The 57,654-nt window shown below is 73.2% G+C and carries 5 protein-coding genes (1 of these 5 cut by a window edge); all 5 read left to right on the top strand.

The window, feature by feature from the left end:
- On the top strand, positions 1 to 8,243 hold an 8,243-nt coding region (locus ACIQRL_RS31240), incomplete at its 5' end, for a type I polyketide synthase (protein ID WP_401337795.1).
- A gap of 131 nt (positions 8,244 to 8,374) precedes the next feature.
- Complete coding sequence (locus ACIQRL_RS31235) at positions 8,375 to 18,538, top strand: type I polyketide synthase (protein ID WP_401337807.1); 10,164 nt, start codon at positions 8,375 to 8,377, stop codon at positions 18,536 to 18,538.
- Positions 18,539 to 18,562: 24 nt separating this feature from the next.
- On the top strand, positions 18,563 to 38,728 hold the full coding sequence (locus ACIQRL_RS31230; protein ID WP_401337793.1) for a type I polyketide synthase: 20,166 nt from the start codon (positions 18,563 to 18,565) through the stop codon (positions 38,726 to 38,728).
- 218 nt (positions 38,729 to 38,946) lie between these two features.
- Positions 38,947 to 43,833, top strand: a complete 4,887-nt coding sequence (locus tag ACIQRL_RS31225) for a type I polyketide synthase (protein WP_401337791.1) — start codon at positions 38,947 to 38,949, stop codon at positions 43,831 to 43,833.
- Positions 43,834 to 44,188: 355 nt separating this feature from the next.
- Positions 44,189 to 57,654, top strand: the 5' portion of a protein-coding gene (locus ACIQRL_RS31220) for a type I polyketide synthase (protein WP_401337789.1). Its footprint extends 2,050 nt past the window's final position; the window shows 13,466 of its 15,516 coding nt (coding positions 1-13,466); it begins with the start codon at positions 44,189 to 44,191; its stop codon lies beyond the right edge, outside the window.

The following is a 57,654-nucleotide window of genomic DNA, read 5'->3' as shown; positions in this document are numbered from 1 at the left end:
ACACGCAGGCCGCGGCCGGTGTCGCGGGCATCATCAAGATGGTCATGGCGATGCGCCACGGCGTGCTGCCCCAGACACTGCACGTCGACGAGCCGACTCCGCAGGTGGACTGGGAGCCGGGTGCCGTCTCGCTGCTGGCCCAAGAGGTGGCGTGGCCCGAGACGGGTCGCCCGCGCCGCGCGGGTGTGTCGTCGTTCGGTATCAGCGGTACCAACGCCCACACGATCATCGAGCAGGCCCCGGAGCCGGAGGGTTCTCCGATGGCGGAGGTCGGTGTGGTGCCGTGGGCGCTGTCCGGGAAGAGCCCGGAGGCCCTGCGGGACCAAGCGCGAGCACTGCTCGCGTATGCGACGGGTGCTCCGGAAACGGCTGCGAGCGAGATCGGGCGCGCCCTGGCGGTGGGCCGCGTCTCGTTCGAGGAGCGGGCCGCTGTCGTGGCGGGCGACCGCGAGGGCCTGTTGGCCGGGCTGGCAACCCTCGCCGAGGGGCGCACCGTTCCCGGTGTCGTCAGCGGCTCCGCCGTCGGTGGCAGGCTCGCCTTCCTGTTTACGGGGCAGGGGAGTCAGCGGCTGGGTATGGGGCGTGAGTTGTACGCGGCCTACCCGGTGTTCGCGGCGGCGCTGGACGCGGTCGCGAGCCGGATGGGCCTCGAACTCCCGCTGAAGGACGTGCTGTTCGGGGACGATGCGGAGCTGCTGAACCGGACGGAGTTCGCGCAGCCGGCGTTGTTCGCGGTCGAGGTGGCGTTGTTCCGGCTGTTCGAGTCGTGGGGTGTGCGGCCGGACTACGTGTCCGGTCATTCGGTCGGTGAGATCGCGGCCGCGCATGTGGCCGGGGTGTTCTCACTGGAGGACGCCTGCACACTCGTCGCGGCGCGGGGCCGGCTCATGCAGGCGCTGCCGGAGGGTGGCGTGATGATCGCGCTCCAGGCGACGGAGGACGAGGTCACCCCGCTGCTGTCGGAGCGGGTGAGCATCGCGGCGATCAACGGGCCGAAGTCCGTGGTGATCGCGGGTGACGCGGACGAGGCCGAGAGGATCGCCGGTTCGTTCAGCGACCGCAGGTCCAAGCGGCTGAGCGTGAGTCACGCGTTCCACTCGCCGCACATGGACGGCATGCTGGAGGCCTTCCGCGAGGTCGCGGAGAGCATCACGTACGCGACCCCCGGGATAGCACTGATCTCGAATGTGAGCGGTGCTCTCGTTTTGGAGCAGTTGACGCAGCCCGAGTTCTGGGTGCGGCACGTCCGTGAGGCGGTCCGTTTCGCCGACGGCATGCGCGCGCTCGAAGCCGCCGGTGTCACCACGTACCTCGAACTCGGACCCGACGGCGTCCTCTCCGCCATGGGCCAGGACTGCGTCGAGGACGCCGGCGCGGCTGTCTTCGTTCCCGCCCTGCGGGGCGGGCGCGACGAGGCCGAGACCGCCGTCACGGCCATCACCCAGGCCTACGTACGGGGCACCCGGATCGACTGGCGCGCCTTCTTCGCCGGCGCCCACGAAGACACCTCATCGCTTACGGCCGATCTGCCGACGTATGCCTTCCAGCGCAAGCGCTACTGGCTGGACCTGGCGGGTGTCGCACGTGTGGCGGGCGACGGGGCGGACGACGGTTTCTGGGACGCGGTCGAGGAGGCGGACTGGGACTCCCTGACCGCCGAACTGGACGTGGCCGACGACGCCACCGTCAACGAGCTCTTGCCTGCCCTCTCGGCTTGGCGCAAGCGCCGCAAGGCCCAGTCGGAGGTGGATGGTTGGCGTTACCGGGTCAGCTGGCAGCCGTTGGCCGGTATGGCCGGCCGTGGGCTGAGTGGTACGTGGCTGGTGGTGTCGCCAGACCCGGCCGACGCGGCCGATGTCGTGACTGCACTGTCCGGTGCCGGGGCACAGGTACGCACGCTGGCCGTCTCAGCCGGTGCCGATCGCGCGGCGCTGGCCGGACTGTTCGTCGACCCGGCTGACCTCGCGGGTGTCGTCTCGTTGTCGGGTGTGGTGGACACTGCCGTTCTGGTGCAGGCGTTGGGTGATGCCGGTGTCACGGCCCCCCTGTGGGCGGTGACGCGGGGTGCGGTTTCCGTGGGTCGTTCCGACCGTCTTGCCGACCCGGTTGCCGCTGGCGTGTGGGGGCTGGGGCGGGTTGTCGCTCTGGAGGACCCGGACCGTTGGGGCGGTCTGATCGACGTCCCGGTCGAGTTGGACGAGCGGGCGGGTGCGCGGTTCGTCAGTGTGCTGGCCGGTGCGGAGTCGGGTCTTGATGAGGATCAGGTCGCGGTGCGGGAGGCGGGGGTCTTCGGGCGTCGTCTTGTCCGTGCCCCGCGCGGGGAGGGCTCCTGGATCCCGTCCGGGACTGTTCTGATCACCGGTGGTACGGGTGTTCTGGGTGGCAAGGTCGCGCGGAGGTTGGCCGCCGAGGGTGCCGAGCGTCTGGTGCTGACCAGCCGTCGTGGCATGGACGCTCCGGGCGCGGCCGAACTGACGGCCGAGCTGGCCGACTTGGGCGCCGACGTGTCCGTGGTGGCGTGCGACGCCGCCGACCGGGACGCGCTGCGGGAGCTGCTCGCCGCCGAGGCGGAGGGCCTGACGGCTGTGTTCCACACCGCCGGCATCCTCGACGACGGCATGCTCGACACACTCACCCCGGACCGTTTCGCCGCAGTCCTGCGGGCCAAGGCGGAGTCGGCCCGTAACCTGCACGAGCTGACGGGTGAACTCGGTATCGAGCTCGATGCGTTCGTGCTGTTCTCCTCCATGAGCGGCGTGCTCGGTGCGGCGGGTCAGGCCAACTATGCCGCTGCCAATGCCTACTTGGATGCTCTGGCGGAGCAGCGTCGTGCCGACGGTCTGGCCGCGACGTCGCTCGCCTGGGGCCCGTGGGCCGAGGGGGGCATGGCCGCCGACCAGGCGTTGGAGGCCCGTATGCGCCAGGGCGGTGTGCCGCCCATGGCGCCGGAGACGGCGCTGACGGCGATGGTCCACAGCGTCGGTTCGGCCGAGGCCGCGCTGATGATCGTGGACGTGGAGTGGCAGCGCTACGCACCGACCCTCATGGCTGTAAGGCCGTCCGGTCTGCTGGCCGAGCTCCCCGAGGCGCGGGTCACGGAAGCAGCGTCGGCCGGTTCAGCCGAAGGGGCCGCACCGCTCGCGGCGCGTCTGGCCGGCAAGACCCGGGCCGAGCAGGAGAAGGAGCTGCTGGCCCTGGTCCGTACGCAGGTGGCGGCCGTGCTCGGGCACGGCGGATCGGAGTCCGTGGGGGCCGAACGTGCCTTCAAGGAGCTGGGTTTCGACTCGCTCACCGCTGTCGAGCTGCGCAACCGGCTCGGTGCCGCGACCGGCGTGCGGCTTTCCGCGACGCTCGTCTTCGACTATCCGACGGCGGCGGCCTTGGCCCAGCACCTGCGAGACGAACTGCTGGGAAGCCAAACGGTGTTGGCGGCCGCCTCGGCGGTGGCGCCCGCGGTGGACGACGACCCGATCGCGATCGTGGCGATGAGCTGCCGCTTCCCCGGCGGCGTACGGACCCCCGAGGACCTGTGGAAGCTGCTGCTCGAAGGCGGCGACGCCATCGGGGAGTTCCCGGCCGACCGCGGGTGGGACCTCGACAAGCTCTACAGCCCCGACCCCGACAAGCAGGGCACCTTCTACGCCCGTGAAGGCGGATTCCTCTACGAAGCGGCCGAGTTCGACGCGGAGTTCTTCGGGATCTCGCCGCGCGAGGCCCTCGCCATGGATCCGCAGCAGCGGCTGCTGCTGGAGACGTCGTGGGAGGCGTTCGAGCGGGCAGGCATCGACCCGAACTCGCTGCGGGGCAGCCAGGCAGGCGTGTTCGTCGGAACCAACGGCCAGGACTACGGGGCGTCGTTGCGCGCCGTACCGGACGGGATCGAGGGCTACCTCGGCACCGGCAGCGCGGCGAGCGTCGTCTCCGGCCGCCTTTCCTACGCCTTCGGGCTGGAGGGTCCGGCGGTCACCGTCGACACGGCCTGTTCGGCGTCGCTGGTCGCCCTGCACTGGGCCGCTCAGGCGCTGCGCAACGGCGAGTGCGACCTGGCGCTCGCGGGCGGTGCGACCGTGATGTCGTCCCCGGGCGCGTACATCGACTTCAGCCGTCAGCGAGGGCTGGCGGCGGACGGTCGGGTCAAGGCGTTCGCGGCCACGGCCGACGGCACGGGCTGGGGCGAGGGCGTGGGCATGCTCCTGGTGGAGCGGCTCTCCGACGCCCGCAGCAACGGCCACCCGGTGCTGGCGATCGTGCGTGGCTCGGCCATCAACCAGGACGGCGCGTCCAACGGTCTCACCGCGCCCAACGGTCCGTCCCAACAGCGCGTCATACGGTCCGCGTTGGCGCACGCCGGGCTCTCGGCCGGTGAGGTGGACGCGGTGGAGGCGCACGGCACCGGCACCCGACTGGGCGATCCCATCGAGGCGCAGGCCCTGTTGGCGACGTACGGGAAGGACCGTCCGGAGGGGCTGCCGCTGCACCTCGGCTCCATCAAGTCGAACATCGGGCACACCCAGGCCGCGGCCGGTGTCGCGGGCGTGATCAAGATGGTGCTCGCGATGCGGCACGGCGTGCTCCCGCGCACGCTGCACGTGGACGAGCCGACGCCGCACGTCGACTGGGAGGCGGGCGACATCTCGCTGCTCACCGAGCCCGTCGCCTGGCCGGAGACCGGCCGTCCGCGCCGGGCCGGCGTCTCCTCGTTCGGCTTCAGCGGGACGAACGCGCACACCGTCCTGGAGCAGGCCCCCGCCTCCCCGGAAGAGGACCGGCCCGTCCCGACGTCTGCCGACGAAGTCGTGCCGTGGCTCCTGTCGGCCAAGTCCGACGCGGCCCTGCGGGCCCAGGCCCGTGCGCTGCGCACCCGGGTCGCCTCCGACGGCTCGCTGACCCCGACCGACGTCGCCCACACCCTCGCCACCTCCCGGGCCGCCCTGGACCACCGCGCGGTGGTCGTCGGCGCCGACCGGGACACCTTCCTCGCGGCGCTCGACGCGCTGGCGGCGGGCGACCAGGCACCGGGAACGGTTCGCGGCACCGCCACCGACGGCGCACTCGCCTTCTTGTTCACCGGCCAGGGGAGTCAGCGGCTGGGTATGGGGCGTGAGTTGTACGCGGCCTACCCGGTGTTCGCGGCGGCGCTGGACGCGGTGGCGGAGCGGATGGACCTCGAACTCCCCCTGAAGAATGTGCTGTTCGGGGAGGATGCGGAGCTGCTGAACCGGACCTCATACGCGCAGCCGGCGTTGTTCGCGGTCGAGGTGGCGTTGTTCCGGCTGGTGGAGTCGTGGGGCCTCGTGCCGGACTTCGTGTCGGGGCACTCGATCGGTGAGATCGCTGCCGCTCATGTGGCCGCCGTGCTGTCCCTGGATGATGCCTGCAGGCTCGTGTCGGCGCGTGGTCGGCTGATGCAGGCCCTTCCCGAGGGCGGGGTGATGATCGCGCTGGAGGCGACCGAGGCCGAGGTCACGCCGCTCCTGAACGAGCGGGTGAGCATCGCGGCCGTCAACGGGCCCCGGTCCGTGGTGATCGCGGGTGACGTGGACGAGGCGGAGAGGATCGCCGGTTCGTTCACGGACCGCAAGTCCAAGCGCCTGACGGTCAGTCATGCGTTCCATTCGCCGCACATGGACGGGATGCTCGCCGACTTCCGCAAGGTGGCAGAGGGGCTGACCTACGACAGTCCGCGGATCGCGGTCGTGTCGAACCTGACCGGCGCGGTGGTCACCGACGACATGGCCGACCCCGACTTCTGGGTCCGCCATGTCCGTGAGGCGGTCCGCTTCGCCGACGGCATCCGCACCCTGGAGGCCCAGGGCGTCACCACCTACCTGGAGTTGGGCCCCGACGGGATCCTCTCCGCCATGGCCCAGGAGGGCATCGAGAACGAGAACGCCGCCTTCGCCCCCGCACTCCGAGGCGGCCGTGACGAGATCCGGACCGCTCTGGCGGCCCTCGCCGCGGCGCACACCCACGGCGCGCGCGTCGACTGGGGGACGTTCTTCGCCGGCACGGGCGCCGGGCGAGTGGACCTGCCCACGTACGCCTTCCAGCGCAAGCGCTACTGGCTTGAGGAGGCGGTGGTCACCGGTGCGACGGCCGGTGGGACGGACGCCGGTGGCACGGTGGACGCCGAGTTCTGGGCGGCCGTGGACACGGCGGACCCGGCCGCGCTCTCCGACGCGCTGGGCGTGGACGCGGACCAGCCGCTCAGCGCCCTGCTGCCCGCGTTGTCCGCATGGCGGCGCAAGCACGCCGAGCGATCCGTCGCGGACGGGTGGCGGTACGCCGTCACCTGGCGGCCGGTGGGTCTGCCGGCCGGAGCCCGGCCCACCGGAACCTGGCTGCTGGTGACGCCCGAGGTCGGGCACCCGGTGGTCGACGCGGTGCGGACGGCCCTGGCCGGGGCCGGTGTGGACGTACGCGAGGTGACCCCCGCTGCGGCCGCCGCCGACCGCGCGGGACTGGCCGTCGGGCTGCGCGCGGCGCTCGCGGGCGACGCGGCCAACGGTGTGCTGTCCCTGCTGGCGCTCGCCGAGGACCCGCATCCCGCCCACCCGGCCGTACCGACCGGGCTGATCCAGACGGGCGTTCTCGTCCAGGCCCTCGGTGACGCCGGGATCGACGCACCGCTGTGGTGCGCGACCGCCGGCGCCGTGGCCGCCACCCCGGCCGCGAAGGTCGAGAGTGTGGCCCAGGCGCAGGTATGGGGCCTGGGCCGGGTCGTAGCGCTGGAGCACCCGGAGCGCTGGGGCGGGCTCGTGGACCTGCCGGTCGTGCGGGACGAGCGGACCGGCGACCTGCTGCTCGCCGCGCTCGCCGATGCGGGCGACGAGGACCAGCTCGCGGTCCGCGCCTCCGGGCTGCTGGCCCGTCGCATGGGTCACGCCGCGACCGGCGGCGAACTCCCCGAGGGGCGCACCGCGTGGATCCCGCGCGGCACGGTCCTCGTCACCGGAGGCACCGGGGCGCTCGGCGGGCACGTCGCCCGCTGGCTCGCGGAACGCGGAGCCGAGCACGTGGTGCTGGCCGGCCGACGCGGACCGGACGCACCGGGAGCAACTGAACTGGCTCGGGAAATCGAGAAGTTGGGTGCGCGTGCCACGGTCGTCGCCTGCGACGTGACCGACCGGGACGCGCTGTCCGGGCTACTCGCCGGACTGACCGGCTTGACGACGGTCTTCCACACCGCGGGTGCCGGACAGTTCGCGCCGCTGGACGAGACCACGTCCGGCGAGCTCGCCGAGGTGGTCGACGCCAAGGTCACCGGCGCCACACACCTGGACGAGGTGCTGGGCGACACGGAGTTGGACGCCTTCGTCCTCTTCTCCTCCATCGCCGGCGTCTGGGGCAGCGGCGGCCAGGCCGCTTACGCCGCCGCCAACGCCCACCTGGACGCCCTCGCGCAACGGCGCCGAGCCGACGGCCGCACGGCCACCTCCGTGGCCTGGGGCCCGTGGGACGGCGGCGGTCTGGTCGCCGACGCGGAAGCCGCCGAGCAGCTTCGTCGTCGCGGACTGGCCCCCATGGCACCGGAGTTCGCGATCTCCGCCCTGCAACAGGCGCTGGACACGGACGACACGGCAGTGACGGTCGCGGACGTCGACTGGGCGCGGTTCGTGCCGGCCTTCGTCGCCGCCCGCCCCCGGCCCCTCATCGCCGATCTGCCCGAGGTGCGCAGCGCGCTCGTCGAGGAGCAGCAGGCGGCAGGCGGCACCCAAGTCGCCGACATCGCAGCCTCGTTGCGGGGCAAGTCGGTGGAGGAGGCGGAACGCGCCGCGCTCGACCTGGTCCGTACGCACGTCGCGGCCGTGCTCGGCCACGACGGCGCGGGCGAGATCGCGGCCACGCACGCCTTCAAGGAACTGGGCTTCGACTCGCTGACGGCGGTCGAACTGCGCAACCGCCTCAACTCCGCCACCGGACTGAAGCTTTCGGCCGCGCTGGTCTTCGACCACCCGACCCCGACCGCACTGGCCGCCCACATCAGGGCGGAACTCCTGGGCGAGGACACCTCGGCACCACTGCCCGCCCTCGCCGAGATCGACAAGCTCGAACACCTCCTCTCCTCGGCCCCCGAGGACACCACCGAACGCGCCCGCGTCACCGCACGGCTCGAAACGCTCCTGGCCAACTGGAACAGGGCGGAGCGAGCGGTCATCGGAGAGGACGACGAAGAAGCCCTCGACTCGGTATCCGCCGACGACCTCTTCGACATCATCAACAACGAATTCGGAAAATCCTGACCTGATGACCGATCCGATGGCCGATCCGATGGCTGATCCAAAGACCGATCTGATGATCGAGCCCCTTTCCGCATTCATTTCACAGCTCCCCAGGAGGTGACGTTCCGATGGCCGGCGCGAACGAAGAAAAACTGCTCGAAAACCTGAAGTGGATGACCGCGGAGCTGCGCCGTGCCCGGCGCCGCCTCCAGGAGACCGAGGCGGATGCCCGGGAGCCGATCGCGATCGTGGCGATGAGCTGCCGTTTCCCCGGCGGCGTGCGCTCGCCCGAGGATCTGTGGCAGCTGGTGGCCGAGGGCGGCGACGCCATCTCCGGCTTCCCCGCCGACCGGGGCTGGGACATCGCGTCCCTCGCCGACCCCGACCCGGAAAAGAAGGGCACCTTCTACAACACCGGCGGGGGATTCCTCGACGGCGCCACGGAATTCGACCCAGGATTCTTCGGGATATCCCCGCGCGAAGCCCTCGCCATGGACCCCCAGCAGCGCCTTCTGCTGGAGACCGCCTGGGAGGTGTTCGAACGGGCCGGTATAGACCCCACCGAGGTCCGCGGCAGCCGCACCGGCGTCTACGTCGGCGCGGGAGCCATGGGGTACGGCGCCGACCTCGCCGAGGTCCCGGAAGGGCTGGAGGGCCTGCTGCTCACGGGCGCGGCCACCAGCGTCCTGTCCGGCCGGCTCGCGTACGTCTTCGGACTGGAGGGTCCGGCCGCCACCATCGACACCGCCTGCTCGTCCTCGTTGGTCGCCCTGCACCTGGCCGCCCAGGCACTGCGTCAGCGCGAGTGCTCGCTCGCCCTGGTCGGCGGCGTGTGCGTGATGCCCAACCCGGACGTCTTCGTGGAGTTCAGCCGGCAACGCGGGCTCGCCGCCGACGGGCGCTGCAAGTCCTTCGCCGCGTCCGCGGACGGCACCGGCTGGTCCGAGGGCGTCGGCGTGCTTCTGGTGGAGCGCCTGTCCGACGCCCGCCGCAACGGGCACCAAGTCCTCGCCGTCGTACGCGGCTCCGCTGTCAACCAGGACGGCGCCAGCAACGGCCTCACCGCCCCCAACGGGCCCGCCCAGCAGCGCGTCATCCGACAGGCCCTGGAGAACGCCCAGCTCTCCGCGGCCGAGGTCGACGTGGTCGAGGCGCACGGCACCGGCACCACCCTCGGCGACCCCATCGAGGCCCAGGCCCTGCTCAACACCTACGGCCAGGACCGGCCCGCCGACCGACCACTGCGCCTGGGCTCCCTGAAGTCCAACCTCGGGCACACCCAGGCCGCCGCCGGTGTGGCGGGCATCATCAAGATGGTCATGGCCATGCGCCACGGCGTACTGCCGAAGACCCTGCACGTGGACGAGCCCACTCCGGCCGTGGACTGGTCCGGCGGCGCCGTCACGCTGCTCACCGAGGCCGAGCCCTGGCCCAGCGCCGGCGCGCCCCGCCGCGCGGCCGTCTCGGCCTTCGGCGTCAGCGGCACCAACGCGCACACCGTCCTCGAACAGGCCCCCGATCCTGAGGCCGAGGAGAAGACCGCCACGCCTGAGACCGGGGAGAAGACCGCAGCGCCGGGTGCCGAGGAGGAGACCGCCGCGCCCGTCACCGCTCCCGGTGTGCTGCCCTGGACCCTGTCCGGCCGCAGCGACGCCGGTCTTCGCGCCCAGGCCACCCGGCTGCACACCGCGGTCGGTACCGACCTCGTCGACGCGCGCCCGCTCGACCTCGCCCACTCACTCGCCACCACCCGAGCCGCCCAGGAGCACCGCGCCGTGCTCATCGGCCGCACCGGTGACGATCTGACCCGCACGCTCGCGGCCCTGGCCGAGGGGGTGTCGGCCCCTGGGCTGGTGCGGGGCGCGGCCACCAAGGCCGGTCGTACGGCGTTCCTGTTCACGGGGCAGGGGAGCCAGCGGCTGGGTATGGGGCGTGAGTTGTACGCCGTGTATCCGGTGTTCGCGGCGGCGCTGGACGCGGTCGCGGAGCGGATGGATCTCGAACTCCCGCTGAAGGAGGTGCTGTTCGGCGAGGACGCCGAGCCGTTGCACCGGACGGAGTTCGCGCAGCCGGCGCTGTTCGCGGTCGAGGTCGCCCTCTTCCGGTTGTTCGAGTCGTGGGGTGTGCGGCCGGACTTCGTGTCCGGTCACTCGATCGGTGAGATCGCTGCCGCGCATGTGGCTGGGGTGTTCTCGCTGGAGGACGCCTGCAAGCTGGTGTCCGCGCGGGGTCGGTTGATGCAGGCGCTGCCCGACGGCGGCGTGATGATCGCCCTCCAGGCCACCGAGGACGAGATCACGCCGCTGCTCGGCGAGCGCGTGAGCATCGCCGCGATCAACGGGCCGCGGTCCGTGGTGATCGCGGGTGACGCGGACGAGGCCGAGAGGATCGCCGGTTCGTTCTCCGACCGCAAGTCCAAGCGGCTGAACGTGAGTCACGCGTTCCACTCGCCGCACATGGACGGCATGCTGGACGCCTTCCGCGCCGTGGCCGAGGGCCTGACGTACGAGCGGCCGAAGATATCGGTGATCTCGAATGTGAGCGGTGCTCTCGTTTCGGAGCAGTTGACGCGGCCCGAGTTCTGGGTGCGGCACGTCCGCGAGGCCGTCCGTTTCGCCGATGGCATCCGCGCCCTCGAAGCCGCGGGCGTGACCACGTATCTCGAACTCGGTCCGGACGGCGTCCTCTCGGCCATGGCTCAGGAGTGCATCGAGGGCGACGCCGTCCTCGTACCCGCCCTGCGCGGTGGCCGCGACGAGGCCGAGACCGCCGTCACCACCCTCGCCCTCGCCCATGTCCACGGCACGAGGGTCGACTGGGCCTCGTACTTCGCCGGTTCCGGCGCGCGCCGGGTCGACCTGCCGACGTACGCCTTCCAGCGCGAGCGCTACTGGCTGGAGCCCGGCACCGGCGGCACCGGAGACGTGAGCGGGGCCGGGCTGGACCCCGCCGGGCACCCGCTGCTCGGCGCGGCCGTCGCGCTGGCCGGCACCGACGGCGTACTGCTCACCGGTCGGCTCGCCCCGGGCGCGCGGCCCTGGGCCGGGGCCGAGGGCGTGCTGCCCGGTGCCGCGCTCGTCGAGCTCGCCCTGCACGCGGCCGACCGGGCCGGCTGTGAGTACGTCGAGGAACTGACACCCGGAGCGGCGCTGACGCTGCCCGCCGAGGGTGCCGTACGGCTCCAGGTGTTCGTGGCGGGCGCCGACGAGCGGGGCCGCCGTGCCCTGACCGTCTCCGCGCGCGCCGAGGACGCCCCGGCGGACACACTGTGGACGTGCCACGCACGAGGGGTCGTCGCGCCCACGGCGCCGACCGCGCAGTTCGAGCTCACACAGTGGCCGCCGATGGGCGCCGAACCGGTGCCGGCCGACGCGCTGACCGGGACGGACCTGGTCGAGGCCGCCTGGCGGCGAGACGGGGACCTCTTCGTCGAGGTGCGGCTGCCCGAGGACGACGCCGAGGCGGGCCGGTTCGGCCTTCACCCGGCCCTGCTCGACGCCGTCGCCCAGGCAGCCCGCGCTCTGGACGCCGAGCCGCCCGCCACCGGCCCGGTGGCCGGCGCCTGGACCGGCGTCGCGCTGCACGCCCACGGCGCCGGCGCGCTGCGCGCCCGTATCCGTTCCCTCGGTGACGGCGCCCTGGCGCTCGACCTCGCCGACGACCTCGGCGACCCGGTCGCCACCGTGGCCACGCTCGTATCGAACCCCTACACACAGGTCACCGAGGGCAGGCCGGACGTCGTCCGCGACGCGCTGTTCCAGCTCGACTGGATGCCCGTGAGCCCGGCCGCCGGAGCCTCGGGGGAATGGGCGGTGCTCGGGACCGACGCGTTCGGCCCCGCCACCCCCTACGCGGACCTGGCGGCGCTGGCCGCCGCGATCGACGCCGGGGCACCCGTACCGGCGTGCGTCGTCGCCCCGCTCGTCCCGGCCGGCCCTGAGGCGGAGGGCGACCGGACCGGAGCGCTGCACGCGGCGACGCGGCGCGCGCTCGCGCTCGTCCAGGGGTGGACGGCCGACGAGCGGTTCGCCGACGCGCGCCTGGTCGTGGTGACCCGGGGCGCGGTCGCCGCCCCCGACGAGTCGGTGAGCGGCCTGGCGCACGCCGCCGTGTGGGGTCTGGTGCGCTCCGCCGAGACGGAGAACCCCGGTCGGTTCGTGCTGGCCGACGTGGACGTGTCGGGCGCGGACGTCCCGGCCGGGGTCCTCGCGGGCCTGGCGTGCGGAGAGCCGGAACTCATGCTGCGTGCCGGGCAGTTCACCGCGCCCCGCCTCACCCGCAGCCGCCCCGGCGTCCGTACGGAGGCGTCCGCCCTCGACCCGGACGGCACCGTCCTGATCACCGGCGGCACCGGCACCCTCGCCGGGATCGTCGCCCGTCACTTGGCCGCCGAGCACGGCGTACGGCACCTGCTGCTGCTCAGCCGTCGCGGCGCCGAGGCGCCGGGCGCACCCGAACGGGCCGCCGAACTGGCCCGGTTGGGTGCCCACGTCACCTGGGCCGCCTGCGACGCCGCCGACCGGGACGCACTGTCGGACGTCCTCGCCTCGCTGCCCGCCGAGCATCCGCTGACGGCGGTCGTGCACACCGCCGGTGTCCTCGACGACGGCGTACTGGCCTCCCTCACGCCCGAGCGCCTGGACGCCGTGCTGCGGCCGAAGGCGGACGCCGCGCTCCACCTGCACGAGCTGACCCGGGACCTGCCGCTCGCGGCGTTCGTCCTCTACTCCGCCGTCGCCGGCACCCTCGGCGCGGCGGGCCAGGCCAACTACGCCGCCGCCAACGTCCTGTTGGACGCGCTCGCCCAGCACCGCCGCGCCCAAGGACTGCCCGCCACGTCCCTGGCCTGGGGGATGTGGGCCGACGCGAGCACCATGACCGGCGCACTCGACGCGGTCCAACTGCGCCGCATGGAGCGGCACGGTGTGGGCGGGCTGTCCGCCGCCGACGGCATGGCCCTGTTCGACGCGGCCCTCACCGCCGACCGTGCGCTCCTGGTGCCGGCCCGGCTGAACCTCGCAGCGCTGCGTGCCGCATCCGCGCCGGGCCCGGTCGCCCCGGTGTTCCGGGCACTTCTGGGCGCGGGCGGCCGACGCAGGGCCCATGTGCGCACCGGGGGCGGTACCCCGCTCGCCGAGCGCCTGCGACGGCTGCCCCTCGCCGAACAGGACCGAGCCCTGCTCGACCTGGTCCGCCAGCAGGTCGCCGGGACCCTCGGACACGCTTCGCCCGAACAGGTCGACACGGCAAAGGCGTTCAAGGACCTCGGCTTCGACTCGCTGACCGCCGTAGAGCTGCGCAACCGGATGAACACCGCCACCGGGCTGAAGCTCACCGCCACCCTCGTCTTCGACTACGCCTCGCCCGCCGCCCTCGCCCGCCATCTGCGCGACGAACTCCTCGGCGGAGAAGCGGACTTCGAGACGGAGGGCGGCGCGGGTGTGCCGCAGAGCGCCGCGAGCCTCGCCGACGACCCGATCGCCGTCGTCGGCATGAGCTGCCGTTACCCCGGCGGTGTGCGCACCCCCGAGGACCTGTGGCGGCTCGTCGAGTCCGGCGCCGACGCGATCTCCGGGCTGCCCGTGAACCGGGGCTGGGAGACCGCGGGCCGGCTCACCGGCCAGGACGGCCGTGCCTTCACCGGCGGCTTCCTGCACGACGCCGACACCTTCGACGCCGACTTCTTCGGCATCTCCCCGCGCGAGGCCCTGGCCATGGACCCCCAGCAGCGCCTGCTGCTGGAAACCGCCTGGGAGGCCGTCGAGCGGGCCGGCATCGACCCGACCGCGCTGCGCGGCAGCCGCGCCGGCGTGTTCGTCGGCGCGGGCTACGGCGCCTACGACGCCCACCTGGAGGAGTCCGGAGCGGACGGCGTGAGCGGCCATGTGATGACCGGCAACGCGGGCAGCGTGCTCTCCGGCCGCGTCTCCTACGTCCTCGGACTCGAAGGTCCCGCGGTCACCGTCGACACCGCCTGCTCCTCCTCGCTCGTGGCCCTGCACTGGGCGGTCCAGGCGTTGCGCACCGGCGAATGCGACCTGGCCCTCGCCGGTGGCGTCACCGTCATGTCCACCCCGGGGACCTTCACCGAGTTCAGTGAGCAAGGCGGCCTGTCGCCCGACGGGCGCTGCAAGGCGTTCGCGGCGGCGGCGGACGGCACGGGCTGGGGTGAGGGGGTCGGCATGCTGCTCGTGGAGCGGCTGTCGCGGGCCCGCGCCAAGGGGCACCCGGTCCTCGCGGTGGTCCGTGGCTCGGCCGTGAACCAGGACGGCGCCTCCAACGGTCTGACCGCGCCCAACGGCCCCTCCCAACAGCGGGTCATCCGGGCCGCGTTGGCGAGCGCCGGACTGTCCGCCCATGAGGTCGACGCCGTCGAGGCACATGGCACGGGTACGCGGCTGGGCGACCCGATCGAGGCGCAGGCGCTGCTCGCCACGTACGGCCGGGAGCGCGACGCGAACCGGCCTCTGCTGCTCGGCTCCGTCAAGTCCAACCTCGGGCACACGCAGGCAGCGGCCGGAGTCGCGGGCATCATCAAGATGGTCATGGCGATGCGGCACGGCGTGCTGCCCCGCACCCTGCATGTCGACGAGCCGACGCCGCACGTCGACTGGACGGCCGGGGACATCTCCCTGCTCACCGAAGCGGTCGCCTGGCCCGAGACCGGCCGTCCGCGCCGCGTCGGCATCTCCTCCTTCGGCATCGGCGGCACCAACGCCCACACGATCGTGGAGCAGGCCCCGGAGCCGGTGGCCCCCGCGGTGGGTGAGACCCGGACAGGGCCCGCGCACACGCTGCCGTTCCTGCTCTCGGCCCGTACCGATGACGCCCTTCGCGCCCAGGCCGCCCGCCTGCTCGCATCGGTGGAGGCCACCGAGGGAGCAAGCCCGCTCGCTCTCGCCCACTCGCTGGCGACCGGTCGCGCACACCTCGACCGGCGCGCGGCGATCGTCGCCGGGAGCCGTACGGAGCTCACCGAGGCCCTGGCCCGCCTGACCGCCGGCCAACCGGCGCCCGGCACCGTCATCGGCTCGACCAACGACGGCCGCACCGCGTTCCTGTTCACCGGTCAGGGGAGTCAGCGGCTGGGTATGGGGCGTGAGTTGTACGCGACGTACCCAGTCTTCGCGGAAGCGCTGGACGCGGTGGCGAGCCGGATGGACCTCGAACTCCCGCTGAAGGAGGTGCTGTTCGGCGAGGACGCCGCACTGTTGAACCGGACGGAGTTCGCGCAGCCGGCGTTGTTCGCGGTCGAGGTGGCGCTGTTCCGCCTCGTCGAGTCGTGGGGTGTGAAGCCCGACTTCGTGTCGGGGCACTCGATCGGAGAGATCGCTGCCGCGCATGTGGCCGGCGTGCTGTCCCTGGACGATGCCTGCAGGCTCGTGTCGGCGCGTGGTCGGCTGATGCAGGCCCTGCCGGAGGGCGGGGTGATGATCGCGCTGGAGGCGACCGAGGCCGAGGTCACGCTGCTCCTGAACGAGCGGGTGAGTATCGCGGCCGTCAACGGGCCCCGGTCCGTGGTGATCGCGGGTGACGCGGACGAGGCGGAGAGGATCGCCGGTTCGTTCAAGGGCCGCAAGTCCAAGCGTCTGACGGTCAGTCATGCGTTCCATTCGCCGCACATGGACGGGATGCTCGCCGACTTCCGTAAGGTGGCGGAGGGCCTGACCTACGAGTCCCCGCGGATCGCGGTCGTGTCGAATCTGACCGGCGCGGTGGTCACCGACGACATGGCCGACCCCGACTTCTGGGTCCGCCATGTCCGTGAGGCGGTCCGCTTCGCCGACGGCATCGGCACCCTCGAAGCCGCGGGCGTGACGACGTACGTCGAACTCGGCCCCGACGGGATCCTCTCCGCCATGGCCCAGGACTGCCTCGATCATCCCGACACCCCCGTCCTCACCCCCGCCCTGCGAGCAGGGCGGGAGGAGGCGCACACCCTCACCACCGCCCTCGCCCTGGCCCACGCCCACGGCACCCCCGTCGACTGGACCGCGTACTACGCCGGCACGGGTGCCGGGCGCGTGGACCTGCCGACGTACGCCTTCCAGGGGCGGCGCTTCTGGCCGGAGCCCGTCGGCGCGGGCGCCGCGGCGCCCGGCCGTGGCCTCGCGCAGCCGAACGTGGACGCCCGCTTCTGGGACGCGGTCGAGCGGGCGGACCTCGTCTCGCTCGTCGGCGCGGAACTGGACATGGACCGGCCGCTGACCGACGTACTGCCGGCTCTGTCGGCCTGGCGGCGCGACCAGCGGGAACGGTCGCGGGTCGACGACCTGCTCTACCGGGTCGCCTGGCAGCCGTGGTCCGGCGCGCGGACGGGTACACCCGCGGGCACGTGGCTCGTGGCAGTACCGGCGTCGCACGCCGAGGACGCGTGGGTGCGCGCGCTGACGGACCGGATGGGCGCGGGCGGCGCCCGGGTCGTGCCGCTCGTGCTCGACACCGAGGACACCGAGGACACCGAGGGCGCCGACCCGAGCGTGCTCGGCGGGCGTCTCGCCGCCGTGGACGGGCCGCTCGCCGGTGTGCTCTCCCTGCTGGCGCTGGACGAGCGTCCGCACCCGGACCACCCGGGCGTTCCCGTCGGGCTCGCGCTGACCTCCGCGATCGCCGGCGCGGTCGACAGGCTGGGTGCCCCGCTGTGGTGCGTCACCCGGGAGGCCGTCGCCGCGCTGCCCGACGACACCCTCGCGGGTGCCGTACAGGCGCAGGTCTGGGGCCTGGGCCGGGTCGCCGCCCTGGAGCACCCGGAGAACTGGGGCGGACTCATGGACCTGCCCGCGACCTGCGACGACCGTGTCCTTGCATCCGCGATGGCCGTGCTCGCCGCGGCGGGCGACGAGGACGAGGTGGCGGTCCGCGCCACCGGCACCGTCGTACGGCGTCTGGTACGCGGTGCCGAGTCCGCCGCACCCGACTCGGGCTGGAACCCGCGCGGCACCGTCCTCGTCACGGGCGGCACCGGCGCGCTCGGCCGCCACGTGGCGCGCCGGCTCGCCGAGCGTGGCGCCGAGCACCTCGTACTGGTCAGCCGGCGCGGTGCCGACGCCCCGGGGGCGGCCGACATCGAGGCCGAGCTGACCGCGCTCGGTGCCTCCGTGACCCTCGCGGCCTGCGACGTCGCCGACCGTGAGGCGCTGGCCGCGCTGGTGACCGGGCTCGCCCGGGCCGGTACGCCGGTACGGGCCGTGGTGCACGCGGCGGGTGTCTCACAGCCGCCCGGCACCGCCGAGGACCTGCCCGGTTTCGCCCGGGTGGTGGCCGCCAAGACGGCGGGCGCCGTTCACCTGGACGCGCTGTTCGACACGCCGGACTCACCGGACTCGCTCGACGCGTTCGTGCTCTTCTCGTCGATCGCGGGCGTGTGGGGCAGCGGTGGCCAGGGCGCTTACGCGGCGGCCAACGCCTTCCTCGACGCGCTCGCCGAGCGGCGCGCGGCCCGCGGCCTGGCCGCCACCGCCGTGGCCTGGGGCCCGTGGGCGGAGGGCGGCATGGCCACCGAGGGCGACGCCGAGGAGCAGCTCACCCGACGCGGCCTGCCGCCCGTCGCCCCCGCCACCAACCTGCTCGCCCTGGAGCGGGCCGTGGCAGTCGGGGACGCGACCCTGACCGTCGCCGACGTGGACTGGGCGCTCTTCGCGCCCGTGTTCGCCGCGGCCCGGCCCCGACCGCTCGTCGGCGACCTGCCCGAGGTGCGCGACGCGCTGCGCGGCACGGCCGGCGACGCGCCGGAGTCGGCCGACGCCACGCCCGAGGCGCTGCGCCGACTGGCCGGGCTGACCGGGGACGAGCGAGCCGCCGCGCTGCTGGAACTGGTGCGCGAACACACGGCGACGGCCCTCGGCCACGCCTCCGCCGACGCCATCGCCCCCGAACGGGCCTTCAAGGAGCTCGGGTTCGACTCGCTGACCGCCGTAGAGCTGCGCAACCGGCTCGGCGCCGCGTGCGGACTGCGCCTGCCGTCCAGCCTGGTCTTCGACCATCCCAATCCCCAGGCCCTGACCCGGCATCTGCTGGCGTCCCTGTTCCCCGAGGGCCACGGCACGGCCGCCCCGGTCGTGGACACCGATCCGCGGGACGCCGAACTGCGCCGGACTCTCGCCACCATCCCGCTGGGACGCATCCGCGATGCCGGACTCCTCGACACCCTGCTCCGACTCGCCGGACCCGAAACCCCCAGCCCCCTGGACCCGGCCGACGAGGCCGAGTCCCTCGAATCCATCGACTCGATGGACCTCCAGAGCCTCCTCGACCTGGCGCTCGACGGCGCCGACGGCTCCGGACACGACGACGACAACGACAGCAACCGATTCTGACGCGCCCGAAGTGCGGAGTAAGTGATGACAACCCCCGACGTAAAAGTCGTTGAAGCGCTGCGGGCCTCCCTCAAGGAAACCGAGCGGCTGCGCCGTCGGAACCAGGAGCTGACCGACGCCTCACGCGAACCCATCGCGATCGTCGGCATGAGCTGCCGCTTCCCCGGCGGCGTGCGGTCCCCGGAGGACCTGTGGCACCTCGTCGAGAGCGGCGGCGACGCCATCTCCGGGTTCCCCGACAACCGCGGCTGGGACACCGAGTCCCTCTACGACCCCGACCCGGACCACGAGGGCACCACGTACGCCCGCGAGGGCGGATTCCTCACCGACGCGGCCGACTTCGACCCCGCCTTCTTCGGGATCTCCCCGCGCGAGGCCCTCGCCATGGACCCGCAGCAGCGCCTGCTCCTTGAGACCACCTGGGAGGTCTTCGAGCACGCCGGCATCGACCCGACCACGCTGCGCGGCAGCCGCGCCGGCGTCTTCGTCGGCGCCTCCGCCAACGCGTACGGCGCCGCCACCTCCGAGCTGCCGGACGGCGTCGAAGGCCATCTGCTCACCGGCACCGCCTCCAGCGTGGCCTCCGGCCGGCTCGCGTACGTCTTCGGCCTGGAAGGGCCCGCCGCCACCGTCGACACCGCCTGCTCCTCCTCGTCCGTCGCCCTGCACATGGCCGTCCAGGCGCTGCGCAACGACGAGTGCTCGCTGGCACTCGCCGCCGGCGCCACCGTGCTCGCGGGCCCGGACGTCTTCGTCGAGTTCAGCCGCCAGCGCGGACTGTCGCCCGACGGGCGCTGCAGGTCCTTCGCCGAGTCCGCCGACGGCACCGGCTGGTCCGAGGGCGTCGGTGTGCTTCTGGTGGAGCGTCTTTCCGACGCGCGCCGCAACGGCCACCAGGTCCTCGCGGTCGTGCGCGGCTCGGCCGTGAACCAGGACGGTGCCTCCAACGGGCTGACCGCCCCCAACGGCCCCGCCCAGCAGCGCGTCATCCACCAGGCCCTGGAAAGCGCCCGGCTGACCACCGCCGACGTGGACGCCGTCGAGGCGCACGGTACGGGTACGACGCTCGGCGACCCGATCGAGGCGCAGGCGCTGCTGGCCACGTACGGCCAGGGTCGCGAGGCCGAACGGCCGCTCTGGCTGGGTTCGTTGAAGTCCAACCTCGGCCACACCCAGAACGCCGCCGGTGTCGCGGGCATCATCAAGATGGTCATGGCCATGCGCCACGGGGTGCTGCCCAGGACCCTGCACGTGGACGAACCGACCTCGCACGTGGACTGGTCCGCCGGTGCCGTGCGACTGCTCACCGAGCAGCGCGGCTGGCCCGAGACCGGGCGCCCGCGCCGCTTCGGCGTCTCCGCCTTCGGTGTCAGCGGCACCAATGTCCACACGATCATCGAGCAGGCTCCCGAGGTCGTCGCCGAGCCCCTGTCCGAGAGCGTGCCCGCCGCGGCGGCCGGGCCGTCGGTCGTGCCCTGGCTGCTGTCCGCCAAGGGACAGGACGCGCTGCGCGACCAGGCCCGTCGGCTGCTCGCGCACGTCGAGGCGCACCCCGAGCCGCGCCCGGCCGACGTCGGCGGCTCACTCGCGCTGGGCCGTACCGTCTTCGAACAGCGGGCCGCGGTCGTCGGGGGCGACCGTGAGGGCTTGCTGGCCGGCCTCGCCGCTCTCGCCGAGGGGCGCGCCGTTCCCGGTGTCGTCAGCGGGTCCGCCGTCGGCGGAAAGCTCACCTTCCTGTTCACGGGGCAGGGGAGCCAGCGGCTGGGGATGGGACGGGAGTTGTACGCGGCCTACCCGGTGTTCGCGGCGGCGCTGGACGCGGCCGCGGAGCGGATGGATCTCGAACTCCCGCTGAAGGACGTGCTGTTCGGCGGCGATGCGGAGTTGCTGAATCGTACGGAGTTCGCGCAGCCGGCGTTGTTCGCCGTCGAGGTGGCGTTGTTCCGGCTGTTCGAGTCGTGGGGTGTACGGCCGGACTACGTGTCCGGTCATTCGGTCGGTGAGATCGCGGCCGCGCATGTGGCCGGGGTGTTCTCACTGGAGGACGCCTGCACTCTCGTCGCGGCCCGGGGCCGGCTCATGCAAGCGCTGCCGGAGGGCGGCGTGATGATCGCGCTCCAGGCGACGGAGGCGGAGGTCACCCCGCTGCTGTCGGAGCGGGTGAGCATCGCGGCGATCAACGGGCCGCGGTCCGTGGTGATCGCGGGGGATGCCGACGAGGCGGAGCGGATCGCCGGTTCGTTCAGTGACCGCAGGTCCAAGCGCCTCACCGTGAGTCACGCGTTCCACTCGCCGCACATGGACGGCATGCTGGACGCCTTCCGCGCAGTGGTGGAGACCCTGACATACGAGCTGCCGAAGATATCGGTGATCTCGAATGTGAGCGGTGCTCTCGTTTCGGAGCAGTTGACGCGGCCCGAGTTCTGGGTGCGCCACGTCCGCGAGGCCGTCCGCTTCGCCGACGGTATCCGCGCGCTCGAAGCCGCGGGTGTCACCACGTATCTCGAACTCGGTCCCGACGGCGTCCTGTCCGCCATGGCGCAGGACTGCGTCGAGAGTGAGAACGCCGCCTTCGCCGCCGCCCTGCGCGCCGGCCGCGACGAGGCCGAGACATCCGTCACCGCCCTCGCCCACGCTCACGCCCACGGCGCGAACGTCGACTGGGCCGCGTACTTCGCCGGTTCCGGCGCGCGCCGCGTCGACCTGCCGACGTACGCCTTCCAGCGCCAGACGTACTGGCTGGCGCCGGGCGCGCGGGCCGGAGACGTGCGGGCGGCCGGTCTGGAGACGGTCGGGCACCCCCTGCTCGGCGCCGCCGTGACGCTCGCCGACACCGAGGGGCTGCTGCTCACCGCCCGGCTCGGTCTTGACACCCACCCCTGGCTGGCCGACCACGCGATCATGGACACGGTCCTGCTGCCCGGCACGGCCTTCGTCGAGCTCGCCGTGCACGCCGGTGACCAGGTCGGCTGCGACGTCCTGGAGGAGCTGACGCTGGAGGCACCGCTGGTGCTGCCCGCGCGCGGCGCCGTCCAGATGCAGATCCACCTCGGCGCGCCCGACGCGGACGGCTCCGGGCGCCGTACCTTCTCGCTCTCCTCCCGCCCGCAGGACGCCACCGAGGAGTCGTGGACCCGGCACGCCTCCGGCCTGCTCGGCCAGGGCGCGACGCAGACCGGCGTCGGCCTGACCGAGTGGCCGCCGCCCGGCGCCGAACCACTCGCCGTCGACGGCCTGTACGCGGATCTCGCCGGAGTCGGTATGGGCTACGGCCCCGTGTTCCAGGGCCTGACCGCCGCATGGCGGCACGGCGACGCGGTCTGCGTCGAAGTCGCCCTGCCTCGGGAACACGCCGCTGCCGCAAGGGACTTCGGACTGCACCCCGCTCTGCTGGACGCGGCCCTGCACGCGTTCGGGCTCGGCGTGCTGGGCGGTACCGAGGGCGAGGGCCGACTGCCCTTCGCCTGGACCGGAGTACGTCTGCACGCCGCGGGCGCCGACGCCCTGCGGGTGCGCCTGGCCCCGGCCGGTGCCGACGGCGTGCGCCTGGAGATCGCGGACGCCGCCGGCGCACCGGTCGCCACCGTCGACTCGCTGGTGCTGCGCACCGTCTCCGCCGACCAGATGCGCGTCGCCCGCGCCGCGCACCACGAGTCGGTGTTCCGCACCGAGTGGACCGCGCTGCCCGCCCCCGCCGCACCACCCGAGCGCACCCTGCGCTGGGCGGCGCTCGGCGATCCGGCCGCCCTGCTCACCGGTCACGAGGCCGGAAACGAGACCCCGGCCGAGACCCCGCCCGAGACCGCGTCCGCTGCCCCATCCGATGCCATGTTCGGTGCCACGCCCGGTGCCGCGCCCGATACCGCATTCGAGGCGCTGCGGAGCGCGCTGGGCGGCGAAGGCACCGCATACGCGGACCTGGCCGAGCTGGCGGGGGTCGTCGCGGACGGCACGCCCGTCCCGGACGCCGTGCTCGCCGGCTACGGCCCGTACACCGTCGACGGTACGCCTCAGGTGGACGCCGAGACCGTGCACGACGCCGCGCACCGCGCTCTCGCGCAGGTCCAACAGTGGTGCGGCGACGGGCGGTTCGGCGACGCCCGGCTCGTCGTTGTCACGCGCGGCGCGGTCGGCGACACCGTCACCGACCCCGTCCACGCCGCCGTGTGGGGACTGCTGCGTTCCGCGCAGTCCGAGTACCCCGGCCGGCTGCTGTTGCTCGACACCGACGGTCTCGACTCCTCCGTAAGCGCCCTGCCCGCCGCGCTCGACACGGGCGAACCGCAGCTCGTCCTGCGCGCCGGCATCGCGTACGCCCCCCGCCTGGCCCGGGTGCCGGTGCGTGAGGAGGAGGACGACACCGAACCCGTCGTGACGTACGCCCCCGACGCGACCGTACTCGTGACCGGCGCGGGCGGCATGCTCGGCGGCCTGGTGGCCCGCCGCCTCGTCGCCGAACACGGCGTACGGCACCTGCTGCTGGTCGGCCGACGCGGCGCGGACACGCCCGGCGCCCTCGAACTCTCAGCGGAACTGATCGAGTTGGGTGCGACTGTCACGTGGGCGGCCTGCGACGTGGCCGACCGGGACGCGCTCGCCGCCGTCCTGGCCGCCGTGCCCGCGGACCACCCGCTCGGCGCGGTCGTGCACACCGCCGGTGTCCTCGACGACGGCGTGATCGCCTCCCTCACCCCCGAGCGTCTCTCGGCCGTGCTGCGCCCCAAGGTGGACGCGGCCTGCAACCTGCACCATCTGACCCGGGACCTCGACCTCACCGCCTTCGTTCTCTTCTCCTCCATCGGCGGTGTCTTCGGCGGCCCTGGCCAGGGCAACTACGCCGCCGCCAACGTCTTCCTCGACGCCCTCGCGGAGCACCGTCGGCACCTCGGGCTGCGCGCCACCTCCACCGCCTGGGCGCTGTGGGCCGACACAGACGGCATGGCCGGCACCCTCACCGAGGCCGACGTCAGCCGTATGCGCCGGAACGGCCTGCCGCCCCTGACCACCGCCGAGGGCCTGGAACTGTTCGACCTGGCGCACCGGCTCGACGAGCCCGCCCCGGTCCTCATGCGCATCGACACCGCCGCGCTGCGCAGCCAGGCCCGCGCCGGCACCATGGCGCCGCTGCTGCGCGGCCTGGTACGTGTCCCCGCGCGCCGCACCGTCACCGGCGCGGCCTCCGCGGGCGGAGAGGACGGGCTGCGCCGCCGCCTGGCCGGCCTCCCGGCCGCCGAACAGGACCGGGTCCTGCTCGACCTCGTCCGTACGCAGGTCGCCTCCGCTCTCGGGCACCCCGGCCCCGCCTCCGTCGAACCCGGCCGCTCCTTCAAGGAACTCGGCTTCGACTCGCTGACCGCCGTCGAGCTGCGCAACCTGCTCGGCGAGGCCACCGGGCGCCGACTGCCCGCCACGCTCGTCTTCGACTACCCGACCGCGACCGCGCTCGCCGCGTACCTGCGAGAGGAGATCGTCGGCGACCTGGCCGCCCCGACCGGCACCGCCGCGATCACGCGGACCGCCACCGACGAGTCCGACGACCCCATCGCCATCGTGGCCATGGGCTGCCGCTTCCCCGGCGGCATCACCTCCCCCGAGGACCTGTGGCGCATGCTCGCCGAGGGCCGTGACGGGATCACCGCGTTCCCCGCCGACCGCGGCTGGGACCTCGACACCCTCTACAGCGACGACCCCGACCAGGAGGGCACCTCCTACGTCCGAGAGGGCGGTTTCCTGCACGACGCCGCGCTCTTCGACGCGGGCCTCTTCGGGATCTCGCCGCGCGAAGCCCTGGCGATGGACCCGCAACAGCGGCTGCTGCTGGAGACCACCTGGGAGGTCTTCGAACGGGCCGGCATCGACCCGGCGACCCTGCGCGGCAGCCGCACCGGCGTCTTCGTCGGCTCCAACGCACAGGACTACCTCCAGCTCTGGCTCAACGACTCCGACGGCCTGGAGGGCCACCTCGGCACGGGCAACGCCGCCAGCGTCGTCTCCGGCCGCATCTCCTACACCTTCGGCCTGGAGGGGCCGGCCGTCACCATCGACACGGCCTGCTCCTCGTCCCTGGTCACCCTGCACCTCGCGGCCCAGGCACTGCGGCGCGGCACCTGCACGATGGCACTCGCCGGCGCCGTGACGATCATGTCCACGCCCGGCGCGTTCACCGAGTTCAGCCGACAGCGCGGCCTCGCCGCCGACGGCCGGATCAAGGCATTCGCCGCCTCCGCCGACGGCACCAACTGGTCCGAGGGCGTAGGTCTGTTCCTGGTGGAGCGCCTGTCCGACGCGCGCCGCAACGGCCACCCGGTCCTCGCGGTCATCAAGGGCACCGCCGTCAACCAGGACGGCGCGTCCAACGGTCTGACCGCGCCCAACGGCCCGTCCCAGCAGCGCGTGATCCGCGAGGCCCTCGCCGACGCCGGCCTCTCCGCCACGGACGTGGACGCCGTCGAGGCGCACGGTACGGGTACGACGCTCGGCGACCCGATCGAGGCACAGGCGCTGCTCGCCACGTACGGCCAGGGGCGTTCCGCCGACCGGCCGCTGTGGCTCGGCTCGGTGAAGTCGAACATCGGCCACACCCAGGCCGTCGCCGGTGCCGCCGGCGTCATCAAGATGGTCATGGCGATGCGGCACGGGGTGCTGCCCCAGACGCTCCACGTCGACGAGCCGTCCCCGCACGTCGACTGGTCCGTCGGGGACATCTCCCTGCTCACCGAGGCCGTGTCCTGGCCGGACACCGGCCGTCCCCGCCGCGCGGGCGTCTCCTCCTTCGGCTACAGCGGTACCAACGCCCACACTGTCATCGAGCAGGCTCCCGAGGTCCCGTCGGCTTCGGTGTCCGGGGTATCGCGTGTTCTGCCGGTGCTGCCCTGGCTTGTCTCCGGTCGTTCGGCCGAGGCGTTGCGTGCGCAGGCTGTTCGGTTGCGCGGTTTCGCGGGGGGTTCGGTCGATGCGCTGGATGTCGGTTACTCGCTTGCCACCGGTCGTGCCGCTCTGGAGCATCGTGCGGTTGTGTTCGGGGTTCCGGGGGATGGGCACGCCGGTCTGACCAGCGGGCTCGCGACGCTGGCTGCTGGTGATGCTTCGGCGGCCTTGGTCCGAGGCGTGGTCGACAGTGGCGCGCTCGCCTTCGTGTTCACGGGGCAGGGGAGTCAGCGGCTGGGTATGGGGCGTGAGTTGTACGCGGCCTACCCGGTGTTCGCGGCGGCGCTGGACGCGGTCGCGAGCCGGATGGGCCTCGAACTCCCGCTGAAGGACGTGCTGTTCGGGGACGATGCGGAGCTGCTGAACCGGACGGAGTTCGCGCAGCCGGCGTTGTTCGCGGTCGAGGTGGCGTTGTTCCGGTTGTTCGAGTCGTGGGGTGTGCGGCCGGACTTCGTGTCAGGTCATTCGGTCGGTGAGATCGCGGCCGCGCATGTGGCCGGGGTGTTCTCACTGGAGGACGCGTGCCGGCTGGTGTCGGCCCGCGGTCGTCTGATGCAGGCGCTGCCCGAGGGCGGCGTGATGATCGCCCTCCAGGCCACCGAAGACGAGATCACGCCGCTGCTCGGAGAGCGGGTGAGTATCGCGGCGATCAACGGGCCGCGGTCCGTGGTGATCGCGGGTGACGCGGAGGAGGCCGAGCGGATCGCCGGTTCGTTCTCCGACCGCAAGTCCAGGCGGCTGAGCGTGAGTCACGCGTTCCACTCGCCGCACATGGACGGCATGCTGGACGCGTTCCGTGCCGTGGCGGAGGGGTTGACGTACGAGCTGCCGCGCATACCGGTGATCTCGAATGTGAGCGGTGCTCTCGCTTCGGAGCAGTTGACGCGGCCCGAGTTCTGGGTGCGTCACGTCCGGGAGGCCGTCCGTTTCGCCGATGGTGTCCGCGCGCTCGAAGCCGCCGGTGTCACCACGTATGTCGAGCTGGGTCCGGACGGTGTGCTTTCCGCCATGGGCCAGGAGTGTGTCGAGGACATCGACTCTGCTGTGTTCGTTCCCGCTCTGCGGGGCGGGCGTGACGAGGCCGAGACTGCTGTCGCGGCTCTCGCCCAGGCTTACGTTCGCGGCGCGCCCGTGGACTGGTCCGCCTTCTTCGCCGGTACGGGAGCGGGGAGGGTGGACCTGCCTTCGTACGCCTTCCAGCGCAAGCGCTACTGGCCGGACACCATTCTGCCCACGGGTGCTTCCGTCACCGGCCGGACCGCTCACGTCGTGGACGCCGGTTTCTGGGACGTGGTCGAACAGCAGGATCTGGCCGCGCTGACCGCTGAGCTGGATGTGGCCGACGACGCCACCGTCACGGAGTTGTTGCCGGCCCTGTCGGCTTGGCGCAAGCGCCGCAACGTCGAGTCGGAAGTGGATGGTTGGCGTTACCGGGTCAGCTGGAAGCCGTTGGCCGGTATGGCCTCCGGTGTCGTACTGAGCGGCACGTGGCTGGTGGTGTCGGCCGATCCGACCGGCTCGGCCGATGTGGTGGCGGCGTTGTCGGGTGCGGGTGCGCAGGTTCGTTCGCTCGTCGTCCCGGGGGGATCGGATCGCGCGGCGGTCGCTGCACTGCTCGCAGGGGCAGACGAATTGGCGGGCGTCGTCTCTCTCCTTGGTGTGGTGGACACCGCCGTTCTGGTGCAGGCGTTGGGTGATGCCGGTGTAACGGCTCGGGTGTGGGGGGTGACGCGGGGTGGGGTTTCCGTGGGTCGTTCCGACCGTCTTGACGACCCGGTTGCCGCTGGCGTGTGGGGGCTGGGGCGGGTTGTCGCTCTGGAGGACCCGGACCGTTGGGGCGGTCTGATCGACGTCCCGGTCGAGTTGGACGAGCGGGCGGGTGCGCGGTTCGTCAGTGTGCTGGCCGGTGCGGAGTCGGGTCTTGATGAGGATCAGGTCGCGGTGCGGGAGGCGGGGGTCTTCGGGCGTCGTCTTGTCCGTGCCCCGCGCGGTGAGGGCTCCTGGATCCCGTCCGGGACTGTTCTGATCACCGGTGGTACGGGTGTTCTGGGTGGCAAGGTCGCGCGGAGGTTGGCCGCCGAGGGTGCCGAGCGTCTGGTGCTGACCAGCCGTCGTGGCATGGATGCTCCGGGCGCGGCCGAACTCGCCGTGGAGTTGGCCGATTTGGGTGTGGACGTGTCCGTGGTGGCGTGCGATGCCGCCGACCGGGACGCGCTGCGGGAGCTGTTGGCGGCTGAGGCGGAGGGGCTTACGGCGGTCGTGCATACGGCCGGCGTTCTCGACGACGGGGTGCTGGACTCCCTGACCGCCGAGCGATTCACGTCGGTGCTGCGGGCCAAGGCGGAGTCGGCCCGTAACCTGCACGAGCTGACGGGTGAACTCGGTATCGAGCTCGATGCGTTCGTGCTGTTCTCCTCCATGAGCGGCATGCTTGGTGCGGCGGGGCAGGCCAACTATGCCGCCGCCAACGCCTACTTGGACGCACTCGCCGAGCAGCGCCGTGCCGACGGTCTGGCCGCGACCTCGCTCGCCTGGGGCCCGTGGGCCGAGGGTGGCATGGCCGCCGACCAGGCGTTGGAGGCCCGTATGCGCCAGGGCGGTGTGCCGCCGATGGCGCCGGAGACGGCGCTGACGGCGATGGTCCACAGCGTCGCTTCGGCCGAGGCCGCGCTGATGATCGTGGACGTGGAGTGGCAGCGCTACGCACCGGGTCTCACGGCCGTCCGGGCGAGCAACCTCCTTGCTGAACTGCCCGAGGTCGCGGCCGTCCGTGCCGTCAACGATCAGGCCGTGCGGCCCGGCTCGTCGCTGGCCCGGCGGATCCAGGAGCTGCCCGCGGGCGACCGCGACGCGTTCCTGCTCGACCTGGTGCGCACGCAGGTCGCCGCGGTGCTCGGCCATTCCGGTGCCGACGAGATCGAGGCGGGACGCGCGTTCCGCGAGATCGGCTTCGACTCGTTGACCGCCGTCGAGCTGCGCAACCGCCTCGGCGTCGCCGCCGAGCTGCGCCTCCCGGCCACTCTGGTCTACGACTACCCGACCCCGGCCGCCCTGGCCGCGTACCTGCGTGACGAACTGCTGGGCGCACAAGGTGCTTTGGAGACCGCACGGGCGGTCGTGGCCGTGGACGACGACCCGGTCGCGATCGTGGCGATGAGCTGCCGCTTCCCCGGCGGCGTACGGACCCCCGAGGACCTGTGGACACTGCTCGCGTCCGGCGGCGACGCCATCAGCGACCTACCGCTGGACCGGGGGTGGAACGTGGACGCGCTCTACGACGCCGACCCCGGAGCGCTGGGCACGTCGTACACCCGTGAGGGCGGCTTCCTGTACGACGCGGCCGACTTCGACGCCGAGTTCTTCGGAATCTCGCCGCGCGAGGCGCTCGCGATGGACCCGCAGCAGCGACTGCTGCTGGAGACGTCGTGGGAGGCGTTCGAGCGCGCCGGCATCGACCCGGAGACGCTCCGGGGCAGCCAGGCCGGGGTGTTCGTCGGCACCAACGGCCAGGACTACCTCTCCGTACTGCTGGAGGACCCCGAGGGTCTGGAGGGCCACCTCGGGACCGGTAATGCCGCGAGCGTGGTCTCGGGTCGGCTCTCGTACGTCTTCGGTCTGGAGGGTCCCGCGGTCACGGTCGACACGGCCTGCTCCTCCTCGCTGGTCGCGTTGCACTGGGCGATCCAGGCGCTGCGCAACGGCGAGTGCGACCTGGCTCTGGCGGGCGGCGTCACGGTGATGTCCACGCCGGGCACGTTCATCGAGTTCAGCCGCCAGCGGGGGCTCGCCTCCGACGGTCGCGTGAAGGCCTTCGCGGCGGCTGCCGACGGCACCGGCTGGGGCGAGGGCGCGGGCATGCTGCTCGTCGAGCGCCTCTCCGACGCGCGCCGCAACGGGCATCCCGTCCTGGCCGTGGTCCGTGGCTCCGCCGTCAACCAGGACGGCGCCTCCAACGGCCTGACCGCCCCGAACGGCCCCTCGCAGCAGCGCGTCATCCGCGCCGCTCTGGAGAGTGCGGGACTGACCGCCGCCGAGGTGGACGCGGTGGAGGCGCACGGTACGGGCACCCGGCTGGGTGACCCGATCGAGGCCCAGGCGCTGCTGGCGACGTATGGGCAGGACCGTCCCGAGGGGTTGCCGTTGCACCTGGGCTCCATCAAGTCGAACATCGGGCACACGCAGGCCGCGGCCGGTGTCGCGGGCATCATCAAGATGGTCATGGCGATGCGCCACGGGGTGCTGCCCCAGACGCTGCACGTCGACGAGCCGTCCCCGCAGGTGGACTGGGAAGCGGGTGACATCGCCCTGCTGACGGAGTCGGTCGCGTGGCCCGAGACGGGTCGCCCGCGTCGGGCGGGTGTCTCCTCGTTCGGCTTCAGCGGGACGAACGCGCACACCATTCTGGAGCAGTCCCCGGAATCGGCCGCTCCGGACACCACGGGCGCCGCCTCCGGACAGCAGGTACTCCCGGTGCTCCTGTCGGCGAAGACCGACGCCGCCCTGCGGGACCAGGCGCGAGCACTGCTCACGTATGCGACGGGTGCTCCGGAAATGGCTGCGAGCGAGATCGGGCGCGCCCTGGCGCTGGGGAGGTCCTCGTTCGAGGAGCGGGCCGCCGTGGTGGCGGGAGACCGCGAGGCCCTGCTGGCCGGACTCGCTACCGTCGCCGAGGGCAGCGTGGCCCCCGGTGTCGTCAGCGGGTCCGCCGTCGGTGGAAAGCTCGCCTTCCTGTTTACGGGCCAAGGCAGCCAGCGGCTGGGTATGGGACGTGAGCTGTACGCCGCGTACCCGGCCTTCGCGGAAGCGCTGGACGCGGTGGCGGAATGGCTGGATCTCGAACCCCCGTTGAAGGACGTGCTGTTCGGGGACGACGCGGAGCTGCTGAACCGTACGGAGTTCGCGCAGCCGGCGCTGTTCGCGGTCGAGGTGGCGTTGTTCCGGTTGTTCGAGTCGTGGGGTGTGCGGCCGGACTTCGTGTCCGGTCATTCGGTCGGTGAGATCGCGGCCGCGCACGTGGCGGGGGTGTTCTCGCTGGAGGATGCGTGCCGGCTGGTGTCGGCGCGGGGTCGGTTGATGCAGTCGTTGCCGGAGGGTGGCGTGATGATCGCGCTCCAGGCGACGGAGGCGGAGGTTGCTCCGTTGCTGTCGGAGCGGGTGAGCATCGCGGCGATCAACGGGCCGCGGTCCGTGGTGATCGCGGGTGATGCCGACGAGGCCGAGCGGATCGCCGGTTCGTTCAGTGACCGCAGGTCCAAGCGCCTCACCGTGAGTCACGCGTTCCACTCGCCGCACATGGACGGCATGCTGGAGGCCTTCCGCGAGGTCGCGGAGAGCATCACGTACGCGACCCCCGGGATAGCACTGATCTCGAATGTGAGCGGTGCTCTCGTTTCGGAGCAGTTGACGCAGCCCGAGTTCTGGGTGCGGCACGTCCGTGAGGCGGTCCGTTTCGCCGACGGCATGCGCGCGCTCGAAGCCGCCGGTGTCACCACGTACGTCGAGCTGGGTCCGGACGGGGTCCTCTCCGCCATGGCGCAGCACTGCGTGACCGACGGCAACGCCGGCTTCGTGCCCGCGCTGCGTGGCGGCCGGATGGAGGCCGAGACCGTGGTCACCGCGCTGGCCACTGCCCACGTCCGGGGTGTCCTGGTCGACTGGGCCGCCTTCCACGGGACCGGGAGCGGGACCGGGACCGTGACCCGGTACGCGGACCTGCCCACGTACCCCTTCCAGCACAAGCGCTACTGGCCGGAGACCGTCCTGGCCGGAGCGGTGTCGGGTGACGGCACCACGGACATCGTGGATGCCGTGGACGCCCGGTTCTGGGACGCGGTCGAGCGCGGGGACGGGGAGTCGCTCGCGGAGACGGTCGAATCCGGCGACGGGGAGAGCTGGGCAGGTGTCCTGCCCGCTCTGTCGGCGTGGCGCAAGCGGCGCAAGGCGCAGTCGGCCGTGGACGGTTGGCGCTACCGCGTCACCTGGAAGCCGCTGGCCGACCCCTCCTCCGGTGCCCGGCTGTCGGGCTCGTGGTTGGTGGCGTGGCCGGCCGAGGCCGGGAGCGGGGGCGACGCCGATGTGGTGGCCGCGCTGACAGGCGCGGGCGCCGCGGTGCGTACGCTCGCCGTCCAGGCGGGCTCCGACCGCGCGGCGCTCGCCGCACTGCTCGCGGACTCCGCCGACGTGGCCGGTGTGGTCTCGTTGCTGGGCGTGGTGGAGACCACCGCGCTGGTGCAGGCCCTCGGCGACGCGGCTGTCCCGGTCCCGCTGTGGGCCGTGACCCGTGGCGCGGTCTCCGTCGGCCGCTCCGACCGGCTCGCTGATCCCGTCGCCGCCGAGGTGTGGGGCCTGGGCCGGGTGGCGGCCCTCGAACACCCGGAGCGCTGGGGCGGCCTGGTCGACATCCCCGCCGAGCTGGACGAGCGGGCCGCGGCCCGGTTCACCGGCGTGCTCGCCGGAGCCGGCGCCGCTTCCGGCCTCACTTCCGGCCTCACTTCCGGCCTCGTCTCCGGCGCGGACGAGGACCAGGTCGCCGTGCGCGGCTCGGGCGCCTTCGGGCGCCGTCTGGTCCGCGCCCCGCAGGCCGAAGGCGCGGCAGTTTGGACCCCGTCCGGCACTGTCCTGATCACGGGCGGTACGGGCGCGCTGGGCGGCAAGGTCGCCCGCGAGCTGGCCGCCGAGGGCGCCGAGCGCCTGGTGCTCACCAGCCGTCGGGGTATGGATGCCCCGGGTGCGGCCGAACTGGCGGCCGAGCTGGCCGACTTGGGCGCCGACGTGTCCGTGGTGGCCTGCGACGCCGCCGACCGGGACGCGCTGCGCGAGCTGCTCGCCGCCGAGGCGGAGGGCCTGACGGCTGTGGTCCACACCGCCGGCATCCTGGACGACGGCGTGCTGAACGGTCTCACCCCGGAGCGGATCCGGTCCGTGCTGCGGGCCAAGGCGGTCTCCGCGCGCAACCTGCACGAGTTGACGAACGAACTCGGCATCGAGCTCGATGCGTTCGTGCTGTTCGCCTCCATGAGCGGCACGCTCGGTGCGGCGGGGCAGGCCAACTACGCCGCAGCCAACGCCTACTTGGACGCACTCGCCGAGCAGCGCCGTGCCGACGGTCTGGCCGCGACCTCGCTCGCCTGGGGCCCGTGGGCCGAGGGGGGCATGGCCGCCGACCAGGCGTTGGAGGCCCGTATGCGCCAGGGCGGTGTGCCACCCATGGACGCCGACCTCGCCGTCACGGCCCTGCACCGGGCCGTCGGCGCCGGCGACACCGCAGTCACGGTGGTGGACGTGGACTGGGCGCGTTACGGCCCCGCCTTCACGGCCGCGCGGGCGAGCAACCTGTTCGCCGAGATCGCGGAGGCCCGGGAATCCGGCTCGGGCGCGACCGACGGCGCAGCCTCGGCCTCGGAACGCCAGGGTCTGGCGGGCCGGCTCGCCGAGCTGCCTCCGGGCGAGCGGGAGCGGCTGCTGCTCGATCTGGTCCGCCAAGAGGTGGCCGGCGTCCTCGGCCACGCGGGCGTCGAAGGGGTGGGCGCCAGGCGGGCGTTCAAGGAGCTGGGCTTCGACTCGCTGACGGCGGTCGAGCTGCGCAACCGCCTGAACGCGGCCTCCGGGTTGCGCCTGCCCGCCACGCTCGTCTACGACTACCCGACCTCCGTCGCGCTCGCCGGCCATCTGCGCGCCGAACTCCTCGGCGAACAGGGCGAGTCGGGGGCGGCTCCGACCGTCGCGGCCGCCACGGGCGATCCGATCGCCATCGTCGCGATGAGCTGCCGCTTCCCGGGCGGCGTACGGACGCCCGAGGACTTCTGGCGGCTGCTGGCCACCGGCGGGGACGCCATCGGCGCGTTCCCGACCGACCGGGGCTGGGACACCGAGTCCGTCGTCGGCCCGCGAGCGCGGGACGAGGCGTATACGGAGGAGGGCGGATTCCTCTACGACGTGGCGGAGTTCGACGCCGGTTTCTTCGGGATCTCGCCGCGCGAGGCCCTCGCCATGGACCCGCAGCAGCGGCTGCTGCTGGAGACCTCGTGGGAGGCGTTCGAGCGGGCGGGCATCGACCCGTCGTCGGTGCGTGGCAGTCGTACGGGCGTGTTCGTCGGCACCAACGGTCAGGACTACCTCAACCTGGTCCTCAACTCCGCCGAGGGCGGCGACGGTTTCATGAGCACCGGCAACTCCGCGAGCGTCGTCTCCGGTCGCCTCTCCTATGTCTTCGGTATGGAGGGTCCGGCCGTAACGGTCGACACGGCGTGCTCGTCGTCGCTCGTGGCCCTGCACCTGGCGGTGCAGGCGCTGCGCAACGGCGAGTGCGACATGGCGCTGGCCGGCGGCGTGACGGTGATGTCCACGCCGGGCGCCTTCGAGGAGTTCAGCCGTCAGCGTGGGTTGGCCGAGGACGGCCGTATCAAGGCGTTCGCGGCGGCGGCGGACGGCACGGGCTGGGGTGAGGGGGTCGGCATGCTGCTCGTGGAGCGGCTGTCGCAGGCCCGCGCCGAGGGTCACCCGGTCCTCGCGGTGGTCCGTGGTTCGGCTGTCAACCAGGACGGTGCGTCCAATGGTCTGACCGCGCCCAACGGTCCCTCCCAACAGCGCGTCATCCGCGCCGCGTTGGCAAGCGCGGACCTGTCCGCCGACGAGGTCGACGCGGTCGAGGCGCACGGCACGGGTACCAAACTGGGCGACCCGATCGAGGCCCAGGCCCTGCTGGCCACGTACGGCCGGGACCGGTCCGAGGGCCGGCCGCTCCTTCTGGGTTCGGTGAAGTCCAACATCGGCCACACCCAGGCAGCGGCCGGTGTCGCCGGTCTGATCAAGATGGTGCTGGCGATGGAGCACGGCGTGCTCCCGAAGACGCTGCACGTGGACGAGCCCACCCCCAACGTCGACTGGACCGCGGGCGAGGTCTCCCTGCTGACGGATTCCGTGGCGTGGCCCGAGACGGGCCGTCCGCGGCGCGCCGGCATCTCTTCCTTCGGCGTGAGCGGGACGAACGCCCACACCATCCTGGAGCAGGCCCCGGCCGCGGAGGAGCCCGACGCCGTACGGGCGCAGGGCGTGCCCACCGCGACCGCGTGGGTCCTCTCGGGCCGTGACGCGACGGCCCTGCGCGACCAGGCCGAGCGCCTCCGAGCGCACCTGGCCGCCCACGACGGGCTGCGGCCCGAGGACGTGGCCCACTCGCTGGCCGCCGGCCGCGCGCTGCTCGACCACCGCGCGGTGGTCGTCGGCGCCGACCTCGGTGACTTCCGCGAGGCCCTGGGTGAGCTGGTGGCCGGCCGGACGGACACCCGGGTCGTACGGGGTGTGGTCGGCACCGACCGGCAGACGGCCCTCCTCTTCACCGGTCAGGGGAGCCAGCGGCTGGGTATGGGGCGTGAGTTGTACGCGACGTACCCAGTCTTCGCGGAAGCGCTGGACGCGGTGGCGAGCCGGATGGACCTCGAACTCCCGCTGAAGGACGTGCTGTTCGGCGAGGACGCCGCACTGTTGAACCGGACGGAGTTCGCGCAGCCGGCGTTGTTCGCGGTCGAGGTGGCGCTGTTCCGCCTCGTCGAGTCGTGGGGTGTGAAGCCCGACTTCGTGTCGGGGCACTCGATCGGTGAGATCGCTGCCGCTCATGTGGCCGGTGTGCTGTCCCTGGATGATGCCTGCAGGCTCGTGTCGGCGCGTGGTCGTCTGATGCAGGCCCTTCCCGGGGGCGGGGTGATGGTCGCGCTGGAGGCGACCGAGGTCGAGGTCACGCCGCTGCTGAGCGAGCGGGTGAGTATCGCGGCGATCAACGGGCCCCGGTCCGTGGTGATCGCGGGTGACGCGGACGAGGCGGAGAGGATCGCCGGTGCGTTCACGGACCGAAAGTCCAAGCGCCTGACGGTCAGTCATGCGTTCCATTCGCCGCATATGGACGGGATGCTCGCCGACTTCCGTAAGGTGGCGGAGGGGCTGACCTACGACAGTCCCCGGATCGCGGTCGTGTCGAATCTGACCGGCGCGGTGGTCACCGACGACATGGCCGACCCCGACTTCTGGGTCCGCCACGTCCGTGAGGCGGTCCGCTTCGCCGACGGCATCCGCACCCTGGAGGCCCAGGGCGTCACCACCTACCTGGAGTTGGGCCCCGACGGGATCCTCTCCGCCATGGCCAGGGACTGCGTCGACCGCCCCGACACCACCGTCTTCACCCCCGCCCTGCGCGGAGGCCGGGACGAGGCCGAAACCCTCACCACGGCCCTCGCTTCCGCCCATGTCCACGGCACCGTCGTCGACTGGGTCGCGTACCACTCCGCCACGGGCGCGCGCCGGGTGGACCTGCCCACGTACGCGTTCCAGCGCGAGCGCTACTGGGTGGACGCGTTCGTCGAGAGCGGTGACGTGACCGTGGCCGGCATCGATGACGCCGGGCACCCGCTGCTCGGTGCCGCGGTCGAACTCCCGGACTCCGGCGGGTTCCTGTTCACCGGGCGGCTGTCCCTGCGTACGCACTCCTGGTTGGCCGACCACGTGGTGGCGGACAGTGTGGTGGTGCCCGGGGCGGCGTTCGTCGAGCTCGCGGTGCGGGCCGGGGACGAGGTCGGCTGCGACACCGTCGAGGAGTTGACCGTCGAGGCGCCGCTCGTGCTGCCCGAGACCGGGGCCGTCCAACTGCGGGTCGCGGTCGGCAGGGCGGACGACGCCGGGTGCCGCCCAGTACAGGTGCACAGCCGGGCCGAATCGGCCGCCGACGGCGCGTGGTCGCGCAACGCCACCGGACTGCTGGGCGTCGGTACGGCCCGTACGGACGCACGTACCGACGCACGCACCGCAGCCCGCACCGCCGGCCCTGTCGGGGCCGACCCGACCCCGTGGCCGCCCGCCGACGCGCAGGAGGTGCCGGTCGGGACCCTGTTCGAGCGGCTCGCCGGTGCGGACCGCCACCACGGCCCGGCGTTCCGCACCCCGACCCGGGTGTGGACGCGCGGCGAGGAGGTGTTCGCGGAGGCCCGGCTCTCCGAGGAACTCCAGCTCTCCGCCGCGAGGTTCGGACTGCATCCGGCTCTGCTGGACGCAGCGGCGCAGGTCACGGCGGTGGCCCAGGGGGCCGCGCGCCGGCTGCCGGCCGTGTGGCGCGGTGTGCGCCTGCACGCGGGGGGCGCGGACGCGCTGCGTCTGACGCTCACTCCGCAGGACGAGGGCACCATGTCAGTGGAGTTGGCCGACGCCGAGGGCGCGCCGCTCGCCTCCGTCGCCGCGCTGGTGACGCAGGAGCTCGACGCCGAACGGTTCGCGCTCGCCCCGATCGGGGGGACGGACGGGCTGTTCCGGCTGGACTGGCAGCCCTCGGCCGTCCCGGCCGACGCGTCCGCCGCCGACCCGGTCGTGGTCGGGGACCCGGACCGGGTGCTGCTCGACGCCTTCGCCGGCGCGGGCCGCGACCTCGACGCATACGCCGACCTCGCGGCCCTGGAGACGGCCGTCGCGGCCGGTCGCGAGTTGCCGGACACGGTGTACGTGCCGTTCCTCACGGCCGCCGACGCGTCGCAGCAGGACCTGATCGGCGGCGTACGGGCGGCCACGCACCGGGCGCTCGCCACCGTGCAGGCGTGGCCGGCCGACGGCCGGTTCGCCGGATCCCGCCTGGTCTTCGTCACCCGGGGCGCGGTGGCCGCGGGCCCGGAGGCCGAGGTGGCCGACCTGGCGCACGCCCCGGTATGGGGCCTGGTGCGCGCGGCGCAGACCGAGAACCCGGACCGGTTCGTCCTCGTGGACGTCGACGGCACGGAGGCGTCCCTGCGGGCGCTGACCGCCGCGGCCGCGTCCGACGAGCCCGAACTCGCGCTGCGCGGGGCGGAATTCCTCGCCCCCAGGCTGGTGCGGCAGGACGCGCCGACGGGTACCGGCCGTACCCTCGACCCGGAGGGCACGGTCCTGCTCACCGGTGCCAGTGGTGGCCTCGGCCGGCTCTTCGCCCGGCACCTGGCCGCCGAGCACGGTGCACGCCATCTGCTGCTGGTCGGCCGACGCGGTGAGAAGGCCGAAGGCGCGCGCGAACTCGTCGACGATCTGCGCGAGTTGGGTGCCTCGGCGACCTGGGCGGCGTGCGACGTGGCCGACCGCGACGCGGTGGCCGCGCTGCTCGCCTCCGTACCCGCCGAGCACCCGCTGACGGCCGTGGTGCACACCGCCGCCGTCCTGGACGACGGGCTCGTGGACCTGCTCACCCCGGAGCGGGTGGACGCGGTGCTGCGGCCCAAGGCCGAGGCTGCGCTGCACCTGCACGAGCTGACGCGTGAACTGGACCTGTCGGCGTTCGTGCTGTTCTCCGCAGCGGCCGGCACCCTCGGTGGCGCCGGACAGGCCAACTACGCCGCAGCCAACGTCCTGCTCGACGCCCTCGCCCGGCACCGGCACGCGGCGGGCCTGCCCGCTCTGTCCCTGGTGTGGGGCATGTGGGCGGAGGAGCGCGGCATGGCGGGCCGGCTCACCGAGCGCGAGCGGACCCGCGCCGCACGAGGTGGTGTCGCACCGCTCGACGCGGCGCACGGCCTGGCACTCTTCGACGCGGCCCTGGCGAGCGACGAGCCGGTGCTGATGCCGGTCGCCTTCGACCAGGCCACCCTGCGCGCCCGCGCGGCCGACGGCGGGATCCTGCCGATGCTCCGCGGCCTGGTGCGCACCCCGGTGCGCCGCACCGTCCCCGCCACCGCCCGCCCGGCGCACGACGGGACCGGCGGGGTCGCGGCGCAGACGAAACTGGCCGAGCACCTGACCGCGCTCCCGCCCGCCGAGCGCGAGCGGACCGTGCTGGACCTGGTGCGTGGCGAGGCGGCCGCCGTGCTCGGCCACCGGTCGGCCGAACTCGTCGGCGGAGAACAGGCGTTCAAGGAGCTCGGCTTCGACTCGCTCACAGCGGTCGAGCTGCGCAACCGGCTCAACGCCGCGAGCGGACTGCGGCTGCCCGCCACCCTGGTGTACGACTACCCCAATCCGGCGGCCCTCGCCCGGCACCTGCTGGCCGAAATCGCCCCGAAGGCAGTTGCCCACGAGGTGTCGCTGCTCGCCGAGATCGACCGGCTGGAGAGCATGTTCTCCGCACTCGACGCCGGGCGGCTGGCCGAGGCCGTCGGCGACGACGAGAGGGCCCACGCGAGCGTCGCGGTCCGGCTCCAGGCGCTGCTCGGCCGGTGGAACGACGCCCGCCCCGCCCCGGAGGACGACGGCGCGAACGAGATCGAGGACGCCAGCGACGACGAGCTCTTCGCCCTCATCGACAAGAAGTTGGGCCAGGGCTGATGCCGTGCGCCCCTGGGGCACAGCGCCCTTGGGCGCAGTACCCCCTCCGGGCGACAGGCTCCAGCCGCCCCGGACGCACCGCCGGCCCGCCCGGCGGTGCGTCCGCCCCCTGGGGACCCCTGAGGAGCACCCTCGGGACCCCAGACCCCCGACCCGAACCACTCCGAGCACGTGCGAATACCTCCACGCTCTCGACCATGCGAACAGGTGAAGCGCCAGTGGCGAACGAAGCGAAGCTCCGCGAATACCTGAAGAAAGTCACGACGCAACTCGACGAGGCCCACGGGCGACTGCGGGACATCGAGAGCCGGTCCCACGAGCCCATCGCCATCACGGCCATGGCCTGCCGTTACCCGGGCGGCAGCAACTCCCCCGAGGAATTGTGGGAGTTGCTGAGCAACGACGGGGACGCCCTCTCCGAATTCCCCGCCGACCGGGGCTGGGACCTCGACAACCTCTTCTCCGACGACCCCGACGAGCCCAACACCTCCATCACCCGCGAGGGCGGCTTCCTCGCCGGCGCCACCACCTTCGACGCCGACTTCTTCGGTATCTCCCCGCGCGAGGCCACGGCCATGGACCCGCAGCAGCGAGTCCTGCTGGAGACCACCTGGGAGACGTTCGAGCGGGCGGGCATCGACCCGGCCACGCTGCGAGGCAGCCGCTCCGGCGTCTTCGTCGGCATCAACGGCTCCGACTACCTCACCCCGCTGGTGGAGGCCGCCGAGGACTACGCCGGTCACCTGGGCACCGGCAACGCCGCCAGCGTGATGTCCGGACGGCTCTCGTACACCTTCGGCCTGGAGGGCCCGGCCGTCACCATCGACACGGCCTGCTCGGCGTCGCTCGTCGCCATCCACCTGGCGGTACAGGCGCTGCGCAACGGCGAGTGCTCGCTGGCCCTCGCGGGCGGTGTGCACGTGATGTCCACGCCCGGCCTCTTTGTGGAGTTCAGCAAGCAGCGGGGCCTTTCCCGGGACGGCCGCTGCAAGGCGTTCTCCTCGGACGCCGACGGCTTCGGCCCCGCCGAGGGCGTCGGCATGCTCCTCCTGGAGCGTCTCTCCGACGCCCGCCGCAACGGGCGACCGGTCCTCGCGGTCGTGCGGGGTTCCGCCGTCAACCAGGACGGTGCCTCCAACGGTCTGACCGCGCCCAACGGTCCGTCGCAGCAGCGCGTCATCCGCCAGGCCCTCGCCAACGCCCGGCTGTCCGCCGCGGATGTGGACGTGGTGGAAGCGCACGGCACCGGTACGAAGCTGGGCGACCCGATCGAGGCGCAGGCGCTCCTTGCCACGTACGGCCAAGGCCGGCCGGTGGAGCGTCCGTTGCTGTTGGGCTCGGTGAAGTCGAACATCGGTCATACGCAGGCAGCCGCCGGTGTCGCCGGTGTGATCAAGATGGTCCTCGCGATGAAGCACGGCCTGCTGCCCCGCAGCCTCCACATCGACGAGCCGTCGCCGCACATCGACTGGTCGTCGGGCACGGTCTCACTGGTACGAGAGGTCGCGGCGTGGCCCGAGGCGGACCGTCCGCGCCGGGCGGGCATCTCGTCGTTCGGTTTCAGTGGCACGAACGCCCACGTCATCGTGGAGCAGGCGCCGGAGGCCGGGGAGAGCGCGGGTCCGGAGGATGTCGCCCCCACGGTTGCGGTGGTGCCGTGGGTGTTGTCGGGCAAGGGCATGGCGGCGCTGCGGGGGCAGGCGGCGCGGCTGGGGGAGTGGATCGCGGATCGGGAGGCCGATCCGCTGATGGTCGGGCGGTCGCTGGCGTTGACGCGGGCCGGCTTGGAGCATCGGGCCGTGGTGCTGGGTCCGGATCATGCGGCCGGGGTGGAGGCGGTCGCTTCGGGTGCGATGGCCGCCGGTGTGGTGACGGGTTCGGTGGTGGGCGGTCGGACGGTGTTCGTCTTCCCCGGGCAGGGGTCCCAGTGGGTGGGCATGGCCGAGGCGCTGTTGGACTCTTCGCCGGTCTTCGCCTCGCGTGTGCAGGAGTGTGCGAAGGCGCTGGAGCCGTTCACGGACTGGTCGTTGACCGATGTCCTCCGTGGTGCGGCGGGCGCGCCTTCGCTGGACCGGGTGGATGTCGTGCAGCCGGTTCTGTTCGCGGTGATGGTGTCGCTGGCCGAGGTGTGGGGTTCGGTGGGTGTGGTGCCGGACGCGGTGCTGGGGCATTCGCAGGGTGAGATCGCTGCCGCGTGTGTGGCGGGGATCTTGACTTTGGAGGATGCGGCTCGTGTGGTCGCGTTGCGCAGTCAGGCGATCGGGCGGGTGCTGGCGGGTCTGGGCGGGATGGTGTCGGTGCCGTTGCCCGTGGCCCGGGTACGGGAGCTGATTGCGCCGTGGGGTGAGGACCGTATCTCCGTGGCGGCGGTCAACGGGCCTTCGTCGGCCGTGATTTCGGGCGAGGCGTCGGCGCTGGACGAGTTCCTGGCGGTCTGTGAGAAGGACGGTGTGCGGGCGAAGCGGATCGCGGTCGATTACGCCTCGCATTCGGCGCAGGTGGAGTTGCTGCGTGAGGAGCTTGCCGAACTCCTCGCTCCGGTACGTCCGTTGGAGGCGCGGGTTCCGTTCCTGTCCACGGTCACCGGTGAGTGGGTGAGCGGTCCGGAGCTGGACGCGGGTTACTGGTTCACCAATCTGCGGCGGACGGTGGAGTTGGAGAACGCCACCCGCACCCTGCTGGCGGACGGCTTCGGCGTCTTCGTCGAATCCAGTCCGCACCCGGTGCTGAGTGTCGGTGTGCAGGAGACGGCCGAGGACGTGGGCCGTGCGGTGGCTGTGGTGGGTTCGCTGCGTCGTGACGAGGGTGGTCTGGAGCGTTTTTGGCAGTCGGTCGGTGAGGCGTACGTACATGGCGCGTCGGTCGACTGGGATGCCGTGTTCGCGGGGACGGGTGCGGGTCGGGCGGAGTTGCCGACGTATGCCTTCCAGGGGCAGCGGTTCTGGCCCGAGGCCGCGCCCGTCGAGGTGCCGGTGGTGGCCGAGAGCGCGGTGGACGCGCGGTTCTGGGACGCGGTGGAGCGTGAGGATCTGGAGGCGCTGGCCGCCGAGCTGGACCTGGCCGACAACGACTCGTTGACGTCTCTGCTGCCTTCTCTGTCGGCCTGGCGTCGGCAGAGTCGTGAGCAGTCCACGGTGGACGGCTGGCGTTACCGGGTGACGTGGAAGCGGATCGCCGACCCGGCCGCCGCGCGCCTGTCCGGCACCTGGCTGATCGCCGTACCCGAGGGGGCCGACGCCACCGCGATCACCGGCGCGCTCACCGAGCACGGCGCCGAGGTCCTTACCCTCGCGGTCGCCGGCGAGAGCCGCGACGAGCTGGCCGCCCGGATCCGCGAGGCCGCGGACGAGGTGGCCGGGGCCGTACTGCTGCCCGGTGCCGGACTGATCGACGCGGTGACGCTCCTCCAGGCGCTCGGTGACGCCGACGTGGACGCGCCGCTGTGGTGCCTGACCCGGGGCGCGGTCGCGGTGAACTCCGCCGAGCGGCTCGCCGAACCCGAGCAGGCGCTGGTGTGGGGCATGGGCCGGGTGGCCTCCATGGAGCAGGGCGGGCGCTGGGGCGGTCTGCTCGACCTGCCCGAGCAGACCGACGCGCGCACGCTCGCCCGGCTGGTGGGCCTCCTCGCGGGCGACGGCTCCGAGGACCAGGTGGCGTTGCGAACGGCGGGCCTGTACGGCCGTCGGCTGGTGCGGGCGCGGCTGGCCGACGTTCCGGCCGTACGCGAGTGGAAGCCGCGGGGTACCACGCTCGTCACCGGCGGCACGGGAGCCCTGGGCGCGCACGTCGCCCGCTGGCTCGCGGCCAACGGCGCCGAGCACTTGGTGCTGACCAGCCGGCGCGGGATCGACGCGCCGGACGCCGTCGAACTGCGCGACGAAATAAAGGCGTTGGGCACCAAGGTCACGGTCGCTGCCTGCGACGTGGCCGACCGCGAGGCGCTCGCGGCGCTGCTGGAATCGCTCCCCGCCGAGCACCCGCTGACCGCCGTGGTGCACACCGCCGCCGTCCTGGACGACGGCGTGATCGAAGCGCTCACGCCCGAGCGGATGCGGGAGGTGCTGCGGCTCAAGGTGGACGCCACGCGCCACCTGCACGAGCTGACCCGCGGGCTCGACCTGTCGGCGTTCGTGCTGTTCTCCTCCTTCTCCGCCACGTTCGGCGCGCCCGGTCAGGGCAACCAGGCGCCGGGCCATGCCTTCCTGGACGCGTTCGCCGAGCACCGGCGCGCGGCCGGGCTGCCCGCCACCGCCATCGCCTGGGGTCCGTGGGACAGCGCGGCGGGCGACAGTGGGGCGGCCGGTGACCGAATGCGCCGGCACGGCATCCTGGTGATGCCGCCGGAGCGGACTCTGGTCTCCCTCCAGCACGCGCTGGACCGGGACGAGGCGACGCTGACGGTCGTGGACATGGACTGGAAGCGGTTCACGCTCGCCTTCACCGCCGACCGGGAGCGGCCGCTGCTGCTGGGGCTGCCGGAGGCCCGGCAGGTGATCGAGAGCGTCGAGCGGGAGTCCGCCGAGGAACTGGCCGGGGGCATGCCGCTGGCTCAGCAGTTGGCGGGCCTGCCGGAGGCCGAGCAGGAGCGCACCGTCCTGGAACTGGTCCGCACCGCCGTGGCGGCCGTCCTCGGCCACCCCGACCTGTCGTCGATCGAGGCGGGGCGGGCGTTCAAGGAGCTCGGCTTCGACTCGCTGACATCGGTGGACCTGCGCAACCGCCTCGGCGCGGCCAGCGGGCTGAAGCTGCCCGCGAGCCTCGTCTTCGACCACCCGACCCCGGCCGCCGTCGCGGCCTTCCTGCGGGCCGGGATCGTGCCGGACGCGGCGGCGGGCGGCGCCCCGTTGCTGGACGAGTTGGACAAGCTGGAGGTGGTGCTGGAGCACGGCACCTCCGACAACGTCGTACGGGCCCGGGTGACGATGCGGCTCCAGTCGCTGCTGGCGAAGTGGAACGACGCCGGGGACCCGGCGGCCCCCGCGTCCGGTGACGAGGTCTCCGACGGGGGTACTCCTCCCGACGTGCTGGCCGACGTGGACCGGCTCCAGGACGCCAGCGACGAGGAACTGTTCGCGTTCATCAACAAGGGTCTGGGCCGCGACTGACCCGGTGGGCCGCTCCCTTCCCGGGGAAGTCGGCCCACCCCGCGCGTACCGCGCCGGAAAATCCCGGAGAATTGTTCGGGCGCGGAATGGGAAAGCGTGTTGACGGCGACTTCGATATTGGTCACGATGGTCAGCCCTCGGATATTTTCCCGCAAGGCGACTGCCCCCTACGCACCCTCCACCCAGGGGTGCTTAGGGGGCAGTTAGGGGTTGTGGGGGAGATTGGGCGCTCAATAACCTCGCAGTGCGCAGCCGATTCGTCCGTGGGGCGGGCCGTTCGGCGCACATTGAATTCCCTTGGATTTTCGCACAACGGTTTCCTATGCCGTCTGCCGCAAATGGGTGGTTGCATCAAATGGCGAATGAAGAGACGCTGCGGGACTACCTGAAGCTGGTGACGGCGGACCTGCACCAGACGCGTCAGCGGCTGCGCGACGTCGAGGCGAAGAACCAGGACCCCATCGCCGTCGTCGGAATGGCGTGCCGCTACCCGGGCGGCATCGAATCCCCCGAGGAGCTGTGGCGCCTCGTGATGGACGAGGCCGACGCGATCACCGGGTTCCCCGCCGACCGTGGCTGGGACATGGACACCGTCTACCACCCGGACCCCGAGCACCCCGGCACCAGCTACGCCGACCAGGGCGGTTTCGTACGGGACTTCGCGCGCTTCGACCCCTCGCTGTTCGGCATCTCGCCCCGCGAGGCGCTCGCCATGGACCCGCAGCAGCGGCTGCTCCTGGAGACCTCCTGGGAGGCGTTCGAGCGTGCGGGCGTCGACCCGACGGGGATGCGCGGCAAGCAGGTCGGTGTCTTCGTCGGCACCAGCAGCCACGACTACCTGACCGCGCTGCTCAGCTCCTCGGAGAACGTCGAGGGCTACCTCGGCACCGGCAACGCCGCCAGTGTCGCCTCCGGCCGGCTGTCGTACACCTTCGGCCTTGAGGGCCCCGCGGTCACCGTGGACACCGCCTGCTCCTCCTCGCTGGTGGCCCTCCACCTGGCGGTGCAGGCGCTGCGCAACGGCGAGTGCTCCATGGCCCTCGCCGGCGGCGCCACGCTGATGGCCGCGCCCGGCACCTTCATCGACTACAGCAAGCAGCGCGGCCTGGCGACCGACGGCCGCTGCAAGGCGTTCTCGCCCGACGCGGACGGCTTCAGCCTCGCCGAGGGCGTCGGCATCCTGCTGGTCGAGCGGCTGTCCGACGCGCGCCGCAAGGGCCACCCGGTCCTCGCCGTGCTGCGCGGCACCGCCGTCAACCAGGACGGCGCCTCCAACGGGCTCACCGCCCCCAACGGCCCCTCCCAGCAGCGCGTGATCCTCCAGGCGCTGTCCAACGCCCGCCTCACCCCCGGCGACGTCGACGCCGTCGAGGCGCACGGCACCGGCACGGGCCTGGGCGACCCCATCGAGGCCCAGGCCCTGATCGCCACCTACGGCCAGGACCGCCCCGAGGACCGGCCGTTGTGGCTGGGCTCGCTGAAGACCAACATCGGCCACGCCCAGGCCGCCGCCGGTGTCGCCGGCGTCATCAAGAGCATCATGGCCCTGCGCGACGGCACGCTGCCGCGCACCCTCCACGTCAGCGAGCCCACCCCGCACGTGGACTGGTCGGCGGGCCACGTCGAACTGCTCACCGAGGCCCGCCCCTGGCCCACGTACGACCGGCCGCGCCGCATCGGCGTGTCCTCCTTCGGCATGAGCGGCACCAACGCCCACGTCATCCTGGAGAGCGCCCCCGAGACCGACGAGGCCGCACAGAGCGCCCCGGTGACAGGCGGCGCGGGTGTGCTGCCCGTGGTGCTGTCCGGCCGCACCGAGGCCGCCCTGCGCGCCCAGGTCGCCCGCCTCCACACCCACCTCACCGAGCGCCCCGACATCGCCCTCGCCGACCTCGCGTACGCGCAGGCCCTCACCCGCGCCGCCCTGGACCGCCGCGCCGCCGTCGTCGCCCACGACCGCGCCGGTCTGCTCGCCGGCCTGTCCGCGCTCGCCGAGGGCAGGCCCTGCGCCGACGTCTTCGAGGGCAGCGCCACCGAGGGCAAGCTCGCCGTCCTCTTCACCGGCCAGGGCAGCCAGCGCCTGGGCATGGGCCGCGAACTGTACGAGGAATACCCGGTGTTCGCCGAGGCGCTGGACGCGGTGTGCGCCCGGCTCGAACTCGCCCGCCCGCTGAAGGACGTGCTCTTCGGCACGGACGCCGCGCTGCTGGACCGCACCGAGTACGCGCAGCCGGCACTGTTCGCCGTCGAGGTGGCGCTGTACCGTCTGGTGGAGTCGTGGGGCGTGCGCCCCGACTTCCTGGCGGGCCACTCCATCGGCGAGATCGCCGCGGCTCACGTGGCCGGGGTGTTCTCGCTGGAGGACGCGTGCGCGCTGGTCTCGGCGCGCGGCCGGCTGATGCAGGCGCTGCCCGAGGGCGGGGTCATGATCGCGCTCCAGGCCACCGAGGACGAGGTCGCGCCGCTGCTGACGGAGAACGTGAGCATCGCGGCGGTCAACGGCCCGCGGTCCGTGGTCCTCTCCGGTGACGCCGCCGAGGCCGAGAGGATCGTAGAAGCATTCGAAGGACGCAGGTCCAAGCGCCTCACGGTCAGCCACGCCTTCCACTCGCCGCACATGGACGGCATGCTCGACGCCTTCCGTACGGTCGCCGAGGGCCTGATCTACGAGACACCGGGCATCCCGGTCGTCTCGAACCTCACCGGCGCCCTGGTCTCCGACGAGATGGGCTCGGCCGACTTCTGGGTGCGCCACGTCCGCGAGGCCGTCCGCCTCCTCGACGGCATCCGCTGGATGGAGAGCCGTGGCGTCACCGCCTACCTCGAACTCGGCCCCGGCGGTGTGCTGTCCGGGCTCGGCCGGGACTGCCTGACCGCCACCGGCCCGCGCGCCGCGGCCTTCCTGCCCGCGCTGCGCACCGGCAGGCCCGAGGCGTGGTCGCTCACCGCGGCCGTGGCGGGCGCCCATGTGCGCGGTCTCTCCCCGGACTGGGCCGCCCGCTTCCGCGACACCGGGGCCCGCCGGGTGGAACTGCCCACGTACGCCTTCCAGCGCGAGCTGTACTGGCCGCGCGACCCCTTCACCGACTTCACCGACCCCGTCGCGGGCGGCGAACTCTCCGCCGCCGACGCCAAGTTCTGGGAAGTCGTCGACAGCGCGGACCTCGCGCGCTTCGCCGACACCCTCGGAGTCGCGGGCGACGAGCCGCTCAGCGGCGTGCTGCCCGCGCTGTCCGCCTGGCACCGCCGCAACCGCGACCGCGACACCGTCGACGGCTGGCGCTACCGCGTCACCTGGAAGCCGCTCATCGACACCGCCGCCGGGCCCGTCACGGGACACTGGCTGCTGATCGTGCCCGCCGGGCACACCGACGACCCATGGGCCGGCGCCGCCGCCCGCGCCCTGACCGCGCGCGGCGCCCAGGTGACCACCCTCGCCGTGGACGCCGCAGACGAGGACCGCGACACCCTCGCCGTCCGACTGCGCGAACTCCTCGCCGACGCCGAGTCGCCCGCAGGCGTGCTGTCGCTGCTCGCCCTCGACGAGCGCCCGCACCCCGTGGACGCCGCGCTGCCCGCGGGCCTCGCCGCCACCACCGCCCTCGTCCAGGCCCTCGGCGACGCGAGTGTCGAGGCACCGCTGTGGGCCGTCACCCGCGGCGCCGTCTCCACCGGCCGCACCGACCGCCTCGCCGCACCCGCCCAGGCGCTCACCTGGGGTCTCGGTCGCACGGCGGCACTCGAACTGCCCACCCGATGGGGCGGGTTGATCGACCTGCCCGAGCAGCCCGACGAGCGCGCCGCGGGCCGGCTCGCCGACGCCCTCGGCGGTCTCGGCGACGAGGACCATCTCGCCGTGCGCTCCACCGGCACCTTCGTACGCCGACTGGCCCGCGCCCCGCGCGAGGAGCAGCCCGGCGAGTGGACCACCGGCGGCACCGCCCTCGTCACCGGCGGCACCGGAGCGCTCGGCCGGCACGTCGCCCGACTGCTCGCCCGCGCGGGCGCCGACCGGATCCTCCTGCTCGGCCGACGCGGCCCCGAGGTCGAAGGCGCTGAGGAACTCACGCAGGAAATAGCGGAGTTGGGCGCCGAGGCGACCTTCGTCGCCTGCGACGTCACCGACCGCGACGCCGTCGCCGCCCTGCTGGCCGGCATTCCCGCCGAGCACCCCCTCACCACAGTCGTGCACGCCGCCGGCGTCCTCGACGACGGAGTACTGGACGCCCAGACCCCCGACCGCCTCGCCGGTGTGCTGCGCCCCAAGGCGCACGCCGCCCACGTGCTGCACGAGCTGACCCGCGAGCTGGACCTGTCCGCCTTCGTGCTGTTCTCCTCGGTCGCCGGCGTCCTCGGCGCTGCGGGACAGGCCAACTACGCCGCCTCGAACGCGTACTTGGACGCCCTCGCCGAGCAGCGCCGCGCCGACGGCCTGCCCGCCACCGTCGTCTCCTGGGGTGCCTGGGCCGACGGCGGCATGGCCACCGACGGCCTCGTCGCCGAACGGCTGCGCCAGGCCGGACTGCCCGCCCTCGCCCCCGAACTCGCCCTGAACGCCCTGCGCATCAGCCTCGCCCTGGACGAAACGGCCTGCGTCGTCGCCGACTTCGACTGGTCGCTGCTCGCCCCGGGCCTCACCGCGGTGCGCCCCTGCCCGCTCATCGCCGACCTGCCCGACGCCGTGCAGGCCCTCGCCACCGGCGAGGCGAGCGGCCCGGCCGTCGGGACCGCCGACACCCTCGCCCGCCGCCTCGCCGAGGCACCGGCCGGCGAACGCGACGAACTGACCGTGGAGTTCGTCCGCACGCAGGTCGCCGCCGTGCTCGGACACGCAGGACCGCAGTCCGTGGACCCCGCCAGCGCCTTCCACGACCTCGGCTTCGACTCGCTGACTGCCGTGGAGATACGCAACCTGCTGTCCTCCCGCACCGGACTGCCGCTCCCCGCCACACTGATCTTCGACTACCCCAACGCCTACGCCCTGGCCGCCTTCCTCCAGCACGAACTCCTCGGCACGAACGGCGGATCCGCCGTCGCGCAGGCCCCCGTCGCCGTCGACGACGACCCCATCGCCATCGTCGCGATGAGCTGCCGTTTCCCCGGCGGCGTGGCCACCCCCGAGGACCTGTGGCGGCTCCTGGCCGAGGGCCGGGACGCCGTCTCCGGCTTCCCCACCGACCGTGGCTGGGACCTCGACGGGCTGTACGACCCCGAATCCGCCGCCGAGAACACCAGCTACGTCCGCGAGGGCGGCTTCCTCGCCGGAGCCACCGACTTCGACCCGGACTTCTTCGGCATCTCGCCGCGCGAGGCCCTCGCCATGGACCCGCAGCAGCGGCTGCTCCTGGAGACCTCATGGGAGGCCTTCGAGCGCGCCGGCATCGACCCGGCCACCGTGCGCGGCGAGCAGATCGGCGTCTTCACCGGCACCAACGGCCAGGACTACCTCAACCTCATCCTCGCCGCCCCCGAGGGCGTCGAGGGCTTCCTCGGCACCGGCAACGCCGCCAGCGTCGTCTCCGGCCGCATCTCCTACGTGCTGGGCCTGGAGGGTCCGGCCGTCACCGTCGACACCGCCTGCTCCTCCTCTCTGGTCGCGCTGCACTGGGCGATCCAGGCGCTGCGCAACGGCGAGTGCTCCATGGCCCTGGCCGGCGGTGTGACCGTGATGTCCACCCCCGCCTCCTTCATCGACTTCAGCCGTCAGCGTGGGTTGGCCGAGGACGGTCGGATCAAGGCGTTCGCGGGGGCTGCGGACGGTACGGGCTGGGGCGAGGGTGTCGGCATGCTGCTCGTGGAGCGGTTGTCCGACGCGCGGCGTAACGGTCATCCCGTGCTGGCCCTCGTCCGTGGTTCGGCCGTGAACCAGGACGGCGCGTCCAACGGGCTGACCGCTCCCAACGGTCCGTCCCAACAGCGCGTCATCCGCGCCGCGTTGGCCAGTGGTGACCTCACCCCGGCCGACGTGGACGCGGTGGAGGCACACGGTACGGGTACGCGGCTGGGTGACCCGATCGAGGCGCAGGCGCTGTTGGCGACCTACGGGAAGGACCGTCCCGAAGGGCTGCCGCTGCACTTGGGCTCCATCAAGTCCAACCTCGGGCACACCCAGGCCGCCGCAGGTGTCGCGGGCGTGATGAAGATGGTGCTGGCGATGGAGCACGGGGTGCTGCCGCCCACTCTGCATGTGGACGAGCCGACCCCGCACGTCGACTGGTCGGCCGGGGACGTTTCGCTGTTGACCGAGTCGGTGGCGTGGCCGGAGACGGGTCGTCCGCGTCGTGCGGGTATTTCTTCCTTCGGTATCAGCGGGACGAACGCGCACACGATCGTGGAGCAGGCGCCGCAGCAGGCCCCGGAGACGGTGGCCGAGGCGGGGGCGCCGGTGTCGGAGCAGCCTGCGCGCCCGGTGCCGTATGTGCTGTCGGCGAGGAGTGCGCGGGCGCTGTGCGGCCAGGCGGCCGCGCTGCACGCCCATCTGACGGACAACCCCGGGCTGTGCGCCGCCGACGTGGGTCTTTCGCTGGCGGTCGGGCGTTCGGCCTTTGACCGTCGTGCGGTTGTGGTGGCCGGTGACCGGGACGGGTTGCTGGCCGGTCTGGCCGGTCTGGCGCAGGACTCGGGTGCGCCGGGGGTGGTGACGGGTTCGCCGCTGTCGGGGAAGACCGCGTTCCTGTTCACGGGGCAGGGCAGTCAGCGGCTCGGAATGGGCCGTGAGTTGTATGCCGCGTACCCGGTGTTCGCCGATGCCTTCGACGCGGTGTGCGCGCACCTCGACGTTGATGTGCCGCTGCGTGACGTGGTGTTCGGGGACGACGCCGACCTGTTGAACCGGACGGAGTTCGCGCAGCCCGCCCTGTTCGCGGTCGAGGTCGCGCTCTTCCGGTTGTTCGAGTCGTGGGGTGTGCGGCCGGACTTCGTGTCCGGTCATTCGGTCGGTGAGATCGCGGCCGCGCACGTGGCCGGGGTGCTGAGCCTCGCCGATGCCTGCAAGCTCGTGTCGGCGCGAGGTCGGCTGATGCAGGCGCTGCCCGAGGGCGGCGTGATGATCGCCCTCCAGGCCACCGAGGACGAGGTCGTTCCGCTGCTGTCGGAGCGGGTGAGCATCGCGGCGATCAACGGGCCGCGGTCCGTGGTGATAGCGGGTGATGCCGACGAGGCCGAGAGGATCGCCGGTTCGTTCAGCGACCGCAGGTCCAAGCGGCTGAGCGTGAGTCACGCGTTTCATTCGCCGCACATGGACGGCATGCTGGACGACTTCCGTGCCGTGGTGGAGGGCCTGACGTACGGGCTGCCGAAGATATCGGTGATCTCGAATGTGAGCGGTGCTCTCGTTTCGGAGCAGTTGACGCAGCCGGAGTTCTGGGTGCGGCACGTTCGTGAGGCGGTCCGTTTCGCCGATGGCATCCGCGCGCTCGAAGCCGCCGGTGTCACCACGTTCGTCGAGCTGGGTCCGGACGGTGTCCTGTCCGCCATGGCGCAGGACTGTGTCGAGAACGCCGATGCTGTTTTCCTTCCCGTCGTTCGCGGCGGTCGCGATGAGGCGGACACGCTCACCACCGCTCTCGCCCGCGCCCACACCCACGGCGTGGGCGTCGACTGGAGCGGTTATTTCGCGGGCACCGGTGCGCGGCGTGTGGACCTGCCGACGTACGCCTTCCAGCGCTCGCGCTACTGGCCGGCCGTGTCTCCGTACCACCTGGGTGACGTCGAGGCGATCGGTCTGGACGACACCGGGCACCCGCTGCTGAGCGCGGGCGTGGCCCTGCCCGAATCCGACGGCATGGTCTTCGCCGGACGGCTCGCCCTGGACACGCACCCGTGGCTGGCCGACCACGAGATCCTCGGGAGCGTCCTGCTGCCGGGAACGGCGTTCGTGGAGCTGGCCGTCCGTGCCGGTGACCAGGTGGGCTGCGACCACCTGGAGGAGCTGACCCTGGAGGCCCCGCTGGTGCTGCCCGCGCGTGGCGGCGTCCAGCTACGGGTGTGGGTCGGTGCCGCCGACGCCTCCGGGCGCCGCCCGGTCGCGCTGCACTCCCGCGCCGAGGGGCTCACGGCCGAGGGGCCGTGGACGCGGCACGCCTCCGGTGTGCTCGCCGAGGGCGCGCGCCGCCCGGCCGGCTTCGACCTGTCGGCCTGGCCGCCGGCCGGGGCCACCGAAGTGCCGCTGGAGGGACGCTACGACGAGCTGGACTCGATCGGATTCGCGTACGGGCCGACGTTCCGGGGCCTGCGCACTGCCTGGCAGCGCGACGGCGAGGTCTTCGCCGAGGTACGGCTGCCGGAGGGCGCGGAGGAGACGGCGGGCCGGTTCGGTCTGCACCCGGCGCTGCTGGACGCGGCCCTGCACACCATCGGGCTGAGCGGCGTCGGTGCCGACGACGGCCGGGGCCGGCTGCCGTTCGCCTGGAGCGGGGTGTCCCTGCACGCCGCGGGCGCCGCGGCGCTGCGCGTCAGGCTCGCCCCGGCCGGCGCCGAGGGCGTGCGCCTGGAGATCGCGGACGCCGCCGGTGCCCCGGTCGCGCTGGTCGAGTCGCTCGGCCTGCGCCCGGTCTCCGCCGACCAGTTGCGCGCCGCCCGAGCCACGCACCACGAGGCGGTCTTCCACCAGGAGTGGACCGCGCCTTCCGGCCTCGGTGAACCCGTGGCCGCCCGGTTCGCGCTGCTCGGCGCGGACGCGATCGCGCTGCCGGACGCACCGCGACACGCGGACCTGGCGGCCCTGTCCGCCGCCGTGGACGCGGGACAGCCCGTGCCCGACGAGGTCGTGGTCGAGCTCGCGCCGCACTCGGCCGACCCGGCCGCCGTGCACGCCGCCGCCCACGCCGCCCTGGCCCTGGCGCAGCAGTGGCTGGCCGAGGACCGGTTCGCCGGCTCCCGGCTGGTGGTCGTCACCCGGGGCGCGGTCGCCACCGGGCCCGACGCCGAGACCATCGACCCGGCCGCCGCCACCGTGTGGGGCCTGCTGCGCTCGGCGCAGACCGAGAACCCGGGCCGGATCGCCCTCGTGGACCTGGACGCCACGGATGCCGCCGCGGGCGAGGCCCTGCGGGTGGCGCTCGGCACCGACGAGGAGCGGTTCGCGCTGCGCGGCGGCGAGGTGCTCGTGCCACGCCTGGCCCGCGTCGCCGTGCTCGACCCCGAGCAGCCCGATCTCGCCCGTACGCCCGCCTTCGGGCCCGGCGGGACCGTCCTCGTCACCGGCGCCACCGGCGCGCTGGGCGCCCTGGTGGCCCGGCACCTCGTGTCCCGCCACGGCGTGACGAGGCTTCTGCTCGTGGCCCGGCGCGGGGCCGAAGCCCCCGGGGCCGCCGAACTCGTCGCCGAACTGGCCGAGTCGGGGGCGACCGCCACCTGGGCGGCCTGTGACGTCGCGGACCGCGACGCACTGGCCGCGGTGCTCGCCGGCATCCCCGCCGAGCACCCGCTGACCGCCGTGGTGCACACCGCCGGTGTGCTGGACGACGGTGTCGTCACCGGGCTCACCCCCGAGCGGCTCTCCGCCGTACTGCGGCCCAAGGTGGACGCGGCCTGGAACCTGCACGAGCTGACCCGCGGGCTGGACCTGACGGCCTTCGTGCTGTTCTCCTCCACCTCCGGCGTCTTCGGCGGACCGGGCCAGGCCAACTACGCTGCCGCCAACGCCTACTTGGACGCCCTCGCCACCCACCGCCGCGCCCAGGGGCTGCCGGCCACCGCCACCGCCTGGGGCCTGTGGGCCGTCGCGGACGGCATGGCGGGCGCCCTGGACGCCGCCGACGTCAACCGGATGCGCCGCGCCGGACTGCCGCCGCTGACCGCCGAGGACGGCCTGGAGCTGTTCGACACGGCGGTGGCCCTGGACGAGTCGACCGTCGCCCTGATGCGCGTCGACGCCGAGGCGCTGCGCGTCCAGGCCTCCGCCGGCACCCTCTCCCACCTGCTGCGCGGACTGGTCCGCGGGGTCGCCCGGCGCACCGTGGACGTGGCCGCGGCCGGCGAGCCCGAGCTGCGCGCCAGGCTGGCCGCCCTGCCGGCCGCCGAGCAGGAGCGGGTGCTGCGGGACCTCATCCGGGCCCAGGTCGCGGCCGTGCTCGGCCACACGGGCGCCGGGTCCGTCGAGGCGTCCCGGTCCTTCAAGGAGCTCGGCTTCGACTCCCTGACCGCCGTCGAGCTGCGCAACCGTATGAACGCGGCGACCGCGCTGAGGCTGCCCGCCACCCTCGTCTTCGACCACCCGGACCCGGCCGCGCTCGCCCGGCACCTGCGCTCCGAACTCGTCGGCGACGGCACCGCCGCCGAGGGCACCCCGGCCACGCCCGCGACCGCCGCGCCGGCCGACGACGAACCCATCGCCATCGTCGCGATGAGCTGCCGCTACCCCGGCGACGTACGCGCCCCCGAGGATCTGTGGCGGATGCTGACGGCGGGCGCCGACGGCATCACCCGCTGGCCCGAGAACCGTGGCTGGGACACCGAGGCGCTGTACGACCCGGACCCGGAGAGCCAGGGCACCTCCTACGCCCGCGACGGCGGATTCCTGCACGACGCAACCGAGTTCGACGCGGACTTCTTCGGCATCTCGCCGCGCGAGGCCGTGGCCATGGACCCGCAGCAGCGGCTGCTCCTTGAGACCACCTGGGAGGTCTTCGAGCGCGCCGGCATCGCCCCCTCCACGGTGCGCGGCAGCCGCACCGGCGTCTTCGCCGGTGTGATGTACCACGACTACGGCGCCCGGCTGCACGCGGTGCCGGACGGCGTCGAGGGCTACCTCGGCACCGGCAGCTCCAGCAGCATCGTCTCCGGCCGTGTCGCCTACACCTTCGGCCTGGAGGGCCCGGCGGTCACCGTCGACACGGCCTGCTCGTCCTCGCTGGTCGCCCTGCACCTGGCCGCGCAGGCGCTGCGCAACGGCGAGTGCTCGATGGCGCTCGCGGGCGGTGTCACCGTGATGTTCACGCCCGGCACCTTCATCGAGTTCAGTCGGCAGCGGGGTCTCGCCGCGGACGGGCGCTGCAAGTCCTTCGCGGCCGCCGCCGACGGCACCGGCTGGGGCGAGGGCGCGGGCATGCTGCTGCTGGAGCGGCTGTCCGACGCGCGCAGGAACGGCCACCAGGTCCTCGCCGTCGTGCGCGGCTCAGCCGTCAACCAGGACGGCGCCTCCAACGGACTGACCGCCCCCAACGGCCCCTCCCAGCAGCGGGTCATCCGCGCCGCCCTCGCCAACGCGGGCGTGGGCGCCGCCGAGGTCGACGTGGTCGAGGCGCACGGCACGGGCACGCGGCTGGGCGACCCCATCGAGGCGCAGGCGCTGCTCGCCACGTACGGCAGGGAGCGCGACGCGGACCGGCCGCTGCTGCTGGGCTCGGTGAAGTCCAACCTCGGTCACACGCAGGCCGCTTCGGGCGTCGCCGGTGTGATCAAGATGGTCCTCGCGATGCGCCACGGCGTGGTCCCCAAGACCCTGCACGTGGACGAGGCGACTCCGCACGTGGACTGGTCGGCGGGCGCGGTCTCGCTGCTCACCGAACAGGTCGCCTGGCCCGAGACCGGCCGCCCGCGCCGCGCGGGCGTGTCCTCCTTCGGCATCAGCGGCACCAACGCGCACGCCATCATCGAGCAGGCCCCCGAACCGGATCCCGCCCCTGCCCGCGAACCGGACCCCACCCCCGAAACGGACTTCGCCCCCGGGGCGGACTTCGCCCCCGGGGCGGAGCCGACCGGGCACGTCACGCCGGTGACGGCGACGGTGCCGCTGGTGGTGTCGGCGCGCGGCGAGGACGCCCTGCGCGCCCAGGCCCGCAGGCTCGCCGCCCACGTACAGGCGAATCCGGAACTGCGGCCGGTGGACCTGGCGCTGTCCCTGGCCACCACCCGCTCCGCGCTGGAACGGCGCGCCGCGCTGCTCGCCGGCGACGACCGGGACGAACTGCTGGCCGGATTGCACGCGTTGGCGCGCGGCGAGCAGGCTCCCGGAGTGCTGCGCGGCACGGCTCGCGAGGGCCGCACCGCCTTCCTGTTCACCGGACAGGGCAGCCAGCGTCCGGGCGCGGGCCGCGAACTGTACGCGGCCCAACCGGTCTTCGCCCGCGCCCTGGACGAGGTCTGCGCCGAGCTCGACCGGCACCTCGAACTGCCGCTCCAGAGCGTGCTGTTCGGCGAGGACGCCGAGATGCTGAACCGTACGGAGTACGCGCAGCCCGCGCTGTTCGCGATCGAGGTGGCCCTGTTCCGGCTCGTCGAGGCGTGGGGCGCCCGGCCCGACGTGCTCTGCGGCCACTCGATCGGCGAGATCGTCGCCGCGCACCTGGCCGGGGTGCTCTCCCTCCAGGACGCCTGCGAACTCGTCGCCGCGCGCGGCCGGTTGATCCAGGCTCTGCCCGCGGGTGGCGTGATGACCGCGCTGGAGGCGACCGAGGACGAGGTCGCGCCGTTGCTGACCGAGAACGTGAGCATCGCGGCGGTCAACGGGCCCCGGTCGGTGGTGATCGCGGGTGACCCGCAGGAGACGGACAGGCTCGCCGGATCGTTCGGCGACCGCAGGTCCAAGCGCCTCACGGTCAGCCACGCCTTCCACTCGCCTTTGATGGACGGCATGTTGGCCGACTTCCGCAAGGTCGCCGAGAGCCTCGTGTACGAGACCCCGGTCGTCCCGGTCGTCTCCAACCTCACCGGCGCGCTCGTCACCGACGAGCTCACCGACCCCGACTTCTGGGTGCGCCACGTGCGCGAGAGCGTCCGCTTCCTCGACGGCGTGCGCGCCCTGGAGGAGTCCGGCGTCACCACCTATCTGGAACTGGGCCCGGACAGCGTGCTGTCCGCGCTCGCCCAGGAGTGCGTCACCGGCGACGGCGCGGTGTTCGTGCCACTGCTGCGCGCGGGCCGGCCCGAGGCCGGCACCGCCACCACCGCCCTGGCCCTCGCCCACGTCCACGGCACGTCCGTCGACTGGACCGCGTACTACGCGGGCACCGGCGCCCGCCGGGTGGAGCTGCCCACCTACCCCTTCCAGCGCAAGCGCTACTGGCTGGACGTGGGCGTCTCCGTCGAGGACGTCCTCGCGGCCGGACTGGACGGAGCGGACCACCCGCTGCTCGGCGCCACCGTCGAACTGCCCGCCTCCGACGGCTTGGTGCTCACCGGCCGGCTCGCCGTCTCCGTCCAGCCCTGGCTGGCCGAGCACACGGTCGGCGACACCGTGGTGCTGCCCGGCACGGCCCTCGTGGAACTGGCCCTGCGCGCCGGCGACCACGTCGGCTGCGACGTACTGGACGAGCTCACCGTCGAGGCGCCGCTGACCCTGCCCGAGCGGGGAGCCGTACAGTTCCAGCTCGCCGTCGCCGGCGCCGACGACAGCGGGCGGCGCGCGCTGACCCTGCACTCCCGGCGTGCCGACGCCCCCGCGGCGGAGCCCTGGACCCGGCACGCGGCCGGCGTCCTGGCCCCCCAGGCCCCCGGGGCTCCCGCGGCGGACCTCGGCCAGTGGCCCCCGACCGGCGCCGAGGAACTGCCCGTCGACGGGTTCTACCCGGGCGCGGCCCTTGCCGGACTCGGCTACGGCCCCGGCTTCCAGGGCCTGCGGGCGGCCTGGCGGCGCGGCGAGGAGGTGTTCGCCGAGGTCGCGCTCGACCCGTCGTACGCGGTCGACGCCGACGCCTACGGACTGCACCCCGCGCTCTTCGACGCGGCCCTGCACGCCCTGGGCCTGGCCACCCCCGGCGCGAGCGCGGACGCCCCCGTCGAGGGCGCCCGACTGCCCTTCGCCTGGACCGGCGTACGGCTGCACGCCACCGGCGCGACCGGGCTGCGCGTACGGCTGGCCGCCGCCGAGGACGGCGGCGT

Origin of the sequence: Streptomyces sp. NPDC091209 (genome assembly GCF_044757755.1) — a bacterium.
Classification (GTDB): Bacteria; Actinomycetota; Actinomycetes; order Streptomycetales; family Streptomycetaceae; genus Streptomyces.
Note: the sequence above shows the minus strand (reverse complement) of the source record. Positions and strands in the feature narration are given on the sequence as shown.

Bases quoted from the DNA above. Each gene is read 5' to 3' on its own strand.
- ACIQRL_RS31230 (WP_401337793.1), top strand. From the start codon at position 18,563: ATGACAACCCCCGACGTAAAAGTCGTTGAAGCGCTGCGGGCCTCCCTC.